The following is a 57,671-nucleotide window of genomic DNA, read 5'->3' as shown; positions in this document are numbered from 1 at the left end:
TCTAAGCCGAATGCTGGTAGGTTCACGGGTTTCGATTGCAATTGGTTTCGTGGCCGTTTTTATTTCTCTTGTTGTAGGACTCTTTTTTGGCGCATTGGGAGGTTATTATGGAGGGAAAGTAGATGCGTTTGTGATGTGGCTCGTCAATATAATATGGTCGATTCCTACCTTATTGCTGGTTATTGCAATTACATTAAGTCTTGGAAAAGGATTCTGGCAGGTTTTTGTAGCAGTTGGACTTACAATGTGGGTTGAAGTAGCCAGAGTCGTTCGCGGGCAGATTATTTCTGTAAAGGAAATGCAATATGTTACAGCGGCCAAAGCCTTGGGATATACCAATTGGAGAATAATAATCCACCACATACTTCCTAATATTATGGCTCCGGTTATTGTTATTTCTGCGGCAAACTTTGCTTCGGCAATCCTGGTCGAAAGCGGACTTAGCTTTTTAGGTCTTGGGGCTCAGCCTCCGGTTCCTAGTTGGGGAGGCATGATAAAAGATTATTATGGCGATATCATTCTCGACAAGCCTTACCTTGCAATGGTTCCGGGAACAGCTATAATGTTGCTGACCCTGGCCTTTATGATGATGGGTAATGCATTGCGGGATGCATTGGATGTCAGGAATTAAGAGAATTAGGGGCTTACCGTTCATCGGTTTTTTCATGTTATTAGGTCTTAGTGAAAAAAAATAGTATATTTTTACTATAACTAAACTTAACGCTATGTACTTAAAAATTACTTGCCTCCCCCTAAAGGCTGGATTTTTTCAGTTACTCCTTTTTACGTTTTTTCTCTTATCCTGTAACCTGACCAAAGCCCAATGTGCTGGTGAAGATGCATCCATCACAATATGTAATATTCCGGAATCAACCAATCAAAACATCAATCTTTTCAATCTGCTTGGCGGGACACCCACACCCGGAGGAACATGGACAGACCTTCAGCAATCCGGCGGTCTCAACATTTCAACAGGAATTCTCAATGTTTGGGGCATTAACGAAAGCGATACCTATGTTTTTGTATACACCGTAAATGATGCCTCCTGTGCTGATAATGTAGCTACGGTTACAGTTACTATAGGCGGTTACGCAGGAATTAGCAATCCAAATGCTTCTGCCTGTGACGATAACAATAGTGTCAATCTTTTCCAGTTTTTAGGGAATTTCCCAAACCCGCAACAGAACGGTTATTGGAGAGATGACAGCGGAAGTGGGGCATTAAGAGGAAACTTTCTGGATGCTACAGTATCAGGTTTGGGAACTTTTTCATTTACCTACACAATGCCGGCTATTGGATCATGCCCATCTGTTTCTGCTACTGTTGATGTGACCGTACACCCGGCTCCGGAACCGGGAGTAACATCAGACCTGATTTTATGTGATTCCGACGATATGTCTATATATACCAACCTCAATCTGCTGGATTATATTTTTGGGCAGGATCCCGGAGGTAAATGGTCAGAAGGCGGTACTTCTGAGTTGTCCGGACCGGAAGATACTTTTATTAATGTCCAGAACATATACAATACTTTTGGTCCCGGAGAATACGGATTTACTTACACAGTACAACCCTCACATCCGGTATGTAACCCGAAATCTTCAACAATCAAAATAATTATTGAGGAACAATTGGATTTCACGGGCTCTACGTTGGTGATAGCTTCTGATATCTGTGAAGATGAAATTGGAAGGGCCACTTTTGTTGCAACGCTCACACAGGGTTTGGAAAATATCCCAAACGGAAACTACAATTTGCAATATCAGATTACGGGTCCCATTTCCTCCGGTAACACTATATTGGTCCGGTTTGAAAATGGAGTCGTAACTTTTCCCATACCTGCCATTTCTTTTCCTTTTGTTGGAGCCTATACCGTAAGCATTGTCAACATTCACGAAACTACCGGATATAATGCCTGTGACCATATCATTGGTGATATTTCCGATATTCTGAACGTATATCCATTGCCAAAGATTAATGCCGGAACATTGACTATTGAAAATGCCTGCCAGGAGTCTGATGTTGAGGTAAGGCTGTCCGGAAATACAAATCTGGCCGACGGCGATTACAGGATTACATACGATTTGGGCGGAAGCAATACCGCATCGGTACAACAGGTGGTCATGACAGTTGTAGGTGGCGTAGGGACTTTTATTTTGCCGTCCAGTCTGCTCACTAATCCGGGCAATATGACGATTGTTATTACCCATATTATTAATCTGCAGACACTCTGTGAAAACACGGCCTCATTATCCCAATCTTTTATGATATTGCCAAAACCTGACGTTTCAAATGTAAGGGTAACGATTAACGATGTTTGTGAAAGCCAGCCCGTCATAGCAAATTTTTCAGGATTTGGGATGCTGACAAGTATCCAGATTACTTATTCTTTGACCGGAGCAAATACGGCTTCCGGAATTGTAACCATAGCAGCGGTAAATGGAACAGCGGTGTTTACCATACCGGCAAACCAACTTTTGAATACCGGAACAACAACTTTTACGATTTCGGAAATCGTCAATAATGAAACTTCTTGCGGAGCAGGAAATCTTTCCATAACCGACAGTTTTACGATTTATAGGCTCCCTGAAACTCCCGTTGTAAATAATATGGAGTTTTGCCAAAGCGAAAATGCTACGGTAGCCGACCTGATTCCAAATGGCACATCTTACATTTGGTATGCCAGCGAGAGTGGCTCGCCATTAAGCAGTGATACGGTATTGACGTCTGGAAATTATTATGTTGCGACAGTTTCTCCTTTTGGCTGCGTATCGCAAAAAGCAATTGTAGCAGTAATAATAACAGATTTGCCGCCACCTGTTTTAGAAACCGGCGGACAGAATTTTTGTGGTTTGGATTCACCTGCACCAACGCTGGCCAATCTTTCGGCCAATGTAAACGGAACTGGAACTATTGTCTGGTTTGATGCCTTACACAATGGAAACCAATTGCCGGATTCGCAGGTTTTACAAGATGGAATGACCTATTATGGGTTTGATTCTTCTGCGACTACAGGCTGTATTTCAGAAAATGCATTGGCGGTAACGGTTTCTTTATCTCATTGTGGCGAGGATGAATATGAATTGATGATTCCGGATGGATTTTCGCCTAATGGAGACGGTATCAATGACACGTTTAATATTCCAAACATAGAATTTTTATTTCCTGATTTTACGCTTGAAATATACAATCGCTATGGAAATGTGATGTATAAAGGAAACCGCAATACGCCCGATTGGGACGGAAGAAGTAATCAGTCGACTGTAATTGATGGAGTAGCCCCAAATGGAGTCTACTTCTACATCGTTAATTTCAACAAAGGCAACAAGCCTGCGAAGCAGGGAAGGCTTTACTTGAATCGGTAATTTAATCGGAACCAGATGAAAAAAATACTACTCCTTATACTTTTTACAGGCTTTTTAAATAGGGCGACGGCACAGCAGGACCCGCAGTATACGCATTACATGTATAATTTAAGTGTAGTGAATCCGGCCTATGCAACCGCTACGCCTGAAGTGCTTAATTTGGGCGGATTATACCGTACGCAATGGGTTGGTGCAGTTGGAGCGCCAAAGACATTTACCTTTTTTGGGCACATGCCTGCAAGCAAAAATGTTGAACTCGGTCTTTCTTTTATTTCGGATGATATTGGAGACGGAGCCAAGAAAGAAAATAACATATTTGGCGATTTCGCTTATGTATTACAATTGAATAGTAACCACAGGCTTTCTTTAGGTCTGAAAGCAGGAGTGACTATTTTTGAAACCAACTTTAATGGTTTTGTATTGGAAAGCGGTCCGAATGGAACAGACCCTGCTTTTGCCCAGAATATCAACAGCGTTTTCCCAAATCTTGGAGCCGGAGCGTTCTATTTCACGGATAACTATTATATAGGTTTGTCTGCTCCCAATCTTCTGAATACAAAACATCTGGAAGAGCGGCAGGGAATCAACCGTTTTGGTTCTGAAAATGTCCATGTTTTTTTTACCGGAGGTTATGTCTTTCAAATTAACCAGGACCTGAAACTAAAACCATCATTTATGGCCAAAGCAGTGAAAGGCGCTCCGGGTGTAGTTGATGTTTCTGCAAATGTTTTGCTGTATGATAAATTTGAGCTTGGCGCTTCCTACAGACTCGATGATGCTATTTGTGGTTTAGTGAATATAAAAGTTACGCCCGATTTAAGAATTGGATATGCCTATGATTACACCACAACCAATTTAGGGCAATTCAATTCAGGAACTCATGAAGTGTTTCTGTTATTTGACCTGAGTTTTATGAAAAAAGGATATGACAAATCTCCAAGATTTTTTTAAAATGAGAATCATGAAAAAGATACTATATGTGCTGATTGTCATTCTTAATTTTCATAATGGGAATGCACAGGATTTAAAAAAAGCAAATGCTTATTTTGAACGGACTTTCTATAGCGAAGCCATTCCGTTATATGAAAACATTATTAAAGATAATCATAGTTTTGAAGTCGTAAGTAATCTGGCCAATGCCTATTATTATACGAATGACCTTAAAAATGCTGAGAGATGGTATCGCTTCCTTCTTAAAAATTATAGTGCTGATTTTGGTGACGATTATTATTTCAGGTACATACATTCATTAAAGGCAGTTGGAAAGCAGGAGGAAGCCAATGCTTTGGCAAGAGGCAGGATAGAATATTATGCAAAGACAGATGAGGTAGCAGCATTTGATAAACAGCTTGCCGTTTTAGAAAATATTGCCGCATTGGGGAACCGTTTTGAAATCAAAAATCTGGAAATCAATACCAAAAACTCTGATTTCGGGGCAGTAAAAAAAGGTTCGGACCTGATTTATGCTTCGCCTGGAAAAAGTAAAGTTTATAAATGGAATAATGAGAATTATCTGGACCTGTATGTAATTCCAATTGAGAATGCCAAAAAAGGCGATTCGATAGCAAAAGACTTTTCCAATTCGATAAATACTAAAATGCACGAATCCAATGCGGTCTTTACCAAAGATGGCAAGAAAATGTATTTTACCAGAAACAATTTTAATAATGGAAAAAAGGGGAAGGACAACAAAAAGGTTTCGCATTTGCAGATTTTCAGTGCTGAATTTGAAGATGGCGAGTGGAAAAATATAAAATCATTGCCGTTTAACAGCGATAATTATTCTACTGAGCATCCGGCTTTGAGTCCTGACGAACAGACGCTTTACTTTGCTTCGGATATGCCAGGAAGTATAGGCTCTTTTGATATTTATTATGTAGCGGTTAATGAAGGTAAATTCAGTACGCCTGTGAATCTGGGTACTAATATAAACACCATACACAAAGAGCAGTTCCCTTTTATTTCAAAAGATGGGAAGCTCTATTTTTCATCGGATGGACATCTTGGATTTGGCTCGTTGGACGTATTTGTTTCGACTGGTGATAATGGAGAATTTTCAAAACCGGTAAACATTGGATTTCCGGTCAATTCAGAATATGATGACTTTGCTTTTACTATCGATTCAGATACAAAAGAAGGATACTTTTCTTCCAATCGTATTGGAGGGAAAGGCAATGATGATATTTACCAGATTAACGAAACCAAACCTTTGATTGTTGAAGATTGTAAGCAACTAATTTCGGGTGTTATTACCGATGAAATTACAAAACTGCCTTTAGAAGGAGTTTTGGTTGTTTTGCAAAACTCAGAAAAAGTAGAAGTCCAAAGAAAAATTACAGCTGCGGATGGGAAGTTTATTTTTGATGCAGCCTGTGCGTCTGCTTATACGGTTTTGGCATCAAAACAAAAATATACAGATAATTCAAGAAGTTTGAAATTATCAAAAGAACGGAATAAAAATAATGATGCTTCAATGGCCTTGAAGTCGTTGGAAACCATTAAGCAGGAACAGGAAACAGCATTACAGCAAAAGAAAAAAGAGGAAGAGGCTGCAAAGCAAAAAGAAAAGGAATTGGCAGAAGCCGATAAAAAGAAACGCATTGAAAAACTTCTGGCTGATGAAAAAGATGTGGTCAGGGATAAAGACAGGCTGCTGATTAAGACAGAACCGATTTATTTTGATTATGATTTGTGGTATATCCGAAAAGAATCCAAACCGATATTAAACAAGGTAATCGCCCTGATGAAAAAATATCCGGATATGGTTGTCGAAATTGGTTCGCATACGGATGTACGGGGCAATAACAAGTACAATCTTGATTTGTCCGAAAAGCGTGCTGCTTCAACAAGAGAATATTTTATAGAACAGGGCATACCGAACAGCCGAATCTTTTCGCGCGGTTATGGTGAAACGGTGCAAATTGTAAAATGTGTACCCGAAGAGTCCTGCACAGAAGAACAGCACGAATTAAACCGTCGTAGTGAATTTGTTATTAAAGGAATATAAAAAAACCGCCTATATTGGCGGTTTTTTGTTTTTAGGACCTTACTTTGATAAGGCTGCTTTCTTCGTTTTGTACTTTTAGCTCCAGTTCTTTGATTTTGACTTCCTGTTTGCTGATTTTGATTTCTTCTTCCTGAATTTCAATAGGAGTAAGTTTGCCCTTGGCTTTCTTTTTATCCAATTTGCTTCTGTTTTTTTCTAAAGATTTTTTTTCATCAGCAAGCTTTGTCTTGGCTTTTAAAACGCTCTTTTCTGCCGAAAGTATTTTTTTCTGTCTTTTTTCAAAATCTTTCTTTTCGCGTTCCATTTCTTTTTGAGCCTTTTCTAACTTACGCTGTTCTTTTTCAAATTCTTTCGCTTTTTTCTCTGCTTCTTTTAATGCTTTTGCATCGGCTTTTGCCTTTTCTTCAAGCTGTGTCTGTGTCAGTAATGCTGTTTGTGCAGAAGCCATGACGGCTACTGAATCTTTTGCCATCAGCGGTGTTTCCTGTTTTTCCTGGGCAGATACTGTTTGAAGTGCAGTACATAAAATAGAAGTTAAAATAATTTTGGCTTTCATAAATAGTCGTATTTTAGTTAGCGATTTCGTTTGCTGGTAAATATAACAAATACCATTCCGAAAAATAAAAATATAACACAGATATCGACGAATGAATAAAAAAACCGTTTTATATGCATTATTATCAGTAATTGTTGCAATTGCTTATTTTTTAAAAAACAATAAAAAGGAAGTAAGCAGTAATAAGCTGCCTGCTGAAATTTCATCTACTGAAACAAAAAAAGATACTGCGGGGTTAGAAACCCGAATTGTAAAAGACAAGTATCTGCCTACTTCTACTACGAATCAGTTGGTGATGCGCCAAAATTTTACTTTATCCTATCATGAAAAATACGAACAGGCTGAATGGGTGTTCTACGAAGCAAAAGCCTCTGGCGGAAGAAGTTCAGATTTCAAAAGACCTTTTTTTATTCAGGACCCTTTGGTGAAGACAGGCTCGGCAGATTGGAAAAACTACAGGAATTCAGGCTATGATAAAGGACATTTGTGTCCGGCAGGCGATATGAAATTTTCAAAACAGGCTTTTGATGATACGTTTTATACCTCAAATATTTCGCCCCAAAAGAAAGATTTCAATTCTGGTGTTTGGAACAGGCTGGAACAGAAAATACGTTACTGGGCTGATAAGTACGATGGTATTTATGTAGTGACCGGTGGTGTACTGTCTGACGGACTCAAAACAATAGGACATGAAGAAGTAGCGGTGCCAAAATATTTCTATAAAGTTTTATTGGATGTTGACAAAGGACAATATAGAATGATTGGTTTTTTAGTGCCGCATGAAAACAGCCAGAAACCATTATATGAATTTGTAGTTCCTGTTGATGAAATTGAGCGTATGACCGGAATTGATTTCTTTCCAGTATTGCCTGATGCTATAGAGAACAAATTAGAAAAAAGCAGTGATTATAAAGCCTGGAGTTTCTAAAATTACCACTCATTAACTTTGTTCGCGTCCATCTTAATGAAAATAAATAAGAGGATACTGAAAGCAAAAAGGCTCGAACCTCCATACGAGAAGAAAGGTAATGGTACTCCAATTGTTGGGAATAACCTGATGAGCATCGTAATATTTACAAAGAAGTGCGCAAACAGGAAGGTAGCCACACAATAACCATAAACCCGGCTGAATTTGGTTTTTTGGTTTTCAGCCAGATAAATAATACGTAAGAAAAGGGCAACGAATAGCGCTATTACAATAACAGCACCAACAAACCCCCATTCTTCTCCAACAGTTGTAAAAATATAATCAGTGTGCTGCTCCGGAACAAAGCCTCCTTTGGTCTGTGTGCCTTCCAGAAATCCTTTTCCAAACCATCCTCCGGAACCAATAGCAATCATGGACTGGTTGAGGTTATATCCTTCATTCTTTAAATCGACATTTTGTCCAAAAAGTACATTGATTCTGTCTTTCTGGTGCGCTTCCAATACGTTGTCGTATACAAAGTCTACCGAATAAGTAAAACCGGCAATCAGCACAAAAATAATGGCGGACGCTAATGGATTTCTGTTGATTCTTTTAGAAAGCAAAAACTGAATCAGTATAACAACCAAAGCTATAAGCAAAACAAAGTGTGGCTCAATAAGCAACGACATAAAAAACAGCAGTACGGCAAGGAATCCGGTCCATAAATACCACGCAGGCAATCCTTCACGATACAGTACAAAAACCAGGGCAACAAAAATCATAGCCGTTCCCGTGTCATGCACCAAAATAAGCAATAACGGAACACCCATAATGGCAAAGGCCTTTAACTGGTCGTTAAAGTTTTTCAGGTTAACCTGTACGTCGCTCAGGTATTTTGCCAGAAGCAGCGCCGTTGAGGTCTTTACGAATTCTGAAGGCTGTAAGGTAAAACCGCCAATGCTATACCAGTTGGTTTGTCCTTTGATGGTCTTTCCAAAAACAAAAAGCCCCAGTAAGGATATCAATCCGGCTATATAAAAGACAAAAGCATATTTTTCATAGATTTTGGCATCTACCGTAAGGACAACCAGAACCAAAGGAACAGTAAGGCAGATAAACAGAATCTGTTTTCCGTAAATCTGGCTGATGTCAAAAATAGAGGTTTGCTCCAATGGTAACGAAGCAGAATAAATATTGAGCCATCCCATGATTACCAGAAGGATAAACAGGAGTATAGTAATCCAGTCGATATTATTTGTTACGCTTTGGTTTTTCATTAATATCTATTGATTTATTTTGAATGGCTTCCCACTTGTTACTTTCGCATATTCGCTTTCCAGACTTCCTTCCAGCATTCGTTTCTCTAAGTCGGTACGCGTGATTTTTCCCCGAAGGTATTTTTCAAGCATTAAGCTGGCAATAGGACCGGCCCAACGAGCTCCCCAATATCCGTTTTCAACGAACACCGCAACGGCAATTTTTGGATTGTCTTTTGGTGCAAAGGCGACAAAAATAGAGTGGTCAGTAAGCTGCGTAGTTACACCATTAATTTTTGTTTTATTTTCTGCCGTACCTGTTTTTCCACAAATATCGATTCCTTCAACTCTTAGAGAACGTGCGGTTCCTTCGTTATAAACTGCAAAAAGACCTTCAATAACCGGCTTGAAATACTGCTTGTCTACTGTAGTGACGTGCTTGGTCGTATATTTTTTATCAATCGTATGATTCTTGATCTTTTTGATGATATGGGGCGTATAGTAATAACCTTCATTGGCTACAGCAGCCATCATATTGGCCAATTGTATTGGAGTGGTAGAAACTTCTCCCTGACCAATAGCATTGGAAACAATAGTGGTACTTCTCCAGCCTCCGTTAGGATACCATCGCTTATAATATCTGGAATCAGGAATAAGCCCTTTTCTCCCTGCCGGTAGGTCATAGCCCATAAAGTTTCCTAATCCAAAACTTTTCAGGTGATTGCTCCATGCATCAACACCATAAGTAGGTTTTGGATATTTGTTTATTGTCCTCATGAAAACATTGGCAAAATAGGTATTGCAGGAATGTGCTATTCCGGTATGGAGATTATTATTGCCGGAATCGTGGCATTTCATAAAGGCGCCACGGCCGTAGGAAAATCCATGGCTGCAATGAAAGGTCATATTTTCATCGATAACTTCTTCTTGCAGGCCAATTAGTCCGGTCATGATTTTAAAAGGAGAGCCCGGAGGATACTCGGCTAAAAGTCCCCGGTCAAACAAAGGTTTGGCGAGTGAATCCTGGCTAAGTTTTAAATAGTTTTTAGAACGGTCTCTTCCCACCAAAATAGCCGGATCATAAGACGGAGCAGAAACCAGTGCCAGAATTTCTCCTGATTTTGGCTCTAAAGCAACAATACCACCACGCTTGTTTATCATTAGCGACTCGCCATATTTTTGAAGTTCGATGTCTAATGTAAGTGTAACATCTTCGCCCTGTACGGCAATCGTGTCATAAATACCTTCTTTATACGAACCGATGTCGCGGTTAAAACGGTCTTTTTGGATGTATTTTACTCCTTTGGTTCCACGAAGAAATTCTTCATAGACTTCTTCAACACCTTGTTTTCCAATTAAATCACCACTTTTGTAATAGGGGTTCTTTTTAATGATGGCATCGTTTACCTGTGCGATATAACCAAAAACATTGGCAGCCGCATTGACCTGATAATCCCTGAGCGAACGTTTCTGTATGTAAAATCCCTGATATTTTCTGATTTTTTCCTGAAAGCCGGCATATTCCTTTTTGTTTAGCTGAGGTAAGAATACAGAAGGAAGCCTCGGACTGTAAACAGTCGCTTTGTTCATTTTGGTTATGAATTCTTCTTTTGTAATCTTTAAAAGCTTGCAGAACTCTAAAGTATCAATCTCCTTGACATCTTTTGGAATAACCATGACATCATACGAAGGTTGGTTTGCAACCAAAAGCACACCATTCCTGTCAAACATATAACCGCGTTCCGGATAATCGTATTTTATCTTGATGGCGTTGTTGTCAGACTTTTTGATAAAAGAGTCGTCGATAATTTGAAGATAGAAAAGCCTGGCCACAATCACAATTGCAGCTACAATTATTAAAGAGGGAAGAAGAAGTTTTCTCATCTTTTGGCAGTAGGCTTAAATATATAAATAATAACGATACAGAGAATTAATGTAAAAATTGAACTGAACAGGGTTCGCAATAAAATGTTGAGTATAAAGCTCAGTTTAAAAATTTCTAATAAGAATAATATGATGTGGTGTGTAAATACCGAAATCAAAAGAAATGAAAACCGTTCCGGGGTTAGCTTGTCGTTAATCTTCACCGTTTGGTACTCATAACTCACTCCAAAAGAAAACCTGAAGAAAGTTGGCCTTACGTAGGCAAGAATAACACAAGCTGTGGCATGAACACCTCCCGAATCACAAAACATATCCATAATAATGCCCAGGAAGAAGCTCGCCAGTAACAAACCGGCCCTGTTTCCGTTTACCGGATAAAGAAGGATGAAAAGGATATAAGGATAGGGATTCACATAGCCCCAGAAATCAATTTCATTAAAAATCAATACCTGTGCGGCAAGCAAAAGTATAAAGCGGGCGATATTTAATAATAGCGTACTATTCATTTTTTTCTTCCGTTTTAGCCTCTAATTCTTCAATCTCTTTTCGTTCATAGTTTTCCAGAACATACACATGCCCAAGATTAGTCATGTCATTGAAAAGACGTATGTTCAGGGTGAAATAATTCGTTTCCTTGTCAGTATAAATCTTATCGATTACGCCAATATTTATGTTTGGAGGGAATGTAACAGATTCGTTTCCGGTTACAATCGTATCGCCTTTTCGAACATTTGCCAATCGGGGCACATCAATCAACTGTACAAAACCGGTACTTTTTCCATCCCAGCGCAAGGTTCCGAAATGGTTCGATTTTTTAATACGCGCATTGATTTCCGATTTAACATTCAGAATACTGATTACCGTAGCATAATTTTTTGAAGTATGCTCCACAATTCCAATGATTCCTAAGCTATTAACGACTCCCATATCCGGTTTGATTCCCGCCTTGCTGCCTTCATCCAATGTCAGATAGTTTTCTTTTACATTGTAGGAGTTTTTAATAACCTTGGCTTGTACAATATTGATTTTTCCATATCCTTTCAAGCTGTCTCTCACTACAATTCCGGTGGAATCCTTAGCGTTGAAAAGCATTTTTTTAAGGATAGCATTCTCTTTGGCAAGCTGTTCGTTCTGTGTTTTCAGATTCAGGTATTCCTGGACGCTGTGGATTTTTTCATAGACGCCACCACTGATAAAATTAGCAGAAGTTACGGCCTTGCTTCTATGATAGGAATGCGATTGTATGGTAAGCACTAACGAGATGCCCAAAAGCAGCAAAAACAGCAACCTGTTGCTGTTTTTAAGTATAAAATTAAATATTTGCTGCATGAACTATGCTTGTTATTTTATTAATATGCTTCTGAATTTTGGGATGTTTTTAAGTGCCATTCCCGTTCCTCGGACTACCGCTCTTAAAGGGTCTTCTGCGATGTAAACAGGAAGGTCGGTTTTTTGTGAAATTCGTTTGTCTAATCCTCTCAGCATCGAACCTCCTCCTGCAAGATAAATACCCGTGTTGTAAATATCGGCTGCCAATTCCGGTGGTGTCTGTGATAAGGTTTCCATAACGGCATCCTCAATTCTTTGGATGGACTTGTCTAAAGCTTTGGCGATTTCCCTGAAAGAAACTTCTACCTGTTTTGGCTTTCCGGTTAGCAAGTCACGACCCTGAACCGACATGTCGTCTGGCGGGCTTTCCAAATCTTCGATGGCAGCACCGATTTCAATTTTTATTTTTTCGGCGGTACTTTCTCCAACGAAAAGGTTGTGCTGGGTTCTCATGTAATAAACAATGTCGTTTGTGAAAACGTCTCCCGCAATTTTTACCGATTTGTCACATACAATTCCTCCAAGAGCAATAACGGCAATTTCAGTTGTACCTCCACCTATGTCAACAATCATGTTTCCTTTTGGCTGCATGATGTCTACACCAATACCAATTGCTGCAGCCATTGGTTCGTGAATCAGGTAAACTTCTTTTCCATTTACACGCTCTGCAGATTCTTTTACCGCTCTCATCTCCACTTCTGTAATTCCGGACGGAATACAGATTACCATTCTCAAGGCTGGCGTAAACAATCTTTTCTTTAAGGCAGGAATACTTTTTATAAACATGCTGATCATCTTTTCAGATGCGTCAAAGTCAGCAATAACCCCATCTTTCAAGGGCCTTATCGTTTTTATGTTTTCATGGGTTTTACCTTGCATCATGCTCGCTTCCTTACCAACGGCAATAATTTTGCCGGATACTCTGTCACGAGCTACAATTGATGGGCTGTCAATCACAACTTTATCGTTGTGAATAATCAGGGTGTTGGCTGTACCAAGGTCTATTGCGATGTCCTCGGTCATGAAATCAAAAAATCCCATAAGTAATTTTAGGGTTTAAAAATGTTTATAAAATTTTAACATGCAAAGTTACATAATTTAATGTTTGAAATGACGTGTTCCTGTAAATACCATTGCAACTTTATTTTCATTGCAGTAATTGATACTTAATTCGTCTTTTATGGAGCCACCAGGTTGAATTACAGCAGTAATTCCGGCGTTATGAGCAATTTCCACGCAATCCGGGAAAGGGAAAAATGCATCACTTGCCATCACGGCGCCTTTCAAATCAAAATTAAAACTATTTGCTTTTTCTATTGCTTGTTTTAAAGCATCAACACGTGACGTTTGTCCTGTTCCTGATGCGATAAGTTGTTTGTTTTTTGCCAATACGATTGTATTGGATTTTGTGTTTTTGCAGATTTTTGACGCAAACAACAAATCTTCAGTTTCTCCTGAAGACGGGGGAGTTGTAGTAACGGTCTTTAAGTGCTCTTTATTGTCTGTTACATTGTCTTTATCTTGCACTAACAATCCGTTCAGACACGTACGAACCTGTTTTTGTGGAAGTTCGATATCGTTTTGAACTAAAATTATTCGGTTTTTCTTTTCAGATAATATTTCAATTGCGGTTTCGTCATAGCCTGGAGCTATTACAACTTCACAGAATAGCTGGTTGATTTCCTTTGCTGTTTCTGTATCGATTTTTCCATTAGCAATAAGAACACCTCCAAATGCAGAAGTAGGGTCGCCTGCCAAAGCATCAAGATAGGCTGCTCTCATTGTGCTTCTTGTTGCTAATCCGCAAGCGTTGTTGTGCTTTAGGATGGCAAAAGTCGGATCGTCGTTTTTGAATTCCAGGATAAGGTTTACGGCCGCATCAACATCTAAAAGGTTGTTGTATGATAATTCTTTACCGTGGAGCTTTTTGAACATGGCGTCAAAATCTCCGAAGAAAAATCCTTTTTGGTGTGGATTTTCTCCATAACGCAAAATCTGGCCCTCTGCAACACTTGCTTTGTAGACAGTATCGTCTGTATTGAAATAATTAAAAATAGCCGTGTCATAATGTGACGAAACATGGAACGCTTTTGTGGCGAACAGTTTTCTGTCTTCCAGTGTCAGGGCTCCGTTTTGTTTTGTGATTACCTCAAGGAAATCGGCATACTGGTCTACAGAAGCCACAATTACGGTGTCCTTGAAGTTTTTTGCGGCAGCACGGATTAGGGAAATGCCGCCAATATCTATTTTTTCTATAATGTCCGCTTCCGAAGCACCGGAGGCTACTGTTTTTTCAAAAGGATATAAGTCAACAATTACCAAATCAATCTGCGGAATCTGATATTCTTCCATCTGCTGAACATCACCTTCATGGTCCTGGCGGTTTAGGATACCACCAAAAATTTTTGGGTGTAATGTTTTTACTCTCCCTCCTAAGATTGACGGATAGGAAGTCACATCTTCTACAGGTACTACAGGTATTCCAAGATTTTTGATAAAATCTTCTGTTCCTCCGGTAGAATAAAAGGTTACATTTTGCTCATGCAGTTTTCTCACGATTGGCTCCAGTCCGTCTTTCGAAAAGACTGAAATCAAGGCCGATTTGATAGTTTTTGAAGTACTCATTGTGTTGTTGTGTTTAAAGGTGCAAAAGTAGCTATTGTAAGTTTAACTATAAAACAATAAATACATGTTTTTTAGGTTTTTTTCAAGATTTATTTCGAGTGGGAGTTTAGGCTTTTGGAAGCTGTTTTTATGAGCGGATTTATGTTTGAAAAATTTTACCTGCGAAGCTTCTTACGGGTATGCCTGTTGCTATTTTTCTTTTTCAGAGAAATATGGAAGTTTTTTTAGGAAATTGTATTAAAATTACTGAATTTTACAGAGACTCAAATTCGGCTTTATGGTTGTATATCTGCGCTTGCTGCGAGAAAGTTTTGGCTTTGCCCTGAATGCGTTACGCAATAATAAATTGCGGACCATTCTTTCGCTTCTTGGTGTCACCATAGGGATTTTTTCTATCATCGCCGTATTAACGGCAGTTGATTCTCTGGATAGAAAGATTAAAAGTGATATGAGCACATTGGATAAAAACACGATGTATCTGAAACGTTTTCCTTTTGGTCCGTCTGAAGTGCCGCGTTGGAAAAGGGACCAGTACCCGAATGTGACTTATGAAGAGTATGATTATCTCAAGAATGCGGTAAATGGTATGGACAAATCTACCTACCAGTTATTTACAAAACGTGAGATTGTAAAATACGATACCAAATCGGTCAGCGATGTCAATATTGTTCCTGCTACTTATGAATTTGTTGAAATTCAGCCCCAAAAGATAAAGGAAGGCCGCTTTTTTAATGAATCGGAGTCCAATTCAGGAACGCCGGTTGCCATAATTGGTTATGAGGTTGCCAACAGCCTTTTTGGAAATATGGACCCGATAGGAAAAAAAATCAGGTTGTATGGCCAGCGGTTTACCGTAATTGGAGTTCTGGAAAAACAGGGACAAGGGATGTTTGGTGAAAACAATGATATTTCAGCATTCATTCCTGTCAATTTTTTAAGAAATAAGTTTGGAGACCATAATGATTCCATGACGCCAATCATCATCATTAAGCCTGATCCGGGTGTTGATGTTGATGCGTTTAAAGGCGAAATCATTCAAAAGTTGCGAAACAAAAGAGGACTGAAAGTAGGAAGCGAGGATAACTTTTTTATTGATGTGTTGTCTGGTTTTACGGATTTGATTGACGGGATTGTAGGAACGATGAATGTGATAGGGTGGGCAATATGTGGCTTTTCGCTTTTAGTGGGTGGATTTGGTGTAGCCAATATTATGTTCGTATCGGTAAAAGAACGTACCAATCTGATTGGAATCCAAAAATCATTGGGAGCAAAAAATAAGTTTATTTTGATGCAATTCCTGTTTGAAGCAATCATATTATGTCTGATAGGTGGTGTGGTAGGTTTATTAATGGTATGGGGAATTGCGGCTATACTGACTAATACCTTGGATTTTGAGTTTGTGCTTGGTTTTAAGAATATTGTTATAGGAACAACTCTGGCTGCTCTTATAGGACTGGTGTCCGGAATATTGCCGGCTGTTTCAGCTTCCCGATTGGATCCGGTTGAAGCCATCAGGACAGGAATGTAAAAACAGAAAAAACAGATATAAAAAAATCCCGATGTTTATTGCATCGGGATTTTTTTGTTTTATCGGATTGGATTGTTAAGAATCAAATCAAGGTATAAATTTATCTTGTTTTTCAACTCTTTTCTAGGAGTAATAAAATCTAAGAAACCGTGTTCTAAGACGAATTCTGCAGTCTGGAAACCTTCAGGGAGGTCTTTTCCTGTGGTGTCTTTTACAACACGAGGTCCTGCAAATCCAATTAAGGCTCCCGGCTCAGAAATGTTCACATCGCCCAACATTGCATAGGATGCTGTTGTTCCTCCGGTAGTAGGATCAGTACATAAAGAGATGTATGGAATTTTAGCTTCAGCTAATTGAGCCAATTTTGCAGAAGTTTTTGCCAACTGCATCAAAGAGTAGGCTGCTTCCATCATTCTTGCTCCTCCTGATTTTGAAATCATTAGGAAAGGGATGTTGTTTTTGATAGAATAATCAATTCCTCTTGCAATTTTTTCACCCACTACGGCACCCATAGAACCACCAATAAAAGCAAAATCCATACAGCAAACAACCAGGTCTTTTCCTTTTGATTTTCCTACTGCTGTTCTAACCGCATCTTTCAGCTTGGTTTTTTCCATAGCGTCTTTTAGTCGGTCTGAGTATTTTTTAGTATCCACGAAATGTAGCGGATCCTTCGATGTCATTTTAGCATCCAATTCCTTGAATTCGTTATTGTCGAACAAAATCTCGAAATATTCCTTGCTTCCAATTCTAACGTGAAATCCGTCTTCCGGGCTCACATATAAATTTCGTGCTAATTCATCTGCATCTACGATTTTTCCGGTAGGCGACTTATACCAAAGTCCCTTAGGAACATCTTTCTTGTCTTCTGTAGCGGTAGTAATTCCTTTTTCTGTTCTTTTAAACCAAGCCATATTTACTTATTTATGGTTAATTGTGAATTATATAAAAAATAAATTCCAGACACTAATAGCATTAGCATCTGGAATTTGATATTACAAAGTGTTTACATTGTTCAGGTCTTTGAAAGCCTGCTCTAATCGGGTGTTGAAAGTAACTTCTCCTTCGCGGATCCATTTTCTTGGATCGTAATATTTTTTATTTGGAGCTTCAGGTCCTTCCGGATTTCCGATTTGGGTTTTCAGATAGTCAATATTCTTAACGATATAATCTCTGATTCCTTCCGTGAAGGCAAATTGCAGGTCTGTATCGATGTTCATCTTAATAACACCATATCCAATAGCTTCTCTGATTTCTTCCAAAGTTGATCCAGAACCTCCGTGGAATACGAAATCTACAGGATTGTGTCCTGTGTTGAATTTGTTCTGTACGTATTCTTGTGAGTTTCTAAGGATTTTTGGCGTAAGCTTTACGTTTCCTGGTTTGTATACGCCATGAACGTTTCCGAAAGCAGCTGCTACTGTAAAACGAGGGCTGATTTTTAGAAGTTCTTCATAAGCATAGGCTACTTCTTCAGGCTGCGTATATAATTTAGAACTGTCTACATCAGAATTGTCAACTCCGTCTTCTTCTCCACCTGTAATTCCAAGCTCGATTTCAAGAGTCATTCCTAATTTGGACATTCTTTTCAGGTATTCTTTGCAGATTTCGATGTTTTCTTCGATTGGCTCTTCAGACAGGTCAATCATGTGAGAACTGAAAAGCGGTTTTCCTGTTTCGGCAAAATGTTTTTCAGATGCATCCAAAAGTCCGTCAATCCAAGGCAATAATTTTTTTGCACAGTGGTCTGTATGTAAAATAACAGTTGCTCCATAAGCTTCTGCCAGAGTGTGGATGTGTTTTGCACCGGCAATGGCTCCTGCGATAGCTGCTTTTTCGTTTTCGTTAGATAAGCCTTTTCCGGCATTGAAGATGGCACCGCCATTTGAGAACTGTATGATAACCGGAGCTTTTAATTTTGCAGCAGTCTCCAAAACGCCATTGATTGTGCTTGAGCCTGTTACGTTTACGGCAGGCAGTGCAAAGCCTTTTTCTTTTGCGTATTTGAAAATCTCCTGTACTTGATCCCCGGTTGCAACTCCTGGTTTTATATTATGAGCCATTGTGTTTTTTGTTTATAGTTAAAGGTTACAAAAATAATAATTTCTGAAATTAGAATGGGTAATTAATTCCAATATTTAATACGGAGTGGCCTAAATTGTAATCTTTGAACCATCTGCCACCTACTTCTTTGGCAGGGTCATAGGTCTTGAACCCTATGTCCAGACGGATAACAAAGAAGTTGAAGTCATATCGGAATCCAAATCCGGAACCTATAGCAATATTCTCCAAAGAACGTATTCCTGTGAAAGTTGATTTTGGGTCTTTTACATCATCCAGTACGTTCCAGATGTTTCCTGCATCCCCAAAAATAGCACCGTTTAGTTTTCCTAACATTTTGAATCGGAGTTCAGCGCTGTATAGAATTTTTAAGTTAGCCTCGTTGAAGTCGTTAATGCTTCCACTACTTCCTGGTCCAAGTCCGTAAGACTGCCAGGCCCGGTTGTCATTGGAACCTCCTGCAAAGTAACTTCGTGAAAAGGGAATGTTGTTTGAATTTCCGTAAGGTATTGCTATTCCGAAAAAAGCGCGCATGGCCAATACCCTGTTGCCGGATAACCCCCAGTGTTTTATAAAATCAAGCTCTCCTTTAACATATTGCGAATATTCAACCTGGAGGATGGTTTTGTTGCCCAAGGAATTTTTAGGCTGTTTGGCAATGTCTGAAATCAGTCCTAAAAAGTTTCCGGCAGATTCAATTTTGGTCTTAAAAATCCAGAAATTGTTATCGAGCAGGTCGGTTTTCGTGTTTTTAGTATAGGTATAGCTGGAAGCAAAAATCAGGTTGTTTTCTGTCAATCGGTCTTTTCTTTCAGAAATACTTTCGATTACTCTTAAATCTTCCGGACTTGTTACAATGGTTGGATTAGGTCCGGTTACATCCTGAAGGAATCCGTTTGTTCCGGATTCTATAATAAGGTCGCCATTGGCATTAAAGTAATCCGGATTAACCTGGCTGGCATAATCTCTTGCCACGTCATTTAACCTTCCGTAAGACGAACGGTACACATTAAAATAATTCGCCTTATTGATGTTTTTTACATATTGTATATTAAACAGGTCGAAACGGGAAGTTGTATTTCGTTTCGGACTCCAGGTATAATACATTGAAGCCGTCAGATTCTCTTTGTCCAAACCTATATTTTGCTGTTTTGCAAAACCAAGACTGAAAACAGTGTTGGGAATCATGTTTTTTGCAATAAGCTTGTCCGTATTAAAAGGAGAAAAGAATCGCGGAATGTTTAACTTAACGTCAGCACCATATTCTGAGAGGTTAAAAAACACGTTGTTTGGATTTGCAATTCCTAAATCTGTTGATGAACCGATATTGCCCCTAAGTGATAGCTCTAAGGTTTCTGCTCCCCGGAAAAGGTTACGGAATGTTCCTGTCATACTGCCCGAAATACCAAAGTTCTGTATGTTGGAATGGGTCACGTCTGCGGAAGCACCAAAGCTAAACTTCTTACGGGGCGTAAGGTAGATGTTTGCAATGAGTGAAGATTCATTGACATCTGTCGAATCTTCTACAAACTGTATGTTTGGATAGTTGAAAACGCGAAGGTTATTCAGAGACCTGGAGGTTGCTGTTCTTCTAAAATCGGCATAGGTGCTTCCTTTTGAAATAAAAATAGCATCGGTCAATGCTTTTGGTCTGTAACGCAGCTTGTCTTTACTATAAATATTAAAGTTGTTGTAGATAGCGCTGTCAGCAACCTTAACCCGATTGCTATTGGAAGGACTGTCAGTAAAGATATTTACTTCGCTTATTTTATAAAGTTTGAAAGGTTTTGTGATGGTAGTATCGCCAACGCGTACGTTACGGTCTGATATTTTCAGGTTTACGTGGGTTTTATGATTCGTATCAATCGAGTCGCAAACAAAATTAATATTGGTTGGCTGGAAATAATAGGCTCCGTTATTTCTGAAGTTTGTGGTAATACGCTCGCGTTCAGCCTCAAAGTTTACAGATTTGAATTGCTGTCCGGGAATGATAAGCGTTTTATTTTTGTTCTTTTCATATAGCGAATCCAGTGCGGGCGTTGCTATTTCTCTGTAAAGGGAGTCTATAATATAGGGTTCGCCGGTGGTTACTGTATATTGTATCTGTCCTTTTTTGTTAGGAAGCGTATCAATTTTATAAGATGTTTTTGCATTGAAGAAACCATTGTTGAAATAATAGGCACGCAGTCGTGCTGTTGATTTCTTGGCCCTTGCCTCATCAATAATAACCGGAGGCTCACCGGTTCTTTTCAGGAAGTTGTGAAAGCCGGAATAGAAAAAGGATTTTCCTAAACGTTCCACCTGTTTCTTTGAAAGCAATTTGGAAAGCCTTTCGTATTTTTTTGGATTGGCGTTCATTTTGGCCTTAAAGGAAGAATCCGGATTCTGCTTGGCAAGGTTATATAAATTCAATCGCAGATTATATCCCAGAATGGTGCTGTTGGGCTTTTGGTACAGGAGATTGCCTATAGCCTCATCTTTTGTGATCTGGTCATTTACAACAATTTCATTCTTTGTTAAAAGCCTTTTTCCTTCCGGAACTCTTTTTACAGTGTTACAGGCGGTAAATATGATTCCTATTAGAAGAAATAGTGATATTTTTGTGCTTATCTTTTTCAAGTGTCGGGCATATTTAATTCAAAAATACATTTTTTATGGTTAGCAAAAACCAAATAAAATTAATAACGGGCTTACAGCAGAAAAAATTCAGAAAAGAGCACCAATTATTTTTTGCCGAAGGCAAAAAAGTGATTCAGGAACTAATCCATTCTGATTTTTTTCTGGAATATTTATTTACGACAACTGCGGTTTTTCCTGACGTAAATCCAAAAAAGATAATAAACATTTCCGAAAGCGAATTGAAAAAGATCAGTGCCCTGACTACTCCAAATGATTGTCTTGCCGTTTTCAGAAAACCGGAACCTAAAAAGATAAACGAAACCGGATTAATTGTTACGCTGGATGACATCCGCGACCCGGGAAATCTGGGCACTATAATACGTTTATGTGATTGGTTTGGCATTTCCGAATTGGTCTGTTCTGAGGAAACGGTTGATATTTATAATCCTAAGGTCGTGCAGGCTACTATGGGTTCAATTGCGCGAGTGAATGTTAGTTATGTAAATCTTGAAAAGTTTATATCCGAAACTAATTTGCCTGTTTTTGGAACTTTCATGGACGGTGACAACATTTATAAGACTGAATTACCGAAAGAAGGAATTATTGTCATGGGCAATGAGGCCAACGGAATTTCATCCCAAATTGAACAAACCGTGAATCATAGGCTGGCTATTCCGAGATTTGGAAATCTACAGTTAACGGAAAGCCTTAATGTGGCTACTGCTACTGCCATTATCCTAAGCGAATTCAAAAGAAGCTAAGTCTATTGGAAAGTAAAATTGACAAAAACGCCTCTGGTTTTCATTGAACCGACATTGCTTGTCCATGGACTGTTTGGGTCATTATCACGAATTAACTCATCATCCAATCCGAATATACCCCGGATAGAAGGAGAAAATTTGAAATATTCCAGATATAGATCAACTCCAAATCCCAGTTCGTAATTATTTGTCCATTGTTTCATTCTGAAACGGTCATTTAAGTTGTCTTCTTTTGACTTTGAATTACTGCCCAGATTTAGGGAAGTTGAAACACCACCAACTAAAAACGGACGGATATTTCCGGTTCTCATCGAAGAAAACTTTAATAATAAAGGGAAATGGATATAAGTCGACTTTACTTGTCTTAAAGCATCGCTTTCACTCTCAAAGCCAGGGAAAAGAAGGTCTCTTTGCGTATAGTATAATCCGGGTTCAAAGCGAAGGTCGATATATTCGTGCAGCCTTAAATTTCCTATAAGACCTACGTTAAATCCGGTTGTTCCTTTCACTTGTATTTCTTTTCCGGGCTGCTTGTAATCGAATTTAAAGTCATAGGCATTAAATCCGAGGAAGTAGCCCCAATGGACACGCTGTTTATCCCAGTTTTCCAAATTGATAATAGGGTCTTTGCTGAATAGGTTGGTGCCAAATTGCGCCTGACTATTCAAGGAAAGGGATAAAAGAAAAATCGCAAATATTTTTTTCATATTTATTTCTTAGAGGCAGAGTAAATGGTTGCAACTCCAAAGGTTTGTGGTTGGTCTGCAACTTCTATAAACCCAATTTTTCTCAAAATATTGTTTAAGGCTTCGCCAAAAGGGAAAACTGACGCAGATTCTGAAAGATAGCCATAGGCGGCATTGTCTTTAGAAAACAGCTTTCCTATAAGAGGAAGGATGTTTTTTGTATAGAAATTATAAAATTGTTTATAGGGTGATTTTGTTGGATTCGAAGTTTCTAAAATAACAAAAATTCCGCCAGGTTTAAGTACACGCAGGATTTCTGATAGTCCTTTTTCAAGATGTTCAAAGTTTCTGACTCCAAAAGCAACCGTAATAGCATCAAAAGAATTGTCCTCAAAAGGCATGTTTTCTGAATCGGCCTGAATCATTTCGATTCTGTCTGAAAGGTTTTTGGCTTCGATTTTTTTTCTTCCCACTTCCAGCATTCCTGCGGAAATATCAAGTCCTATTATTTTTGAAGCCCTGGTCTGTGACATTAATATGGCCAAATCTCCCGTTCCGGTAGCAATATCTAAAATGGTTTCCGGTTGTTTTGAGGCTACAATCTTCAATACTTTTTTTCTCCATTTGATATCGATACCAAAAGAGATAACGCGGTTTAATCCGTCGTATTTTCCGGAAATCGTATCAAACATTTGCTCAACCTGCTCTTTCTTTCCTAAAGAAGAACCTTTATAGGGAGTGACGTTCTCTGACATTTTCAATAGTTTGCGCAAAGATAAACTATTATAATTGATAACAAACAACATCAATTTAATATGGTTGAGTTGTTTTAAGAACGGGTAGGCAGAGGGTCACTAAATTAGGTTAGAAAAAAATTTACCAAAATTAGGCGATTGCGCTGCGTATTTATATTGTGCAATTTTACATTGTTAAACAAAACAATTCAATCACATGTTTTCAAGGTTATTAATAGCAGAACTGAAATGGATACTACTGGCACTAGCTATCTCATTTTTTCTTGTGAACAGTATCGACGGCGGCGTTTTTAAAAACGACGCTGAAATTGGGGTGCCACAAACGTTCTTAGGGTTAAATTTGTTTTTGGAAATTTTAGTTTTTTTCGTTTTTAGTACCTTTGTGGTATTTGGTATTAAAGGCTTTTTTGAGATGTATTCTCGAAAATTTGCCAATGTCATTATCTTCATCTCCGGAGTTTTGATGGCGGCACTAATATTTATTTTAAGTTATCAGATACTGTCTATAGAGTAGTTGTTTTCTGAGAAAATAGTATTGAATCGTTTAACTATGAACATCCTGGAATTTTTTCAGGATGTTTTTTTTTGATAGGTATCAGGCAGTTATGTCAAATCAAGGAATGGCGGATTTTAGCCATGGATTAGAATGATTAGACCCATTTAAATATTCCATATAAAAGGAAAAGGGACTCGGAAAAGACTCTCTTTCAAAACATTCCTTCAAAAAGATTTTAATTACTTCGCGGCTCTGCGTCTTTGCGAGCAATTGTTTCACGCAAAGGCGCAGAGCCGCAAAAGAGGACAAGTTTATAAACCTATATGTAAGAATCTTTTTTGGCGAAAAAATCCCTTATAATCAATTTTTATTTTCTTGCGAAAGTCTGAAAACTGAAATCAACTTTGTGTTTTTCATCGGCTGGATGGTATTCTTCAGAAATCAATTCCCATTCGTTACGGTTTATTTCAGGAAAGAAGGCATCGGCTTCAAACGAATCATGAACTCTTGTGAGTTCGATTGTGTCGGCAAACGGCATTCCGAGGTTGTAGATTTCGCCTCCGCCAATAATAAAAATATCTTCATCTTTAGGGCAGGCGGCAATGGCGTTTTCCATACTGTCAACCACAATGCATCCTTCCGGAGCATATTTTTTCTGACGGGTTATGATGACATGAGTACGGTTAGGTAAAGGTTTGGGAAAGCTTTCAAAAGTTTTTCTTCCCATAATAATATGATGCCCTGTAGTGATTGCTTTAAACCGTTTAAAGTCATCCGGTAAGTGCCAAAGCATGGCATTGTCTTTTCCAAGAGCATTGTTTTCTGCAGCAGCAGCAATTAGGGTAATCATCAGGAAGGTATTTAAGATTGTGGGTTGTTGTCGATTTTAGACTGCAATTGCTGTATTTTTCGTTCTTGTTTTGCGACCAGTTTGTCAATTTGGGACCTTTCCCAGTTTTTGTTCATGAAGCTATCAGTAATAAATACCCGTATAAAATGAAGAACAAAGATAAATGCCCAGACGACTATAGCCCATAAATCCCAATTAGAGCCCGGATAAATGTCGAGGTCTAATACCCTGTGAATGATGAGGAAAAAAATACTTCCAACAAAGAACAGGATAAAGTGGAAATACAGACGTTTTTTCTGTTTCATCCTGCGACGGGCATATTCGTAGAGTTCGTGTTGGTTATTTTCCATACGATAGAAATTTGATTTTAAAGATAAGATTTATTTTTAAAATTTTAAAAGCTACTGAAGAATGTTTTTTATTAGTCGATGTGAATAGCTATTGGCAGAGCCAAAGAGATTCTGGCGAACATTCCTCTGACTTTTCCCGGCTTCCATCCGTTATATTTTTTTACAATTCGTTTAGCTTCCAGGTCTAATTGTCCGCCTAAGCCTTTTAGTATTTTTATATTGGCTACCGAACCGTCTTTTTCAACGATAAAACTCACAATGATTTTGTCACTAACTGGAGTGTCGACATTCTCAATATGAAAATTTGCTGCCACATATTTATAAAAGTTTTCCATTCCTTTGTAGGGTTCCGGATTTTCAAGGATTTCACGATAAGGGTATTTTTGAGAATCAGAATCGGTACTTTCGCCGGAGATAAGATTTCCTGCGTTGTAAAATTCTATAAAAGTAGCTTTTGTGGTAGTGTTGCTACCTTTCCATTCGCCTTCCTTGAGGCCATCTTTTATTTTGCCGCTGGATTTTCCGCCATAACTTTCCTCCTCATAGACGCCGTTTCCATCTTTGACGGTCTGTTTTCCTTTGGCATCATAAAATTGATTGATTTTTAAATTCCCGATTGTTTTTTCTGTATCAAAATATTCGGCGTCCATTTGTAATTTGCCGTTTTCATACCAGGTTTTATAAGGGCCTGTAGGGTTAGAGTTGGTATAACTTCCTTCGCTTTTTTTGTTGCCGTTTTCGTAATATGTTATGAATTTTCCGGTTTTGTTATAGCCAAGACTGTCGGTGGTTTTTCCTTCTGCATACAGTTTCCCGGAACGATAATAATTTCTTATTTCATAAGAATCACTCGGAATATTATGGTTTTTTACAATCTTATAATACGTATAATTGTCCTTGACTGTTGGGTTTTCCAGAGAATCCAGGAGCGTTTTTTTGTCTTTTCCGTCTTGCGCCAATAGCAAGACAGGCATCATTAAAAATAATACCGAAAGTAGAAATGATTTCATAAGTGTAAATTAGTTTTAAACCGCGACTGCTCCTTTAATGTGAGGGTGCGGCTCATAGCCTTCTAAAGTAAAGTCCTCAAATTTGAAATCGAGAATATTTTTGACATTCGGATTCAGAATCATTTTTGGCAGCGGTTTCGGGTCGCGGGAAAGCTGCAACTCTAATTGTTCAATATGGTTGTTATAGATGTGCGCGTCACCAAAAGTATGGATAAAATCTCCCGGTTTTAAATCGCAAACCTGAGCAATCATCAATGTCAATAATGCATAAGATGCTATGTTAAAAGGCACTCCTAAAAAGATATCGGCGCTTCTTTGATATAACTGGCAGGATAATTTGCCATCTGCTACATAAAACTGAAAAAAGGCGTGGCAGGGCGGAAGTGCTACTTTTCCGTTTGCAACATTTTCTGCGAAAGATTTGGAAGTATCAGGTAATACAGATGGGTTCCATGCAGAAACCAACATTCTTCTGCTGTTTGGGTTGGTTTTTAATATTTCAATCAGTTCTGTAATCTGGTCGATTTCTTCACTGTTCCAGTTTCTCCATTGATGTCCATAAACCGGACCTAGTTCGCCATTTTCATCTGCCCACTCGTCCCAGATTTTTACGCCGTTTTCATTCAAATAGCCAATATTCGTATCGCCTTTCAGAAACCACAATAGTTCGTAGATGATAGATTTAAGATGCAGCTTTTTGGTAGTAACCATAGGGAAACCTTCAGACAGGTCAAAACGCATCTGATAACCAAAAACGCTTTTTGTTCCGATTCCGGTTCTGTCTCCTTTTTGTGTTCCTGTTTCGAGAACGTGCTTTACTAAATCTAAATATTGTTGCATCTTTCTAGGCTTTAGGCTGTTTTAATACGTTGTAAAGAACCCTGATTAAGATTCTCTTTTACTAATTTCATCCCGAATTTTGGCTGCCTTCTCATAATCTTCATTCTGAACAGCCGTTTCCAGTTGTTCGTGCAGTTCAGACAGGCTGAGTTTGTTATAGGTCTCGCCAGCTTCGTTAGATTCTTCCATGCCAAATGTTTCCGGATTGGAAAGAACATCTTCTACCTGTTCCTGGTTGTCGCTTTCCTGCGGATTTGTTTTTAAGAAAATCCCGGCTTTGTCTAAAATGTTTTTATAGGTAAAAATAGGAGCGTTAAAACGTAGTGCCAAAGCAATGGCATCTGATGTTCTGGCATCTATGATTTCTTCTATTTTATCTCTTTCACAGATGATACTGGAATAAAAAACACCGTCGACAAGCTTATGGATAATGACCTGCTTTACTATAATATCGAACCTTTCGGCGAAATTTTTAAACAAGTCATGAGTTAGCGGCCTGGGCGGCTTTATCTCTTTTTCTAAAGCAATAGCAATTGATTGAGCCTCAAAAGCGCCAATTACGATTGGCAGTTTTCGCTCTCCGTCCACTTCATTTAAAATCAGCGCATAAGCGCCATTTTGTGTTTGGCTGTATGAAATTCCTTTTATGGTTAGTTTTACTAAACTCATTAGTAAGGTCTATGTTTGTTTGTTGTTTTTTAAAAAGGCTTGAACTGAATCTTTCGATATTCAATGGGCAAAAATAATGAAAAAAAAGGGCTATCTAAATTTTTGATATTCCTATCTAAATTTAGATAGCCCTAATATGGGCACAATTTAAAAAATTATTTACGAATTATTTGCCTTGAATTCTTTTAATTTTTCCGTGAGTTTCGGAACGATTTCAAAAGCATCTCCAACAACACCGTAATCGGCTACTTTGAAGAAAGGCGCATCCGGGTCCTGATTGATAACAACTTTTACTTTAGAAGAGTTGATTCCGGCAATATGCTGAATAGCTCCGGAGATTCCAATTGCAATATACAGGTTGGTTGCTACAGGCTTTCCTGTTTGTCCAACGTGTTCGCTGTGAGGTCTCCATCCTAAATCTGAAACCGGTTTAGAGCAAGCTGTAGCAGCGCCTAAAACGGCAGCCAAGTCTTCAAGCATTCCCCAGTTTTCAGGGCCTTTTAGTCCTCTTCCTCCGGAAACTACAACTTCAGCATCAGCAATAGTTACTTTTCCGGTTACTTTTTCTACGTTTTCTACTTTTACTCCAAAATCAGCATCGCTAATAGATGGAGCGAAATCTTCCTGAGTCAGGGAAACAGCATTTTCAAAAACTCCGTATGAGTTTTTAGCCAATCCTAAAACTTTTACTTCGGTGTTGATTTCTGTAATGTTGAAAGCCTTGTTTGAGAATGCATTTCTTTTTACCTGAAAAGGAGAAGTGCTAACCGGCAATCCAACTACGTTTGAAGCATATCCTGCATTTAGGGAAACAGCAACAAGAGGAGCCAGGTAAAGGCTGTCTGTTGTAGAAGAAAGCAAAATTACTTTTGTGTTTTCTTTCTGGGCAGCCTGTTTGATAGCGTCAGCATAGGCCTTAGCTGTGAATTTTGATAATTTATCGTCGTTTACTTTCAGTACCTTATCGACTCCGTATTTTGACAATTCGGAAACGTCACCGGCGTTAATGGTTACGGCTGTAACGGTAGTGCCTAAAGATTCTGCAACTTTTTTACCGTAAGAAGCTAATTCGAAAGCTACTTTCTTGAATTTTCCTTCTGCAGATTCTGCGTATATTAATATTGACATGATAATTTATGATTTGTGATTTATGATTTGTGAAATGCAAATCCTAAAACGTTATTTTTAATTTTACTAAAATCTGAAATCTAAAATCTCAAATTATATAACTTTTGCTTCGTTGTGTAAAAGGTTGATAAGTTCATCCAGGTTATCAGGGCTGATTAATTTTACCGCTGATTTTGGAGCTGGCTTTTCAAACTTTACCGCTTTTGTGTTAGAGTCTGCTGCAACCGGCTCAAGGATTGTCAAAGCTTTTGTTCTGGCCGTCATGATTCCTCTCATGTTAGGAATACGAAGGTCTTTTTCTTCAACAAGTCCTTTTTGACCTCCAATAATCAATGGCAATGTAGTCGCTACAGTTTCTTTACCGCCATCAATTTCACGCACTGCTTTTACATTGTTTCCTTCAACTGTTAAGCCAATACAAGAGTTTACGAAATTGGAGTTTGTCAATCCGGCAATCATTCCCGGAACCATTCCGCCATTGTAATCCAAAGATTCTTTTCCGGCGATAACCAGGTCATAACCTCCGTTTTTAATTACTTCTGCCAATTGTTTTGCTACGAAGAAACCGTCTGTAGGATTTGCGTTGACACGGATAGCTTCGTTAGCCCCAATTGCCAATGCTTTTCTAAGTGTTGCTTCGGTTTCTGGTCCGCCAACGTTCACTACGGTAACATTAGCACCTTGTTGTTCCTGGAACCATATCGCTCTTGTCAAACCAAATTCATCGTTTGGGTTGATTACAAATTGTACTCCGTTTGTGTCAAATTCTGAATCGCCATTCGTAAAGTTGATTTTTGAAGTAGTATCAGGAACGTGACTGATGCAAACTAATATTTTCATTTTATGTAAAATTATAGTGTTGATATTTAAGGCTCCGAAATTAAGGATTATAATTTAAATAAAAAACTATGCATGCATAATATTTTAATAATTTTTCCCGAACTATTTCGTTTTCGTAGCGGTTTAGGGGATTTTAATAAAAATTTGAGAAAATCTTTAACAGATAGCTCGCGTTATGTTTGGTATCTTTGCAGCCTTAAAAATGCCTGATGGATACTTCTGTAAATAAGCCTAATTCCATATACAATGTTCATTTTGGATTAGTCTGCCTGAGTTCTCTGCTGTTTTCGGCAAGTTTTAATATGCTGATTCCGGAATTGCCGGACTATCTGAGCAGCATGGGTGGTGCGGAATACAAAGGACTTATTGTGGCACTTTTTACATTGACAGCAGGTATTTCGCGTCCGTTTAGCGGTAGGCTGACCGACACATTAGGAAGAGTTCCTGTAATGGCGGTAGGCTCCATAGTCTGTTTTGTTTGCGGTATTTTATATCCGGTTTTAACAACAGTTTCCGGCTTTTTGTTTTTACGTCTGATTCATGGTTTTTCTACGGGTTTTAAACCTACGGCAACGGCTGCTTATGTGGCGGATATTATTCCGAGGGAACGTTGGGGAGAAGCACTTGGAATTCACGGGTTGTGTTTCAGTACCGGTATGGCGATTGGTCCGGCTATTGGAAGTACAATTAAGCTGCATTTTTCAATGAATATGCTGTTTTATGCCTCTTCGGTATTTGCTTTGTTGTCTATTGTTATCCTGATGAACATGAAAGAAACATTGAAGCACAAACACCGATTCAGCCTGCATGTTTTGAAAATTTCAAGAAAAGATATCATAGCAAAAGAAGTACTCCCGGCAGCGATAGTAACTTTCCTTTCTTATATGGCGTATGGTGTGATTCTAACACTGATTCCGGATTGGAGCCATCATTTAGGAATTGCCAATAAAGGTCTGTTTTTTATGGTATTTACGGTTACTTCGCTACTGATTCGTTTTGGAGCCGGAAAAGCTTCGGATAAATACGGACGTTTAAAGCCAATGGGAATTGGCCTGGCCATTCTGATTGTTTCATTAGGGGTTATCGCTTTTTCACAGTCCGTAACAGGTTTGCTTGTTGGTGCCGCATTATACGGAATTGCAACGGGAATCGTTTCTCCGGCACTAAATGCCTGGACTGTCGATATGAGCTACCCCGAACATCGCGGTAAAGCCATGGCTACGATGTATATTGCCCTTGAAGCCGGTATTGGCCTAGGAGCTTTGTTTGCAGGATGGATTTATCAGGATGTAATTGGTAAAATTCCGCTTATTATGTATTTGAGTGGTGGAATGACGTTTTTGGCTTTGGTTTATGTTTGGGTTTATGTTAGGAAAGTGAAAATGTAGTTCTTATTTATTTTATTTCGTTCTTTTTCGGCTCCTAAAGTCTATTGCTTAGTTTTTGATGAGCGGAACGCAAAATTGAGTGCTACCGACTAAAGCAAAGAATGTTCTGTGCACATTTTTTGCTAATAGAATTTGAATTTACCTTAAAATATAGATTCTTCTCAATCTATCAATATTTAATTAATCCAATTCTGATATTTCGTTGAAACTTGATGAAAAGGGTTAGCCCTTACTTCAAAAAAATGAAAAAGACATTTTAATTGCTCAGCGCTTTTCTGTAATAATTGGCATTTTTTGCTAAAATTTCTAATTTATCAAGAAAATTAAATTACACTTATTATGTATAAACAACAACTTCCAATAAACTAAATAATATTTAATATTTCCAATACTTTAGAATTTATAGCTCCTACTAATTCTGTAATTTCTGACGGAACATTATCTTTAATAAAAAAAGATTTTACTGCTTCCTTACTTAAGTTTCTTTTGAAATTTGGCGTATCTATTGGAATCCAATGACTCAAAACTCCATTTTTTATTGCTACATCCTCTGAAAAATACAGATATTGTTCTTTGAATTTGATTTCAAAGTCATATCCGTAATGTTCTGTAAATATATTTGTAGCGTCAATATATTTCGTAGAATAATCATTATCATTTGATAAAGTATCAAAAACTAAATTTTTATATCTTATTTTATTATTAAATTCATAACTCCAATGCATTTCTTTAACAGTCTTAAAAATTAAATATGCAAAATTTAATCTATCATTTTCCTTTATTGTAGGATGATTAAAATTTGGACTAAGTATTTGAAGATTTATATAAGGAATAATTAGATTATCCTTATATACATATATATCCTTATTGTAAGATTCAGATGTGTTTGTTTCGTGTTTGCCATTTATTGAATAAATCATATTATTCACTTTATAAGAAGTTTGAAAATTAACATTCAAAGGAGAAAAGGATACAATTTCTTTATTGTTTTATTATCTGTTATAGCATTGTATGTAGTATATTATAAGAAACTTCAAATCCGACTATAATAAAAAAAAAGCAGACTCAAAAATCGAAACAATCTTTTATGATTTATAATTTTATAAATATTTTCCTTGTTGGTTTAAATTTCAGAAAATTATTTTTTAAATTTTCTTGATTTAGAGCATCAGCCCAACCCGCAAGGCTATTTTGTAGCCCTATAACATTGTCAGTAAGAACAAAAGAAGTGCAGAAAACTAATTTATCATTCTTATAAACAAGTAGTTTGCTTTCACAAGTAGACATATCTCCACCTGATTTCTTGAATATAAAATCTCGTTTAAGGTCCTGAAGTATTTCATTATTACTGCATTCGAATAGTTTGCTCTTAATCATTTTTTTGGGTAGTTCTGCTATGTCTGCATTTCCAAAGTACAAATAAACTCTATTATTTCCTGTATTAAAATCTATGCTTTTAATCGGATTGAAAATGTTGTCTGCTGTATCACTTTCAATTAGACTCTCTTTTTGATTGCCATTTAGAATGATAGGAAAATCAAACAAAAAGTATAAAGAAGCTAAAACAATAACAAATACAGTCAGACTAATAATTATTATTTTTTTCATAGCTATTCGGTTTTAACTGGCAGTTCGCCTTTCTTCTCTACAATTTTTCCATTATTTTTTTTAACTAACTCAAAGTCATTTACATACCTCCTGGATAGTAAACTCTCGCATCTGAACCATAAACTATGGATTTATTGTCAAGTTTTTCAGAAAATTGTGTGACATTACTATCTTCAAAAAATCCTGATACAGCTGTTCTACAACCGACAACTAAATTAACATGGCAACCACTGCTAAAAGCATTTTTATTAAAATCATCCGGCTCAAAATTTTCTCCTGTCCCTTGATAGCCAACATCTAAATCTCCAGGTGTTGAATGCCCTACATAATAAAAACTTGTTACTTTATCATTTGCTCTACTATTACCGCCATTTTTATAAATGTATTATTTTTAACATAATAAGAAGTTTGGAAATTAACATCTATAATCCTTTTTTCAATATGTTTTTCGCAACTGTCTAAAGGTTTTGTTATTTTGAATTTCTTGTCAAGAAAATTTGTATCCAGAGTACTGTATAAATAAACATTATATCCGTTAATAGTTGCCAAGCCCTTAATGTTTTCACATGTAAATGGCTTAGTATTAATAAAAGTTAATACCGTGTCTTTGTGATTGCTGACATAAAAATTCATTATAATATCAGTATTTATTATCTTTTTTTCTGTAATAACTTCAACCTGCCTATTGTGTTGTTTGGATACTTCTATAAACTCTTCTAATATTTTGATTAGATGCTTATCCGTTATTTCATAGGTGTTCTTGTTGTTTTCAACATTACAAGATAACAGTAATAATGATAAAAAATAAATTAAGGACTTAATAAGTAGTACCTTTTTTGGGTTTTGGACTATATGTTTCATAGTTATATTAAACTAAAATTTCATGTCTTAGAGTATGTACTAACTCAAAAAAAATAGTATTCTGTTTGGGTATCTCGTTTCAAAATTACGGCGATACACTCTGTCGCCATAATCACCACTTATACTTCCATCTGCATTAAACCCTGAAGGATAAATAGAAATGCACTAATTTTTAGTGGCGTGGTTTACTTTTTACCAAAAGAACTGACTAGTATAGTCAGCTCTTTTGCCATTTTTATTGTATCTACAAACTAATATAAAACATTGTATTATTTAGAGTGATGATACCTCTTTTGATATATAACCTTATCGAGATTCCTTATTTCGCAACAATAAAAATGTAAAAAATATTGAGAAAAATGATAATATAAATCCATATTTCAGAGTAAATAAAAGAGAATTTATATCTTCTTGACTAAAAGCATTGTAATTGTCAGATAATGATATATTTAGATAGGTTACAGATGTGTGATATAAATAAAATAACCATCCTATAAAATGCAATAATCAGTAATATTTTTCTAAATAATTTATTTTTCATCTGTTTTACTTTAATATTTGAATTAATAACAAATAGCAATATTATGACAAAAAAAACACCAATTTCGGAATTCTTAATTGTGTAATTTATTCCACACATAACCTTTCCAAAATAGCTCCTTTGTATTTTTTATAAAAATTATTTCTTGATTATAAGGCTCAAATTCATAAAAGCATAGATCGAAATTTGGTAAAGTTATAGTTAAATAATTTGTTTTCTCTGTGTCAACATCTTCCTCAAAAACCTCAAATAGAATTCTTCCATTGTAAAGATTAGTGCCAGAAATATTTGCATCTAAAGAGAAAGTTATATGATTTCTATTGATAGAATAAGTGCTTTTTGGTAACAAATATTTTGATTTAAGTAGTTTTATTACTGTGCTTTCAGTGTGAATTGATTTATTGTTGCTATTGTTAAAATAGAAATTTAATTTAACGGGATGAAAATCATTTGGAAACTCCACATTGATATATAAGCTGTCTTGAGAATATTTATTTTCCTTTTTCAATTCATATTCAAATCCTTTTTGTTTTACTTGGTAGTCTTCACTTGTTATTTCAAATACATCATTACTTAACAATTTCCATTTTCCTTTTGATGCATATACACATTTTTCAGTTTCATAATGGTCATTGCCTTTCGGATTATATAAAATGTAATTTCCATCAGGATTAATTTCTAATTTTTCAGACGTATCTTTAACGAAATAAATTCCTGCTAAATCTATTTGTTTTTCAATATCTGTTTTTTGTGATTTACAACCAATCAAATAAAAACTAGATATAAGCAATAAAAATATTTTTCTCATTTTTTAATTGTTTATAAAGATGGGTTCGATTTTCTTTTTGTATCTCTATTTTATTGTGTTGAAAATCATTTAAGAAATTATAACTGGGATTTTTTTTTTTTTTTCAATCAATAAACGTTTCCAATTCTTTTATCGGAATAGAAAGTTCGTCTAATTTTTTTAAATCAAAATTAGAAATTTCAATGTAGTCGGAATTTTCTTTTAATACCCATATTATCGAATCTACTTTCCATATGTAAGATTGTGAAAACATTTTATTTTCACTTTTAAATTCGTTAGTTTTTAGGAATATTATTTATAGGATAAAATAACGATAACATTTGCTCTTATTTGTTCTTTAACTTAAATAACCCCAAAAGACCAAAAACCAACGAGAGCAAAGCACCAAGCACAAATAAAAATTTGTTTCTATCTATCGCATAGCCTTTTTCTTTATCAATTTCAAACCAATTGTATTTATCTTTTACCTTTTGAAAATCATTGATGCTTAAATCTTTAAAGCTTATTTCCGGATTACCCTTTTTACTTGTGTAGCCTGTCTCGAAAGAAATTAAATATCGGATAGTATTTAAGCTATCGGTACATTTTACAATTACAGAGGTATCGTTGTATCCGTAGGCCAAAAGGTTCTTTATTTCAAAATTAATAGTCTGGTATCGAAAACCAGTCCCTACCAATTCAAAATCGTCTTCATCTTTTAATGTAAACGAAAATCGAGAGCCATCACGTTCATCATATGGTGTCAAGTGGTATGGCATTTTTTTGTTGCAATAATTGCACCCTAATCCATATTCATACCCTTTACTATCATATTTTATATAAAATAAGACGCACAAAATAAATGAGATAGCAAATAGTATAATCCACTTTGTTTTTTTCATTCTGAATTCATTATTATTGAAAAAGTTAAATGTAATTAAATGTTTAACGGGTTAAAAAAATAATTTTGATGGTCTGATAGATGCTCTCTTTGTTTTTACAAATAAAGCCTTGTACCCAGTTTTTAAAAATACTGCTGAATTCAAAATTTTGCTTTTAGTTCAACTATTCAGCTAAAACGTTTTCGTAAAAGTCCCAATTCTCAAAACTCACAATCCAAGGATTATAATTCATAACTAATAGATAATTTATTCTATTTAGTTGTTTAAAATAATTATTTTTGCCTTTCAATTTTAAGAAGATAATAAAACATAATATGAGAACAATCCAGTTTAGAGAAGCAATCTGCGAGGCGATGAGTGAAGAAATGCGTCGTGATGAATCTATATATTTAATGGGTGAAGAAGTGGCCGAATACAACGGTGCTTACAAGGCCTCAAAAGGAATGTTGGACGAGTTTGGACCAAAAAGAGTAATCGACACTCCGATTGCCGAGCTTGGTTTTGCGGGTATTGCGGTAGGTTCTGCAATGAACGGGAACCGTCCAATTGTAGAATTCATGACATTTAACTTTTCGTTGGTAGGGATTGACCAGATTATCAACAATGCCGCTAAAATGCGTCAGATGTCGGCTGGACAATTTCCAATGCCTATGGTTTTCAGAGGACCTACGGCTTCAGCCGGACAGTTGGCTGCAACACACTCACAGGCTTTTGAAAACTGGTTTGCCAATACTCCGGGATTGAAAGTAGTTGTTCCGTCAAATCCGTATGATGCTAAAGGATTGTTGAAATCGGCAATTCGTGATAATGACCCTGTGATTTTTATGGAGTCAGAGCAGATGTATGGCGATAAAGGCGAAGTTCCGGAAGGAGAATACACTATTCCATTGGGTGTTGCCGATATCAAAAGAGAAGGAACTGATGTAACAATCGTTTCTTTTGGAAAAATCATCAAAGAAGCATACGCTGCTGCGGAAGAATTACAGAAAGACGGAATTTCTTGTGAAATCATCGACTTAAGAACAGTGCGTCCAATGGACCACGATACGATTTTAAAATCGGTTAAGAAAACAAACAGATTGGTGGTATTGGAAGAAGCCTGGCCATTTGCAAGTGTGGCTTCTGAAATTACTTATATCGTTCAGGAAAGAGCTTTTGATTACCTTGATGCTCCAATCCAGAGAATTACGACTGCAGATACACCGGCTCCTTATTCTCCAACATTACTTAAAGAATGGTTGCCAAATGCGGAAGATGTTGTTAAAGCAGTAAAAAAAGTAATGTATAGATAGATTTTTGGGTCCTTTTGGATGCCGGATTTTCCGAATAATCAAAAAATCGGAATATCAGAAAATCAAATAACAAATTGATTATATTTGGAACTTCATCAGACTGATTCTGATGAAGTTTTTTTTTGCAGCACAATATGACTAAGAAAATATTTGTAAGCCTAAGCTTTTTCTTTCTTTGTATAAACTTTCTGACCGCCCAAACCAAAGTAAGCGGTATTGTTTATGATGAGTTCAAGCAGCCGCTTCCTTATGCAAACGTAGTTTTCAAAGGAACCACAGAAGGAATTATTACCAACGAGGAAGGAAAATTCTATTTGGAATCCAAATCAACCCAAAGTGCCATAGTGGTAACTTTTGTTGGAATGGAACCGAAAGAAGTTCCAATCGAAAAAGCGGTTACCTACAATATGGAAATCAATCTGGGAGCCGGAAAAATGCTGAACGAGGTGGTTATTTATACCGGAAAGACTTCAAAAAAGAATAATCCGGCCATAGACATTTTAAGGAAAATATGGGCCCGCAAGAAAAAAAACGGACTGCGCCAATTCAAACAATACCAGTATGACAAATACGAAAAGGTTGAATTTGACCTGAATACTATTGACAGTGCCCTGATGAAAAGCAAGCTGTTCAAAGGGATGGAATTTGTTTTTGAACAGGTCGATACTTCAGATGTAACAGGAAAATCATACCTCCCTATTTTCATCAATGAAGCCCTGAGTCAGGTTTATGGCGACAACACCAACGGAAAGCTAAAAGAAATTACCAAAGCCAATAAAAACTCCGGATTTAGTAACAACCAGCAGTTAATCGCTTTCATAAAAGATTTGTATGCAGAATACGATATCTATGACAATTACCTGAAGTTTTTTGATAAAGATTTTGTGAGCCCGCTTTCAAGAACAGGAATTAATGTCTATAATTATGTGCTGCATGACAGTACTTATATCGATAATAAATGGTGCTACAATATTGTATTTTATCCCAGACGAAAAAACGAACTTACATTTAAAGGAGATTTCTGGGTAAACGATACGACATTTGCCATTAAGAAAATCAACCTTACGGCAAGCCGTGGTGCCAATATCAACTGGGTTAAGGAAATCTATATCGAACAGGAATTTGAAGTACTGAACGATTCGGTTTTTTTGCTGACAAGAGACCATATGATGTCTGATTTTGCCTTCTCTAAAAAAGATAAATCCAGGGGAGTATATGGAAAAAGAACAACACTTTTCCGAAACCATAAATTTGATATCAAAAAAGAAGACAAATTCTATAAAGAAGATGTCAATTTCTACGACCCGGAAATCTATACCAAATCGGATGATTTTTGGAACGAAAACCGCTTCGAAAGTCTGAACAAGGATGAAAAAGGGGTTTATAAGATGTTGGATACGCTCAAGACCGTCAAGAAATTCAAGCGGCTTTACAATCTCGTCTCCATATTGGGAAGTGGCTATATCGAAATGGATAATTTTGATTACGGACCTATATTCTCCACATTCGGATATAATGATGTAGAAGGAATTCGTGTCCGTACAGGAGGAAGGACCTATTTCGGACCAAATGACCCGTGGCGTATTCAGGCCTATACAGCTTATGGATTTAAAGACAACCAGTTCAAATATGGTATTTCGGGAAAGATTTTGCTGGATAAGAAAAACCGATTTATAATTTCGGGAGGAAACAGACGTGACATTGAACAGATAGGTGTTAGCCTTACAACCTCCAATGACCTTTTGGGAAGAAGTTTCGCCTCGTCTTCTTTATTTGCCAGTGGAGATAACAGCAAGCTGACTTCGGTGAATCTGACCAACTTTTCTGCCGAAGTAGAACCTTTAAAGAACCTTGTTTTTCAGGCAGGAATGTCATACAGAACTTTGAAATCGGCTTCGCCAAACACATTTAGTCTGGATTATTATAAAGTTATGCCCGATTCGCAAAATCCGCAGGGTGTAATAGAAAACGAAGTCAACCAATACGAATTTAATGCTTCAATTGATTATATGCCGGGCAGAAGACCAATTGGGTATGGTGTGGAACGCACCAATGTAGACTCGAATTTTGCCAGATTATACCTGAGTTTCAGCCAGGGAATAAAAGGAGTTTTTGGAAGTGACTTTGATTATGAAAAAGTACAGCTCTATTACAGACAGCCGGTATTGGTAGGAGGCTTTGGACGACTTTTTACTACGTTTGAAGCCGGTAAGATTTTTGGAACTGTTCCGCTTGGATTAATGGGAGTTGTGCCTGGAAACCAGTCATTCTTTATCATTGACAATACCTATAACCTCATGAACTATTATGAGTTTATGGCGGATGAATATGTTTCGCTCCATTTTGAGCATAATTTCAACGGAAGATTATTTGCAAGGGTTCCTTTCCTTCGCAAACTGAATTGGAGGGAAATTATTGGAATCAAAGGGGTGTATGGAACCATTTCTGACGAGAATAGGGCTATAAATGCTCAAACAGCTATACCTTACAGAGCACCGGAAGATGTGTATTGGGAATACCATGCTGGAATCGGGAACATTTTCAAGGTTTTGCGTATTGATTTTGCTTGGAGAGGAAACTATCTTGACCTTCCTGATGCCAATAAATTTACCGTAAAGGCGTCTTTTGGTTTCTATTTTTAAGAAATCCTTATTTTTAAATTGTTTGTGTGCGTTTTTATTGTTTCAATGTATCTTAATGCTTATTTTTGCACCCGCTAAAATAGTATTGAAAACAAATTTAGAATATGAGTGCAGCAAAGCAAAAATCTTTTGATGTATTGATCGAAATACCAAAAGGAAGCAGAAATAAATACGAATACGATTTCAACCTGAAAAAAATACGTTACGACAGAATGTTGTTTTCTTCGATGATGTATCCTGCAGATTACGGATTTATTCCGGAAACTTTGGCATTAGACGGTGATCCGCTTGACGTATTAGTATTGGTAACAGAGCCTACTTTCCCAGGCTGTGTAATGGAAGTAAAGCCAATCGGTGTTTTCCACATGGCAGATGAAAAAGGACCAGACGAGAAAATTATCTGTGTTCCGGTATCTGATCCAATCTGGAATAAATTGAATGACTTGAGCGATATGAACCCGCACATGTTGAAAGAAATCGAGCATTTCTTCCAGGTATATAAAGATTTGGAGCAGAAAAAAGTTGATGTAGAAGGATGGGGTGATGTAAATGAAGCAAAAGAAATCATCGAAAAATGTGTTGATCGTTTTGAATCTTTAGAAAACAGACCAGAAGAATTATTTAGCATTAGATAATCGAATTCCTAAAAAATTATTAAAAAAGCAATATTCAATCAAGAATATTGCTTTTTTATTTATGTTGGTTTCGTTACATTTACACTTATTAACCAAAACCAACAAACTTTATATGGAGTCAATAATGATTTATGTGCCGGCGATACTTGCTGTAGTCGGACTTCTTTTTATGGCGATTAAAAGATCTTGGGTTTTAAAACAAGATCCTGGAGATGGAAAGATGAAAGAAATTTCAGAATACATCTACGAGGGAGCTTTAGCCTTTCTTAAAGCAGAATACAAATTATTAACTTTTTTCGTTATTGGCGCTAGTATCGCATTAGCAGCAATCACATTTTTACCGGGAGCTACCACACACTTATCCATAGTGATAGCTTTTATCTTCGGGGCAGTATTCTCTGCTTTGGCAGGTAATATGGGAATGAAGATTGCTACAAAAACAAATGTCAGGACGACTCAGGCAGCCCGTACAAGCCTGCCGCAAGCATTAAAAATATCTTTTGGAGGTGGAACGGTTATGGGACTTGGGGTTGCAGGTCTTGCCGTTTTAGGACTTACCGCCTTTTTCATTTTCTTTTTCCATTTCTTTATGAACGGACAATGGGTTGAGGGAATTTATGATGGAGAAACAAGGACCGCAAATGAATTAATGACCGTCTTGCTCGAAACATTGGCAGGATTTTCTCTGGGAGCAGAATCAATTGCCCTGTTTGCTCGTGTAGGCGGTGGAATCTACACAAAAGCTGCCGACGTTGGAGCGGATTTGGTAGGGAAGGTAGAAGCCGGAATTCCGGAAGATGACCCAAGAAACCCGGCCACAATTGCCGATAACGTAGGGGATAACGTAGGTGACGTTGCAGGTATGGGAGCCGACTTGTTCGGTTCGTATGTAGCAACCGTTTTGGCTGCAATGGTTTTAGGAAACTATGTAATCAAAGATATGGGCGGAAGCATTTCAGATGCATTCGGAGGAATAGGGCCTATTCTTTTACCAATGGCTATAGCCGGTGTGGGAATCATTATCTCAATCATCGGAACAATGCTGGTTAAGATTAAAAATAATGACGCTAAAGAAGCTCAGGTTCAAGGCGCGTTAAACGTTGGGAACTGGGTTTCTATCGGATTGATAGCAGTTGCCTGCTACTTTTTAGTGACATGGATGCTCCCGGAAACAATGAAAATGAAATTCTATGGTGAGGGTTATCATGAAATTTCTTCAATGAGGGTATTTTATGCGACTTTGGTAGGATTGTTTGTAGGAGCCGTAATTTCTTCGGTTACGGAATATTATACGGGATTAGGTAAGAAGCCGATTTTGGCTATCGTACAAAAATCAAGTACAGGAGCAGGAACCAATATTATTGCCGGTTTGGCAACAGGTATGGTTTCAACTTTCCCGACCGTATTGCTGTTTGCTTCTGCAATTTGGGCTTCCTATGCTTTTGCAGGATTCTACGGAGTTGCTTTGGCGGCTTCTGCTATGATGGCAACAACAGCAATGCAATTGGCGATTGATGCTTTCGGTCCTATTTCGGATAATGCCGGAGGAATTGCAGAAATGAGCGAATTGCCAAAAGAAGTGCGCCAGCGTACCGATATTCTGGATTCAGTAGGAAACACGACTGCAGCAACAGGAAAAGGTTTTGCCATTGCCTCTGCGGCTTTGACATCATTGGCCTTGTTTGCGGCTTATGTAACCTTTACAGGAATTGACGGAATCAACATTTTTAAGGCTCCGGTTCTGGCAATGCTTTTTGTTGGAGGTATGATTCCGGTGGTATTCTCTGCATTGGCAATGAACTCTGTTGGAAAAGCCGCAATGGATATGGTGTATGAAGTAAGAAGACAGTTCCGCGAAATTCCTGGAATTATGGAAGGAACAGGAAAACCGGAATATGCAAAATGTGTCGATATTTCTACAAAGGCTGCTTTAAGAGAAATGATGCTTCCCGGAATTCTTACGATTGGTTTCCCTATACTGATTGTTGTTATCGGAAAATTAGTTTATGCAGACAATAACCAACTGATTGCAGAAATGCTCGGTGGATATATGGCGGGAGTTACCGTTTCCGGTGTACTATGGGCAGTTTTCCAGAATAATGCAGGAGGTGCCTGGGATAATGCTAAAAAATCATTTGAAGCAGGCGTAATGATTAACGGAGAAATGACCTATAAAGGCTCTGATGCCCACAAAGCGGCGGTAACAGGTGATACGGTTGGAGACCCGTTTAAAGATACGTCCGGACCTTCAATGAACATTCTGATTAAACTTACCTGTCTGATTGGTTTGGTAATCGCTCCTATTTTGGGCGGCCATGAAGCAAAACCGGTAATTGACCAATTGGAAGGAGTTGAAATCGTTCTTGATGAAACAACACCTGCTCCTGAAGTAAAACAATCAACAAAAGAAATCAGGATTGAATCTATAAAAGATGCCGACGGAAAAGTAAAAGCTACCGTTACTACTGTAACAGATTCTGCTGAAGCTGTTGAGGTCTTTGAAGGAACTGAAGCAGAAGTTGCTGCAAAACTCGAAGCCTACAAAAAGAAATAAGTTTTATAAAAGAAAAAGCCTTCCAATTGGAAGGCTTTTTTTATGTTTTAAGATTAAAATAATCCGTTGATTTCTGCATTGATTCGGTTAATGATACCTCCCAGATCTTCCGGATTGTCTACAAAATTGATATTGTCAACATCTATAATCAGTAGTTTTCCGTTGGTATAGCTTTGAATCCAGGCTTCATACCTTTCATTTAACCGGCTAAGGTAATCAATAGAAATAGAGTTTTCATATTCTCTTCCCCGCTTATGGATTTGGTTCACCAGATTCGGGATAGAGCTTCTCAGATAGATTAGCAAATCCGGACCTTCTACCAACGATTCCATTAATTCGAAAAGCGATTTGTAGTTGTTGAAATCACGATTGGTCATCAATCCCATCGCATGCAGGTTGGGAGCGAAAATATGGGCATCTTCATAAATCGTTCTGTCCTGAATAATGTTTTTTCCGCTTTCGCGTATCTGAAGTACCTGTCTGAAACGGCTGTTCAGGAAATAAATCTGAAGGTTAAACGACCAACGTTCCATCTGGTGGTAAAAATCATCAAGATAAGGATTGTCTACTACGTCTTCAAAGTGCGGTTCCCATTTAAAATGTTTTGCTAACAATTTTGTCAGTGTTGTTTTTCCGGCTCCAATATTTCCTGCTACTGCTATGTGCATTACGGTAATGTGATTTTATATTGACTGATTTCGTTTTCGGTAAAAATAGATAAAATTTGGTCTTTAAAAGAAAAATGGCTGAAGCTTTTTTCATTTAATTGAATAGGTGATAACGACTCGTCTTCTAAATTGTAGAGAAACAATCCATTATCAATTTTCATCAAAATTTGTTTCGGAGAAACAACCTGTAACTGACTGTAATCAGGAACATGACCAAGAAAATTTACTTTTCCAAACAGGTTGGAAACATATAAGTTTTGTTTGGTGTCTATCCAATAAAAATAGTTGTAATCTGATTGGTAGAATTTTACGTTTTCTTTAAAAGAAGGTGTTATCGACTGAAAGGTACTTTTCTGAATATCAAATAGTCCCAGTTTTTGGGTCAACATGTCATAAACCCATAATCTGTTTTGCGATGCCAGACTCACAGCTTCCGGATTTAAGGGTGTTTGCAGTTCGGAAAAATTAATTCTTGCGGTTTCATTCAACTGATTGTCAAGAAGGACGGCTGTTGTAAACTGTTTGTAAAACAAAACCAATTGAAGAGGGTTTTGCAAATCGACCTGATGGATTTTACCTAAGGAAACATTTTTATAGAAATACAACTGATTTGGACTGGTCTTTTTAAATTCATTTTGGTTGATTGAATAAAAATTACCAAAATTATCTTTCCCTATATACTGCCCTGTTTCCCATTTTTCAGAGTTGGAAAAAAAAGGAATGATGCTTTGTTGTTGTGAGAATGTCAACAAGGGAATCAGGGTCAGGGCTATAAAAATAATTTTTCTCATAGTAGGTGCCAATTTACGAATATCCTTTCAGATGCATACGATGTAACAAATATTTAATAGTGATGGGTTGTGACTTTTAATAGCTTAAAATTATTTAACAAAAGCTTTGTAGCAAATATTGTTCAAATCCGTCATATTTGTATACTAAATTTTGTTTTATGAAAAAACACCTGATTTTTTTAATGATGTTGGCTTCGATATCCAACTCTTATGCTCAAAAGCAAGGAACTTCTGCAATGGGTTCTCAGGAATTTCAAGGAATGGCAGTCTATGAGACCAAAACAAGTGCTCCGGATATGAAGTCAAGATTTTCGGGAAATAGAGAAATAACACCTGAAATGCAAAAGTCTATCGAAGAAAGAATGAAGAAAATGCTGGAGAAAACCTTTATTCTCAATTTCGATAAGGCAGCATCCATCTACAAGGAAGATGAAAAACTGGATACTCCGGGTCAGAATAACGGAGGATTCAGAATGATGTCTTCTATGATGGGAGGCGGTGGCACCTATTATAAAAATGTAAAAGAAAAGACATTTGCCGTTGATAAGGAATTTATGGGCAAGGAATTTTTAATAAAAGACACATTGCCAAAATTACAATGGAAATTAGAAGGTGAAACTAAAAAGATAGGAGATTATACCTGCTATAAAGCTACAGCTGTAAAAAAAGTAGTCCAGTCCGATTTCAGAAACTTCAGACAGAAAAAGCAGGAAGAAACAAAAGACAAGAAAGAGGAAAAAACAGAAGAAAAGAAAACCAATTTCATGGATGATTTCGAAATGCCGAAAGAAGTAAACGTTATAGCCTGGTATACTCCGGAAATACCTGTCAATCAAGGTCCGGAAGGCTATTGGGGATTGCCGGGGCTAATCCTTGAGGTTAGTGATGATAAAACGGTCATACTGTGTTCGAAAATTGTACTCAATTCAAAAGAAAAGACATCTATTAAAGCACCTACCAAAGGCAAGGTCGTTACTCAAAAAGAATACGATGAAATTGTAACGACAAAAATGGAGGAAATGAAGGAGCAATTCAGAAGAGGAGGCGGCAGACCGGGAATCAGAATTGGGAATTAATTTTAGGCACTAATATAGCAGATTACATAACATAGGCAGGATTTCTCCTGCCTATGTGTTTTTTAAAACAACCACCCAAAAAGACTATTTATTTTTAGTTTAATCTTAGTTGATTTAGTTTTAATATTAAGTTTCAAAAAAATCATTTAAAAAGGCATTTAAAGTTACTAATCATTTTTAGTTTCCTTAATTTTTATATTTTTCTCTCTTTTTTCGTTGTTTTTAGTAGAAACTTGATGCAAATGTAGTCAAATAATTTGCTTTTTTGCAATATTTTTCGTATATTTAAGAAAATTACAAACAAATATTCAATGTTGCAATTCAAAAGCATTTTAGACCTAATTAGAACATTTTCTGATGAACAATCATGTATTAACCATTTAGAACAAATACGTTGGAATGGTAACATAATTAGTCCTTTTGATAAAACATCTAAAGTATATAAATGCAAAGGCAATAAATATAGATGTAAGAATACAGGTAAATACTTCAATGTAAGAACTAATACCATATTTGAGGGAACTAAAATACCTTTACAAAATTGGTTCATAGCGATATATTTATTCACTTCACATAAGAGAGGTATTAGCAGTTATCAATTAGCAAGAGATTTAAACGTAACTCAAAAAACAGCTTGGTTTATATTACAACGCTTAAGATATTCAACCGAACATGAATCATTTTTAAGGGAGTTAAATGGTATTGTTCAATGTGATGAAACTTTTGTTGGTGGTAAGAATAAAAACCGTCATAGAGATAAGAAAGTTCCAATGTCACAAGGACGTTCATTTAAAGATAAAACACCAGTATTTGGAGCAATTGAAAAAGGGGGATTATTAAGAGCTAGAGTAATACCTAATACTTCAAGAAAAGCTATTCAACCATTAGTACATGAATTTGTAAATAAGGAAGCATGTTTAATGACTGATGAATGGAAAGCATATAAAGGACTAGAAAGATATTATAATCATTCATTTGTTGACCATGGAAAAAAACAATATGCTGATGGAGACACAACAACAAACGCAATTGAAAATTTCTGGTCACATTTCAAGCGTAGTATAATTGGAGTTTATTATCATGCTTCACGAAAACATTTACAGCAATATGTAAATGAATCAGTTTTTAGGTTTAATACTAGAAATACAAATATTAATGTTAGATTTGATATGTTATTAGAAACGACTAATGAAAAGAGGTTAACTTATAAAAGCCTAACAAATGCGTAATGATGTTTACAAACAATTAGAAGAACTTTTTAAGAATAAAGTGAATAAGTCAGATGAATTATTCAACAAATTCTGCTATAACTATATTATTGAAACTGTAAACGATAGTGATATATTAGAAGTATTGAATCAAAATAATAGAGATGTCAATATATCAATTGTTGAATACTTTAAAAACGATAAAATACTAATAAGAGCAATCAAAGTTCTGACATTACTAGAGCTATCTAAAGACTTTAAAGAGTTCAATAAATATGATAAAATTCTTAAGAAAGATAAAGATATTATTATAGTAAAGTTTGATGAAATCCTAAAAAAGTTCATGAACAAATAATCTAAATTGTGGCAAATTGCTTGAATTTTAGGGTTTTAAAAAAACAAATTTTTAACAATACTTTAACAAATTTTTAACTCAGTATATTTTGGTCCGGGAAAAGATTACTATACTTTTGTAGAAGTTTTTGAAAGCACATTTGTGAATTCAATTAAAAAAGATACCCAATCAGGTCGAGAACTGATCGGGATATCTTCCGAAGCTCTTAGAACCAGTATTGGACTACTGATAAAATTGCTTCTATAATCACGCCTTTGTTTTCAATAACTAATGCAATTAAGGCTTTTTGCAATAGTTGACTAGCGAACCCTTTAGACCAGTGAGGCTGGTGGTTCTCTTTTTCTTGTTCTTTCATATAGAATGAATCTAGGGTTAATAAATAATTCGAGCCTGCCGCCGCACGTTAAGGACTTAATTGTTGTTTTCATTGTTTTCATTTTAAATGAATTAAAGAATTAATTAATATTAAATAAACAAAGAACATTCTTATTTGGGTTAAATCCGAATAGGATGCATTTATCCATATAAGCATGCCAAAGGTAGGTGTTTTTTTTCGAAAAAATACTATTAAAACGCGTGGTTAATTCTTACATTATTTATCAAAAAAAGTTAAATCCTTGGTTTTCAAGGTTTTTTTATTTTAAAAACTAAAAAAAATAACTTTTCTTTAACATTTTTGTATTAATTAATTCCTTTTCTTTTAGCACTTTTTCCTTGGTTTTAATCACATACATAATCATATACAGTTTCAATAATTGTATCAGGAACTATATTAGCATTATAAATAAGTATTTCATTCTTCTCTATTAAACGTCCTTTACCATCATAAAAATAAATTTCCGGATTATCATATTTTCTATCATGACAATACATAGTCATGTAATATAAAGTATATCCTTGTGAATGGTAAGCGATTTTATTTGATTTACTTTTTATCTTTTTAGGAGATTTTTCAATCTTTAGCCATATCGTTTTCGCCATATTGTCAAGGTTTGTTGATTCAATCTTTACATAATATTTAGTATTATCACCTGACGTGGCTATTAATTCAAACTTAGTTTGAGAATAAGTAGTAAATGAAAAGAGGAGTAATAAATAGAATACTTTCATAGGTTTAAGTTTATCACTTAAACCCTTAGTGAAGATTAGTTAATAAAAAAGCGTGGGTTTACTAACTCAAATCAACTAATAGAGGCTCTGGTAAACCTGATACAATGAAATAAGTTGTACCCACGCCTAAACGTGAGCATTAAACCTATCATTCTGTTGTATCATTGAAAATTTACCAGACTTTCTATTAGACAGAATAAAAGTTAACGCTTTGCGATATTTTCTATATTACAAATATAGAGGAATATTATATAAAATTAGCTGAAATAGAACACTCCAAAACGAGAATAACTTTTTTGGCTTGCCCTTCGGGCGCCAAAAGTTATTTCCCGTTTTGTCGTTCAGTACAAATAAAAAAAGAGAGTATTGATACTCTCTTTGAATTCATTAAATTATGATTTGATGTAAAATGGTATGTTAGTGCCTAATTTTATAAAAAGCTTTAAAAAAGACATAGGTTGCTAGCAGTCTATGTCTTTTTTATGATCAGTAGTTACGTAATCAATTTATAGCCTTGGCTTCGAACATTTATAATTTGGATGTTTGGGTCAAGGCTAAGTTTTTTCCTCAATTTTGTGATAAAAACATCCATGCTCCGGCCGTTAAAAAAATCATCATCTCCCCAAATCTTTTTTAAGACAAGAGATCTGTCTAATATGTCGTTCTTATTCTCTATTAAAAGATGAAGCAGTGAAGCTTCTCTATGTGTAAGGAATTGTATGTTGCCTAAATAATCGAGAGTCTGTTTGGTTTGGTTGAAAATATAATTGCCTATACTGATATTCTCATCGTTTTTTTCTAATTGGATTCTGCCTAAAAGCGCATGGATACGGATAATTAATTCCTCCATACTAAACGGCTTTTTCAAATAATCATTTCCTCCCAGTTGGAAACCATCAACAACATCTTGTGTCTGCGATTTTGCCGTAAGAAAAATGATAGGTGTTTTTTTGTCCAGTTTTCGAATTTCCTTAGCCAGCGTAAAACCATCTTTTTTGGGCATCATGACATCCAGTACCAAAAGCTCTGGCTTTTCTCTTGAAAAAGCTTCAAAGGCTTCTTCACCATTTTTGCATAAGACAACCTCAAAGCTTCTCGTCTCAAGGCTCTCTTTTATAATTTGGGCCAGGGCAGGCTCATCTTCTGCCAATATGATTTTTATTTTGCTAGACATCAGATAATTTTATTTTAAAAATAGTCAGTTCCTGGCTGGAAAGCAATTCTAACGTACCGCCATGTTTTTCAATGATTTTTTTGGAATAGTAAAGTCCTATTCCAAATCCTTTTACATCATGCCTGTTTCCTTTAGGAATTCGGTAAAATTTGTCAAAAATCTTTTCCCTTTGGTCTTTTTCTATTCCTGGACCATTATCCTGGACCATAATTTCAAGAATATTGGCAGTATATTTTAAATAAATATCAATGATGTTTCCGCCGTATTTGAGGGCATTGTCAATCAGGTTGGAAAGCGTATTTTCAAAATAAAAAGGATCAATCTCAACAATTAGCTGTTCCATATTGGAATGGAAGGAAATGTTTTTTTCAGGGTGAATCACCTTGTGCTTTTCTACAAGATTCCGTATCGTCGAAATTATATTGGTAGGCTCTTTATGAAGCAAAAGTTTATCAGTGTCTAAAGTGGCTGTTTCTAAAAGCTTTTCGACCATAATTTCGAGCTTTTTTAGTTGCTGGTTGGAAATGTCGAGATAACGGTTGGTCTTTTCAGTATCGTTTACAGCGTTGAAATTCCGGATACCCTCAATAGCTGTAGCAACCGTTGTAATTGGTGTCTTGAATTCGTGGGTGATATTGCTGATAAGGTCATTTTTGATTTCATCTACCTTTTTCTGTTTATTAATTGTTTTTAATAAATAAAACAGGCAGCCAATTATTGACAAGGAAAGAAGAAATGAAAGAATGATTTCAACCATACTCCGTTTTAAAATCACAATTACCGGATTTGAAAATAACAGTTTCATCTTTTGGTTTGGAGGAAGAAACGTAGAATTAGAAGTTGTACTCAAAGGCAAATGGCTGTTCTTATTCAAGTGATAATTTTGAAACACCGTATCCATTTTTAAAAGCTGCATTCCGTATTGGATGCTAATATCCTTTCGAGCTAATTCTTTATCCAGAGTTTTGCTTATTTTTTCGAATTCGATAGAATCGCGGGTCAGCGAAATAAGGATTTTATTGGTGAAGTTCTGTATTTTTGAGATGCTGTCCATGGCCCGCTTTCCGGTAATAACTTTTACTTCAGAAAGTTTTCCGGGACCTAATCCAAACGGCTTTCCGTGCATTTCGGTGGTTTTGCCTTTTGTCGCTTTAGAACTTTGAGATTTTGGAGAATCTATAAAGTTGATTTCTTGTTTGGAAGTTTCTCCGGTATTGTTGATTTTTATGACAGTAGTTGTCTTTGGCGAATTATCCTCAGTGAAAGTGCTTGTTGCTACTAATTTTTTCGATGCCTTTACTTTCCCTTTTCTTTTTGTAATAGCATTGATAAAAATGGAGTCTGAAACAATATTCTGCACAAAATTAGAATCCTTGATAGTGTCATTGCCGATAAAGGTCATAAAATCGGTTTTTACATCTTCAGCATAATAATGCTCTATGCTGTTATCAAACGCAATCTGAACGTCATTGATCAAACGTTGCTTGTTTTCTGCATAGTTTTTTATGTTCCAGTAAACCTGCAAACTGATTGTTGCGATGATAGTTACGGAAATAAAAAATAAAATGTATTTGTAATTCTTTGATTTCATTTTTCAAAAGTATAAACAAAAAGCATTGAAAAAATGCCGTTAACAATCGTTAACGTTGGTTAACCGAAAATGAGATTTCATGTGGTTTACTTTGTGTCATTAATTTAAAAAACCAACAAACATGATAAAATCAGCAATCACCGCAGCAATAGCAGCAACTCTTTTTTCTTTCCAACTGATGCAGGCTCAGGAATTTACCGGACGTGCAACGTACCAGACAAAAACAATAATGAATGATATACAGATAAGTGGCTCAAATATGACTCCTGATTTGCAAGCATCACTTGAAGAAAAATTGAAAAAAGGTTTTGAAAAAACCTATGAGTTGAGTTTTAATAAAACGGAATCGGTTTATGAAGAACCTCAAAGATTGGAATCTCCAAGCGGTTCGTCAGGAGCAAAAATGGTAGTGGTTAATACCAGTTCATCAGGGGATGGTAAATCATATAAAAATATAAAAGATAAGACGGTACTTTCTGAAGAAGACTTTTTTGGAAAAGAGTTTCTAGTGTCAGATTCTTTACCAAAATGGGATTGGAAGCTGGTGGACGAAACTAAAAAGATAGGAAACTTTACCTGCTATAAGGCCATAGGTGTAATTCCTGTTTCTAAAGAAGATCTCGAGAGATATGAAAAAATGAAAAATAAGAAAAGTGAAAGTAAAACAGTCTTATTTACACCAAGTGAACCTAAAGACAGAACGATAACGGTTTGGTACACACCTGAAATTCCGGTGAGCCATGGTCCCGGTGAATATTGGGGATTGCCAGGTCTGATCATGGAAGTAAATGATGCGAAAACAGTAATTCTATGTTCTAAAATTGTATTGAATCCAAAAGATAAGGTGGTTATCAAAATGCCAAAAAAAGGGAAAAAAGTAACAAAAAAGGAATATGAAGCACTAATTGAAAAGCAGATGGAAAGCATGAAGGATTCGAAGGGCAACATCCATATTAATTTAGGTAATTAATCATTAGTTTTACATTTCCAATTTCTCTTACAAAATGAAAAAAATATTATTCCTCACATTTCTATTTCTTTCCTTTTCAGGATATTCCCAGAACATACGTTTTTCAGGTATTGTAGCTGATGCAAATGCCGTTGGTTTGGAAATGGCCAATGTCATGGCAGTAAATCAGTCTACAAAGGCAATGGATTCCTACGCAATTACAGACGATAAGGGAAGATTTCAATTGTCGCTCAAAGCCAATACAGCTTACAAGATAAAGGTGAGCTACATTGGTTATCAGGCAAAGGAAGTTGATGTCCAGACACAAGCTGAAAATATGGTTCAGACATTGGTACTGGAACAAGGAGTTGATTTGGATCAGGTAGAGATTGTACAGGAAATGCCGGTTTCCATAAAAGGTGATACCATTGTTTACAATGCCGATTCTTTTAAAACAGGAACCGAAAGAAAGCTGGAAGACGTTTTGAAAAAGCTTCCCGGAGTTGAGGTAAATGCCGATGGTCAGATTGAAGTAGAAGGAAAGAAAGTTCAGAAACTGATGGTGGAAGGGAAAGACTTTTTTGATGGTGATACAAAGTTGGGAGTGAAAAACATTCCTGCGGATGCGATAGATAAGGTTCAGGTTTTACGAAATTATAATGAGATAGGAGCATTGAAAGGCCTTGAAAATAACGAGGAAAATGTAGCGATGAACATCAAGCTGAAAGATGGCAAAAAGAATTTCTGGTTTGGTGACATGAGTGCAGGAATAGGAGTTGGGCATGAAGACAGCCGTTATATAGTTAATCCTAAGCTGTTTTATTATAACCCAAAATACAGCATTAACCTTATTTCCAATTTCAATAATATAGGGGAACTGCCACTAACCATACAGGATTATTTTAAATTCACAGGAGGTTTTAGAGGTATGATGCAAAAAGGAGGAAGTTCTTTTAATGTTTCTTCAAATGATTTAGGAATTGCTATGCTTAGAAATAACAGGGCAAAAGAAATTGAAACCAAATTCGGAGCAACCAACTTTTCATATAATGTGACCAAGAAATGGAGCCTAAGCGGTTTTGCAATTCTTTCTTCTTCTGAAACTGATTTGGAAACCCGATCCAGAAGTACTATTCTTGAAACAGGAGTAAGACAGAAAAATGAAGAAATTGCTCATCAGAAAAGTAATTTGGGACTGTTCAAATTTAGCTCGAGTTATAAACCCAACACAAAACTGCAGTTTGATTATGATGTCCTGATGAAACAGTCAAAACAGGATGAAAACAATAATTTGCTCAGGGAATTTATCGTAAATGATGTTACTTCTGCAGAAGATATCTATACAAAGAAAAAACAGAATCCGACTTCAATAAATCAAAATGCAAGCTTGTATTACACGGCTAATGATAAAAATGTTTTTGCTTTTGAAATGCAGCATCTTTATCAGGATGAGGATCCTTTTTATAATGCCAATTTAATGACTCAGCCTTTTGCCTTGTCTGGTTATGTAGAAAATCAGAACAGAAATAATTTGAACCAAAGCCGTTTTGTGAAAACCAATAAACTGGATGCCAAATTGGATTATTACTATATGCTTACGCCAAAAAGCAATATTAATGTGACATTAGGAAATACCAACTCGCATCAGAATTTTAACTCAAGTATTTTCCAGATTTTAGACAATGGTGACAGGAATAATCTTGTAGCGCCGGAGAATAACAATAAGGTGACTTATGATTTTAATGACGTTTTTGTTGGGCTGCACTATAAATTTTTATCAGGGAAATTTACTTTCACTCCAGGATTCAGTGCACACTATTACAATATGGATAATGCACAGTTGGGAACAAATTATAAACAAAACTTTTCTAAGATACTGCCGGATTTCTATGCTTTGTATCAAATAAAGAAATCAGAGACATTAACATATACTTTTGCTCTGAATAATAATTTTACAGATATCAACAATCTGGTAATGGGAAATGTGCTTTCCGGATATAGCAGTCTCTACAATGGAAACAGATTTCTTGAGAATTCAACAACACAATTGCATTCTTTGAGATATTTCAAATACAGCATGTATAATCTGGAGAATATTTTTGCCAATATTTCATACAGCAAAGTGACAGATGCTGTGAAAAGCAGAATTGTTTTCGATAATGTAAACCAAACCTTGACTCCATACAATTCCAATCTGGCTGACGAAACGATTAGTGCTAATGGTGCCTATGGACGTTCTTTTCTAAGATTTTATAAAGCATCGGCAGGTATTGGATTAAACTGGTCAAAATTCAATAACATCCAGAACGGGAATGTAACTACACAGGAAAGTTTTATGCAGAATTATACCCTGAGAGCTTCCACTAATTATAGAGCTTTGCCTAACCTTGAGGTTGGATATAATTTTGTGGTTAACGATTATGCGGGTTCAAAGTTTTATACTGACAAGCCATTTGCCAAATTGGATTATTATTTCCTGGATAGTTTTTCTTTTGTGGCAGAATATGAATTCTATCACTACTATAACAGCAGTAAGACCGTAGAAAACGAATATGATTTTTTAAATGCCAGTCTGATTTACCAAAAGAAAAACAGCAAGTTTGAATATAAAATCGGAGCTACGAATTTATTGAACACCAGAACCTTGAATGATGACAGCTTTAATCAGTTTCGTACAACTACTTCACAATACAGGGTTCAGCCAAGATATATTATATTGACATTAAAATATAATTTATAAAAATACAATTTCAGTCAGGCTATAGGCTTAAGGCAGTAGGGAGTTTTGAGTTAGTTACTCCTGTGCCAGATATATAGCCCGACTGAAATATAATCTTCAATTTTGGATCAGAGTTAGATTTGCTGAAAAAATCGATTAAATTTGTAAGACAAATCATTTAAAAAGCCAAAATATGAAGAATTATTCTCTGGGATTTTTACTGTTCCTTTCTGTGGTTTCTTATGCACAGAATAAAACCGAAAAAACGGTCTATGTTTCCAATTCCCTGGGTCAGGACATCAAATTGAATCTTTATGATAATAAAAAATACGAACTCGTAGTATTTTATGGAGATTATGAAGTAAAGAATGACACATTGTTTTTCAATAACAATTATTCCACAGAGTCTGATTTTACGGTTGCTTTTTCTCCGGATGCCAATCCTGCAATGGGGAAAATCAAGGTAACTCTAAAAGGCGTTTCAGGTTATTATTCAGGAATATATATAGGAACGCAATCCGGTAAATCTGAACCAGATTATAAATCAGTATATGATTTGGCAGGCGAACTGAATTATGACGACACCGAGGTTAATTTTGAAATCAATAAAGCAGAATATATTTATCTCGCAAAGGAAGATTACAGTGGAGAAACATCTTTATACAAATATGCTTTACCGAGAAATGCCAACGAAATTCAAATCGAATATACTCCTAATTATTTAGGAAAAGTAAATCTTCAGGGCTATTACAATGAAAAGAACGAATTGGTAATTTCTGAAAATAAAAAAAATCCACTGACTTTCATAAAAGAAAATGAAAAACCAAAAGTGGTTGAAATCAGGGAAAAGCCAATAGAAATAATAAAGAAAAAAGACTGGACCTTTCCTGGAAAAACGGATATGTACGGTTATGGTGTTGTAGATAGCGCAGCAGTTGCTCCTATGTCAAACTTTAAACTGGTGGTGCAGGACAATTTGCAGAAAGCCATTGAAGCAACCAAAAAAACGCCACAGAAATTTTTGGTAGTTTCTTATGACCCGGACAATAAAAATGCAAAAACTGCCTTTGAAGAATTTGTCCAAAGCCAGCAATACACTATAGGAAATTATAGTTCTTATGGGTCAGATACAGATTATGACAAGTATAATTATTATTTAGCAACGGCAAAAGACGAGTCTTGGGCGACGAAGAATGTAATGTTTAAATCTGCAACCATAGTCATGGATGCGGATGGAAATATCTTGAGCCAGACTGAAAAGAATTTACCGGAAAATGCCAGCTTGTTTGATGTTTATTATAGTTCAATAGGGGAAAAGCTGAAGTATGTAAAAGCAACGGTAGATTTGAACAAGGTTTTGAATTCCAAAAAAGCGAAAGATTCTGAAATTGTAAAGAAACTGTTGCCGCTTTCAGATGAGAATCTATATAGCTGGTCTATTGAGCCGCCAATAAAAGTAGCTGTTGGTGTTGCAGACCCGTCTGATGTCGGGTCGGATACAATACAGGAATACCAGAATTATGAAAATCAGACAGCCTATACGAAAGTAAATTTTGATAAAAAGAAGCTGCTTTCTGCCTGGGACAGGATTGTCAATAGCCATGCAAAAGACAAAACACCAGATATGGATTTTGTAAAAATTGCATTAGCCGAAGTGCAAAACAGAGGGTTTTATTATAAAATTTTTAATGAAGAAAGACCATTAGATGAAACTAACTTTAAAGCTGTTGACTATTTGCTGAAGCATTATGATGCAATTCTCGAAGAGCAGAAAAAGATATCCGGACAGGGAGATACAATAGATTATTATGGTGATTATACCCCGACCATAGAAAGCCAATTACCATTGGCCATTTCCAGTGGCATTTCTCAAATTGGTGAAAATACCGATGAGAAATATAGAAACAGGATAATGGATGTTTATAAGAAAGTAATCGCAAAAAAACCTCAGGATTATACTACAAACATCGAATACTTAAGAATTTTACATGGTATTGCAGAAGCCCAGAATAAAGAAAATCCGTTTATAGCAGAATATGATGCTTTCTTTAAGGGAGTTTTTAAAGGAGGCAAAAATGAAATAGAAATTTTAGACGATTTATATACCTCCCAGAATAAAATTGATTATTCTTATAATGATTGGGCGTCTTTTAAAAATTCTTTTTCTAATATCTCTAACGATGCAGCGTGGTTTGTGGTTCAAAAAAGCAAGGATTCGGAATCAATTAAAAAAGCAATCCAATGGTCGGAATCCAGCTTAAGAATAGAAAAAAACAATCCGTATTATTTAGATACTCTGGCACAGCTTTATTACAAAAATGGCGAAAAGCAGAAAGCAATAGCCACACAGGAACAGGCGCTGAAATTTTCAGATATAATGGAAGAGGAAAGCAAAGCTGATTTGGAAGTTGTTCTTGAAAAAATGAAAAACGGAACGTACTAAAAATAAAAAAACCATCCTGAAAAGGATGGTTTTTTTATTATCTGAATGGATTATTATAATCCAAAGGCTGCTTTTACTTTGTCAACAAAGTCAAGCTTCTCCCAGGTGAATAACTCTACTGTAACCGTTTTCTCTTCTCCGTTTGGAGTTTTGAAAGTTTTGGTTACGGTTTCTGGTTTTCTTCCCATGTGCCCGTAAGCGGCAGTTTCGCTATAAATAGGATTTCTCAATTTCAACCTTTGCTCAATGAAATAAGGTCTCATATCGAATAGCTCTTCTACTTTTTTAGCAATCTCTCCATCGGTAAGATTTACTTTTGAAGTACCATAAGTGTTGATGTAAATACCCATTGGTTTGGCTACACCAATAGCATAAGAAACCTGAACTAAAATTTCTTCAGCTACTCCGGCTGCTACTAAGTTTTTAGCAATATGTCGTGTGGCGTATGCTGCACTTCGGTCAACCTTACTAGGGTCTTTCCCTGAAAAAGCTCCACCACCGTGAGCACCTTTTCCACCATAGGTGTCAACAATAATTTTTCTTCCTGTTAATCCTGTATCGCCGTGTGGGCCTCCAATCACAAATTTTCCTGTAGGATTAATGTGGTATTGGATTTTATCGTTGAACAGGTGTGCATATTGCGGATTATTTTTGATGATTCTTGGAATCAGGATTTCAATCAGGTCCTTTTTGATTTTAGCAAGCATGTTCGCTTCATTGTCAAAATCATCATGCTGTGTAGAGATTACAATAGCATCAATACGTACCGGTTTGTTGTTGTCATCATATTCAAGAGTAACCTGTGATTTGGCATCCGGACGAAGGTATTTGATTTCGTTGTTTTCGCGACGCAAA

Annotated in this window: 51 protein-coding genes (2 of these 51 cut by a window edge); 19 read left to right on the top strand and 32 right to left on the bottom strand. The window is 36.4% G+C overall.

Annotated elements, in window-relative coordinates:
* The 4 genes from B0G92_RS00595 to B0G92_RS00580 all read left to right on the top strand — a co-directional run.
* A protein-coding gene (locus B0G92_RS00595) for an ABC transporter permease (RefSeq protein WP_056072213.1) crosses the window boundary here: on the top strand, positions 1 to 631 show its 3' portion. It extends 476 nt beyond the left edge of the window; only the last 631 of its 1,107 coding nucleotides appear in the window; its start codon lies off the left edge, out of view; it ends in the stop codon at positions 629 to 631.
* Between the two features lie 94 nt (positions 632 to 725).
* The gene (locus B0G92_RS00590) at positions 726 to 3,365 is read left to right on the top strand and encodes a T9SS type B sorting domain-containing protein (RefSeq protein WP_101470722.1); all 2,640 of its coding nucleotides are present in this window, start codon (positions 726 to 728) and stop codon (positions 3,363 to 3,365) included.
* Positions 3,366 to 3,380: 15 nt separating this feature from the next.
* On the top strand, positions 3,381 to 4,316 hold the full coding sequence (locus B0G92_RS00585) for a PorP/SprF family type IX secretion system membrane protein (protein ID WP_101470721.1): 936 nt from the start codon (positions 3,381 to 3,383) through the stop codon (positions 4,314 to 4,316).
* Between the two features lie 10 nt (positions 4,317 to 4,326).
* A complete protein-coding gene (locus tag B0G92_RS00580; RefSeq protein ID WP_101471984.1) occupies positions 4,327 to 6,372 on the top strand; it encodes an OmpA family protein in 2,046 nt (681 codons plus the stop codon).
* Positions 6,373 to 6,403: 31 nt separating this feature from the next.
* Here the strand turns inward: B0G92_RS00580 and B0G92_RS00575 are convergent, their stop codons facing one another.
* Positions 6,404 to 6,928, bottom strand: a complete 525-nt coding sequence (locus B0G92_RS00575; RefSeq protein WP_101470720.1) for a hypothetical protein — start codon at positions 6,926 to 6,928, stop codon at positions 6,404 to 6,406.
* A gap of 91 nt (positions 6,929 to 7,019) precedes the next feature.
* Between B0G92_RS00575 and B0G92_RS00570 the strand changes: the two genes are divergently transcribed.
* Positions 7,020 to 7,856, top strand: coding sequence for a DNA/RNA non-specific endonuclease (locus tag B0G92_RS00570; RefSeq protein WP_101470719.1), 837 nt, complete (start codon positions 7,020 to 7,022; stop codon positions 7,854 to 7,856).
* A gap of 2 nt (positions 7,857 to 7,858) precedes the next feature.
* Here B0G92_RS00570 and rodA read toward each other — a convergent pair whose 3' ends face one another.
* Genes rodA through purH form a run of 6 tightly spaced genes read right to left on the bottom strand, consistent with a single transcriptional unit; the run spans position 7,859 to position 14,929 of the window.
* Positions 7,859 to 9,112, bottom strand: a complete 1,254-nt coding sequence (rodA, locus tag B0G92_RS00565) for a rod shape-determining protein RodA (RefSeq protein WP_101470718.1) — start codon at positions 9,110 to 9,112, stop codon at positions 7,859 to 7,861.
* A gap of 6 nt (positions 9,113 to 9,118) precedes the next feature.
* Positions 9,119 to 10,975 (bottom strand): penicillin-binding protein 2, encoded by a 1,857-nt coding sequence (mrdA, locus tag B0G92_RS00560; RefSeq protein ID WP_101470717.1) that lies wholly within the window; start codon positions 10,973 to 10,975, stop codon positions 9,119 to 9,121.
* Positions 10,972 to 11,481, bottom strand: a complete 510-nt coding sequence (locus tag B0G92_RS00555; RefSeq protein WP_056072233.1) for a hypothetical protein — start codon at positions 11,479 to 11,481, stop codon at positions 10,972 to 10,974. Before B0G92_RS00555 ends, mrdA begins: the two co-directional genes overlap by 4 nt.
* Positions 11,474 to 12,304 (bottom strand): rod shape-determining protein MreC, encoded by an 831-nt coding sequence (gene mreC / locus B0G92_RS00550; protein WP_056072236.1) that lies wholly within the window; start codon positions 12,302 to 12,304, stop codon positions 11,474 to 11,476. The genes B0G92_RS00555 and mreC overlap by 8 nt, the downstream gene beginning before the upstream one ends.
* A 12-nt stretch (positions 12,305 to 12,316) precedes the next feature.
* Positions 12,317 to 13,345, bottom strand: coding sequence for a rod shape-determining protein (locus B0G92_RS00545; RefSeq protein WP_056072239.1), 1,029 nt, complete (start codon positions 13,343 to 13,345; stop codon positions 12,317 to 12,319).
* A 57-nt stretch (positions 13,346 to 13,402) separates the two neighbouring features.
* Positions 13,403 to 14,929: a bifunctional phosphoribosylaminoimidazolecarboxamide formyltransferase/IMP cyclohydrolase gene (purH, locus tag B0G92_RS00540; protein ID WP_101470716.1), complete on the bottom strand. Its 1,527-nt coding sequence runs from the start codon at positions 14,927 to 14,929 to the stop codon at positions 13,403 to 13,405.
* Between the two features lie 277 nt (positions 14,930 to 15,206).
* Here purH and B0G92_RS00535 point away from each other — a divergent pair, with 277 nt between their 5' ends.
* Positions 15,207 to 16,457, top strand: a complete 1,251-nt coding sequence (locus B0G92_RS00535; RefSeq protein WP_101470715.1) for an ABC transporter permease — start codon at positions 15,207 to 15,209, stop codon at positions 16,455 to 16,457.
* A gap of 59 nt (positions 16,458 to 16,516) precedes the next feature.
* Here the strand turns inward: B0G92_RS00535 and accD are convergent, their stop codons facing one another.
* The 3 genes from accD to tamL form a co-directional block, all read right to left on the bottom strand.
* Complete coding sequence (gene accD / locus B0G92_RS00530) at positions 16,517 to 17,371, bottom strand: acetyl-CoA carboxylase, carboxyltransferase subunit beta (protein WP_056072248.1); 855 nt, start codon at positions 17,369 to 17,371, stop codon at positions 16,517 to 16,519.
* Positions 17,372 to 17,452: 81 nt separating this feature from the next.
* Positions 17,453 to 18,520, bottom strand: coding sequence for a class II fructose-bisphosphate aldolase (gene fbaA / locus B0G92_RS00525; RefSeq protein ID WP_056072251.1), 1,068 nt, complete (start codon positions 18,518 to 18,520; stop codon positions 17,453 to 17,455).
* Positions 18,521 to 18,569: 49 nt separating this feature from the next.
* Complete coding sequence (gene tamL / locus B0G92_RS00520; protein WP_101470714.1) at positions 18,570 to 21,137, bottom strand: translocation and assembly module lipoprotein TamL; 2,568 nt, start codon at positions 21,135 to 21,137, stop codon at positions 18,570 to 18,572.
* Between the two features lie 35 nt (positions 21,138 to 21,172).
* Here tamL and B0G92_RS00515 point away from each other — a divergent pair, with 35 nt between their 5' ends.
* Positions 21,173 to 21,898 carry a TrmH family RNA methyltransferase gene (locus tag B0G92_RS00515; protein WP_101470713.1) on the top strand — a complete coding sequence of 242 codons (726 nt, stop codon included), beginning with the start codon at positions 21,173 to 21,175 and terminating at the stop codon, positions 21,896 to 21,898.
* A gap of 2 nt (positions 21,899 to 21,900) precedes the next feature.
* Here B0G92_RS00515 and porT read toward each other — a convergent pair whose 3' ends face one another.
* Both porT and ubiE read right to left on the bottom strand, forming a co-directional pair.
* The gene (gene porT / locus B0G92_RS00510) at positions 21,901 to 22,605 is read right to left on the bottom strand and encodes a type IX secretion/gliding motility protein PorT/SprT (protein ID WP_101470712.1); all 705 of its coding nucleotides are present in this window, start codon (positions 22,603 to 22,605) and stop codon (positions 21,901 to 21,903) included.
* 2 nt (positions 22,606 to 22,607) lie between these two features.
* Positions 22,608 to 23,339 carry a bifunctional demethylmenaquinone methyltransferase/2-methoxy-6-polyprenyl-1,4-benzoquinol methylase UbiE gene (gene ubiE, locus B0G92_RS00505; protein WP_101470711.1) on the bottom strand — a complete coding sequence of 244 codons (732 nt, stop codon included), beginning with the start codon at positions 23,337 to 23,339 and terminating at the stop codon, positions 22,608 to 22,610.
* Between the two features lie 196 nt (positions 23,340 to 23,535).
* Between ubiE and B0G92_RS00500 the strand changes: the two genes are divergently transcribed.
* Positions 23,536 to 23,853, top strand: a complete 318-nt coding sequence (locus B0G92_RS00500; protein ID WP_245867644.1) for a hypothetical protein — start codon at positions 23,536 to 23,538, stop codon at positions 23,851 to 23,853.
* Between the two features lie 349 nt (positions 23,854 to 24,202).
* On the opposite strand, the gene B0G92_RS00495 is transcribed toward B0G92_RS00500, so the two are convergent.
* The 7 genes from B0G92_RS00495 to B0G92_RS00465 all read right to left on the bottom strand — a co-directional run bounded on the left by B0G92_RS00495 (position 24,203) and on the right by B0G92_RS00465 (position 29,522).
* The gene (locus B0G92_RS00495) at positions 24,203 to 24,685 is read right to left on the bottom strand and encodes a dihydrofolate reductase (protein ID WP_101470710.1); all 483 of its coding nucleotides are present in this window, start codon (positions 24,683 to 24,685) and stop codon (positions 24,203 to 24,205) included.
* Positions 24,686 to 24,696: 11 nt separating this feature from the next.
* Entirely contained in the window at positions 24,697 to 25,035 is a 339-nt protein-coding gene (locus B0G92_RS00490; protein ID WP_056072265.1) for a 2TM domain-containing protein, read from the bottom strand.
* Between the two features lie 71 nt (positions 25,036 to 25,106).
* Complete coding sequence (locus tag B0G92_RS00485; RefSeq protein WP_101470709.1) at positions 25,107 to 26,045, bottom strand: energy transducer TonB; 939 nt, start codon at positions 26,043 to 26,045, stop codon at positions 25,107 to 25,109.
* A gap of 15 nt (positions 26,046 to 26,060) precedes the next feature.
* Positions 26,061 to 26,885, bottom strand: a complete 825-nt coding sequence (locus B0G92_RS00480) for a thymidylate synthase (RefSeq protein WP_101470708.1) — start codon at positions 26,883 to 26,885, stop codon at positions 26,061 to 26,063.
* 45 nt (positions 26,886 to 26,930) lie between these two features.
* The gene (locus B0G92_RS00475; RefSeq protein ID WP_056072274.1) at positions 26,931 to 27,554 is read right to left on the bottom strand and encodes a bifunctional nuclease family protein; all 624 of its coding nucleotides are present in this window, start codon (positions 27,552 to 27,554) and stop codon (positions 26,931 to 26,933) included.
* 159 nt (positions 27,555 to 27,713) lie between these two features.
* Positions 27,714 to 28,682: an electron transfer flavoprotein subunit alpha/FixB family protein gene (locus tag B0G92_RS00470; RefSeq protein WP_056072276.1), complete on the bottom strand. Its 969-nt coding sequence runs from the start codon at positions 28,680 to 28,682 to the stop codon at positions 27,714 to 27,716.
* A gap of 93 nt (positions 28,683 to 28,775) precedes the next feature.
* Entirely contained in the window at positions 28,776 to 29,522 is a 747-nt protein-coding gene (locus B0G92_RS00465; protein ID WP_101470707.1) for an electron transfer flavoprotein subunit beta/FixA family protein, read from the bottom strand.
* A 209-nt stretch (positions 29,523 to 29,731) separates the two neighbouring features.
* On the opposite strand from B0G92_RS00465, the gene B0G92_RS00460 reads away from it, so the two are divergent.
* Complete coding sequence (locus B0G92_RS00460; protein WP_101470706.1) at positions 29,732 to 30,910, top strand: MFS transporter; 1,179 nt, start codon at positions 29,732 to 29,734, stop codon at positions 30,908 to 30,910.
* Between the two features lie 365 nt (positions 30,911 to 31,275).
* Here the strand turns inward: B0G92_RS00460 and B0G92_RS00455 are convergent, their stop codons facing one another.
* The 6 genes from B0G92_RS00455 to B0G92_RS00430 form a co-directional block, all read right to left on the bottom strand.
* Positions 31,276 to 31,830: a hypothetical protein gene (locus tag B0G92_RS00455; protein WP_101470705.1), complete on the bottom strand. Its 555-nt coding sequence runs from the start codon at positions 31,828 to 31,830 to the stop codon at positions 31,276 to 31,278.
* 172 nt (positions 31,831 to 32,002) lie between these two features.
* Entirely contained in the window at positions 32,003 to 32,518 is a 516-nt protein-coding gene (locus B0G92_RS00450; protein ID WP_101470704.1) for a hypothetical protein, read from the bottom strand.
* A 339-nt stretch (positions 32,519 to 32,857) separates the two neighbouring features.
* A complete protein-coding gene (locus B0G92_RS00445) occupies positions 32,858 to 33,379 on the bottom strand; it encodes a hypothetical protein (protein ID WP_101470703.1) in 522 nt (173 codons plus the stop codon).
* 614 nt (positions 33,380 to 33,993) lie between these two features.
* Positions 33,994 to 34,728 (bottom strand): hypothetical protein, encoded by a 735-nt coding sequence (locus B0G92_RS00435; protein ID WP_101470701.1) that lies wholly within the window; start codon positions 34,726 to 34,728, stop codon positions 33,994 to 33,996.
* 103 nt (positions 34,729 to 34,831) lie between these two features.
* The gene (locus tag B0G92_RS16640) at positions 34,832 to 34,981 is read right to left on the bottom strand and encodes a hypothetical protein (protein ID WP_180326383.1); all 150 of its coding nucleotides are present in this window, start codon (positions 34,979 to 34,981) and stop codon (positions 34,832 to 34,834) included.
* Positions 34,982 to 35,054: 73 nt separating this feature from the next.
* Entirely contained in the window at positions 35,055 to 35,609 is a 555-nt protein-coding gene (locus B0G92_RS00430; RefSeq protein ID WP_101470700.1) for a hypothetical protein, read from the bottom strand.
* A gap of 314 nt (positions 35,610 to 35,923) precedes the next feature.
* Here B0G92_RS00430 and B0G92_RS00425 point away from each other — a divergent pair, with 314 nt between their 5' ends.
* The 4 genes from B0G92_RS00425 (at position 35,924) to B0G92_RS00410 (ending at position 42,732) form a co-directional block, all read left to right on the top strand.
* On the top strand, positions 35,924 to 36,901 hold the full coding sequence (locus B0G92_RS00425; RefSeq protein WP_056072298.1) for a pyruvate dehydrogenase complex E1 component subunit beta: 978 nt from the start codon (positions 35,924 to 35,926) through the stop codon (positions 36,899 to 36,901).
* A 134-nt stretch (positions 36,902 to 37,035) separates the two neighbouring features.
* The gene (locus B0G92_RS00420) at positions 37,036 to 39,543 is read left to right on the top strand and encodes a DUF5686 and carboxypeptidase-like regulatory domain-containing protein (protein ID WP_101470699.1); all 2,508 of its coding nucleotides are present in this window, start codon (positions 37,036 to 37,038) and stop codon (positions 39,541 to 39,543) included.
* A 104-nt stretch (positions 39,544 to 39,647) separates the two neighbouring features.
* On the top strand, positions 39,648 to 40,178 hold the full coding sequence (locus B0G92_RS00415; protein WP_056072304.1) for an inorganic diphosphatase: 531 nt from the start codon (positions 39,648 to 39,650) through the stop codon (positions 40,176 to 40,178).
* A 112-nt stretch (positions 40,179 to 40,290) separates the two neighbouring features.
* On the top strand, positions 40,291 to 42,732 hold the full coding sequence (locus tag B0G92_RS00410; protein WP_101471982.1) for a sodium-translocating pyrophosphatase: 2,442 nt from the start codon (positions 40,291 to 40,293) through the stop codon (positions 42,730 to 42,732).
* Between the two features lie 53 nt (positions 42,733 to 42,785).
* On the opposite strand, the gene B0G92_RS00405 is transcribed toward B0G92_RS00410, so the two are convergent.
* Positions 42,786 to 43,400, bottom strand: coding sequence for a deoxynucleoside kinase (locus tag B0G92_RS00405; RefSeq protein WP_056072306.1), 615 nt, complete (start codon positions 43,398 to 43,400; stop codon positions 42,786 to 42,788).
* Positions 43,400 to 44,191: a hypothetical protein gene (locus B0G92_RS00400; protein WP_101470698.1), complete on the bottom strand. Its 792-nt coding sequence runs from the start codon at positions 44,189 to 44,191 to the stop codon at positions 43,400 to 43,402. Before B0G92_RS00400 ends, B0G92_RS00405 begins: the two co-directional genes overlap by 1 nt.
* Before the next feature lie 158 nt (positions 44,192 to 44,349).
* On the opposite strand from B0G92_RS00400, the gene B0G92_RS00395 reads away from it, so the two are divergent.
* The 3 genes from B0G92_RS00395 (at position 44,350) to B0G92_RS00385 (ending at position 46,830) form a co-directional block, all read left to right on the top strand.
* Positions 44,350 to 45,267, top strand: coding sequence for a GLPGLI family protein (locus tag B0G92_RS00395; RefSeq protein ID WP_101470697.1), 918 nt, complete (start codon positions 44,350 to 44,352; stop codon positions 45,265 to 45,267).
* A gap of 311 nt (positions 45,268 to 45,578) precedes the next feature.
* Positions 45,579 to 46,496, top strand: coding sequence for an IS1595 family transposase (locus B0G92_RS00390; protein WP_101470696.1), 918 nt, complete (start codon positions 45,579 to 45,581; stop codon positions 46,494 to 46,496).
* Positions 46,489 to 46,830 (top strand): hypothetical protein, encoded by a 342-nt coding sequence (locus B0G92_RS00385; RefSeq protein ID WP_101470695.1) that lies wholly within the window; start codon positions 46,489 to 46,491, stop codon positions 46,828 to 46,830. The genes B0G92_RS00390 and B0G92_RS00385 overlap by 8 nt, the downstream gene beginning before the upstream one ends.
* Positions 46,831 to 47,035: 205 nt before the next feature.
* Here the strand turns inward: B0G92_RS00385 and B0G92_RS16635 are convergent, their stop codons facing one another.
* From B0G92_RS16635 to B0G92_RS00370, 4 genes are all read right to left on the bottom strand, one after another.
* Positions 47,036 to 47,185 carry a hypothetical protein gene (locus tag B0G92_RS16635; protein ID WP_180326382.1) on the bottom strand — a complete coding sequence of 50 codons (150 nt, stop codon included), beginning with the start codon at positions 47,183 to 47,185 and terminating at the stop codon, positions 47,036 to 47,038.
* Between the two features lie 365 nt (positions 47,186 to 47,550).
* Positions 47,551 to 47,940, bottom strand: a complete 390-nt coding sequence (locus tag B0G92_RS00380; protein ID WP_101470694.1) for a surface-adhesin E family protein — start codon at positions 47,938 to 47,940, stop codon at positions 47,551 to 47,553.
* A 493-nt stretch (positions 47,941 to 48,433) separates the two neighbouring features.
* Positions 48,434 to 49,114: a response regulator transcription factor gene (locus tag B0G92_RS00375; protein WP_101470693.1), complete on the bottom strand. Its 681-nt coding sequence runs from the start codon at positions 49,112 to 49,114 to the stop codon at positions 48,434 to 48,436.
* Positions 49,107 to 50,705 (bottom strand): sensor histidine kinase, encoded by a 1,599-nt coding sequence (locus B0G92_RS00370; RefSeq protein WP_101470692.1) that lies wholly within the window; start codon positions 50,703 to 50,705, stop codon positions 49,107 to 49,109. The genes B0G92_RS00375 and B0G92_RS00370 overlap by 8 nt, the downstream gene beginning before the upstream one ends.
* A gap of 121 nt (positions 50,706 to 50,826) precedes the next feature.
* Here B0G92_RS00370 and B0G92_RS00365 point away from each other — a divergent pair, with 121 nt between their 5' ends.
* The 3 genes from B0G92_RS00365 (at position 50,827) to B0G92_RS00355 (ending at position 56,816) form a co-directional block, all read left to right on the top strand.
* Positions 50,827 to 51,675: a GLPGLI family protein gene (locus B0G92_RS00365; RefSeq protein ID WP_101470691.1), complete on the top strand. Its 849-nt coding sequence runs from the start codon at positions 50,827 to 50,829 to the stop codon at positions 51,673 to 51,675.
* Positions 51,676 to 51,709: 34 nt separating this feature from the next.
* Positions 51,710 to 54,394: a TonB-dependent receptor gene (locus B0G92_RS00360; RefSeq protein ID WP_101470690.1), complete on the top strand. Its 2,685-nt coding sequence runs from the start codon at positions 51,710 to 51,712 to the stop codon at positions 54,392 to 54,394.
* 172 nt (positions 54,395 to 54,566) lie between these two features.
* The gene (locus B0G92_RS00355; protein ID WP_101470689.1) at positions 54,567 to 56,816 is read left to right on the top strand and encodes a hypothetical protein; all 2,250 of its coding nucleotides are present in this window, start codon (positions 54,567 to 54,569) and stop codon (positions 56,814 to 56,816) included.
* Between the two features lie 53 nt (positions 56,817 to 56,869).
* On the opposite strand, the gene metK is transcribed toward B0G92_RS00355, so the two are convergent.
* A protein-coding gene (gene metK, locus B0G92_RS00350) for a methionine adenosyltransferase (RefSeq protein ID WP_056072329.1) crosses the window boundary here: on the bottom strand, positions 56,870 to 57,671 show its 3' portion. Its footprint extends 449 nt past the window's final position; 802 of the gene's 1,251 nt are visible here — the last part of the coding sequence; its start codon lies off the right edge, out of view; the stop codon is at positions 56,870 to 56,872.

Origin of the sequence: Flavobacterium lindanitolerans (assembly GCF_002846575.1) — a bacterium.
Lineage (GTDB): Bacteria > Bacteroidota > Bacteroidia > Flavobacteriales > Flavobacteriaceae > Flavobacterium > Flavobacterium lindanitolerans.
This window is presented reverse-complemented; position numbering and strand designations above follow the sequence as displayed.

Coding starts and splice junctions, on each gene's coding strand:
- B0G92_RS00590 (WP_101470722.1), top strand. CDS start 726: ATGTACTTAAAAATTACTTGCCTCCCCCTAAAGGCTGGATTTTTTCAG.
- B0G92_RS00585 (WP_101470721.1), top strand. CDS start 3,381: ATGAAAAAAATACTACTCCTTATACTTTTTACAGGCTTTTTAAATAGG.
- B0G92_RS00580 (WP_101471984.1), top strand. CDS start 4,327: ATGAAAAAGATACTATATGTGCTGATTGTCATTCTTAATTTTCATAAT.
- B0G92_RS00575 (WP_101470720.1), bottom strand. CDS start 6,928: ATGAAAGCCAAAATTATTTTAACTTCTATTTTATGTACTGCACTTCAA.
- B0G92_RS00570 (WP_101470719.1), top strand. CDS start 7,020: ATGAATAAAAAAACCGTTTTATATGCATTATTATCAGTAATTGTTGCA.
- rodA (WP_101470718.1), bottom strand. CDS start 9,112: ATGAAAAACCAAAGCGTAACAAATAATATCGACTGGATTACTATACTC.
- mrdA (WP_101470717.1), bottom strand. CDS start 10,975: ATGAGAAAACTTCTTCTTCCCTCTTTAATAATTGTAGCTGCAATTGTG.
- B0G92_RS00555 (WP_056072233.1), bottom strand. CDS start 11,481: ATGAATAGTACGCTATTATTAAATATCGCCCGCTTTATACTTTTGCTT.
- mreC (WP_056072236.1), bottom strand. CDS start 12,304: ATGCAGCAAATATTTAATTTTATACTTAAAAACAGCAACAGGTTGCTG.
- B0G92_RS00545 (WP_056072239.1), bottom strand. CDS start 13,345: ATGGGATTTTTTGATTTCATGACCGAGGACATCGCAATAGACCTTGGT.
- purH (WP_101470716.1), bottom strand. CDS start 14,929: ATGAGTACTTCAAAAACTATCAAATCGGCCTTGATTTCAGTCTTTTCG.
- B0G92_RS00535 (WP_101470715.1), top strand. CDS start 15,207: ATGGTTGTATATCTGCGCTTGCTGCGAGAAAGTTTTGGCTTTGCCCTG.
- accD (WP_056072248.1), bottom strand. CDS start 17,371: ATGGCTTGGTTTAAAAGAACAGAAAAAGGAATTACTACCGCTACAGAA.
- fbaA (WP_056072251.1), bottom strand. CDS start 18,520: ATGGCTCATAATATAAAACCAGGAGTTGCAACCGGGGATCAAGTACAG.
- B0G92_RS00515 (WP_101470713.1), top strand. CDS start 21,173: ATGGTTAGCAAAAACCAAATAAAATTAATAACGGGCTTACAGCAGAAA.
- porT (WP_101470712.1), bottom strand. CDS start 22,605: ATGAAAAAAATATTTGCGATTTTTCTTTTATCCCTTTCCTTGAATAGT.
- ubiE (WP_101470711.1), bottom strand. CDS start 23,339: ATGTCAGAGAACGTCACTCCCTATAAAGGTTCTTCTTTAGGAAAGAAA.
- B0G92_RS00500 (WP_245867644.1), top strand. CDS start 23,536: ATGTTTTCAAGGTTATTAATAGCAGAACTGAAATGGATACTACTGGCA.
- B0G92_RS00495 (WP_101470710.1), bottom strand. CDS start 24,685: ATGATTACCCTAATTGCTGCTGCTGCAGAAAACAATGCTCTTGGAAAA.
- B0G92_RS00490 (WP_056072265.1), bottom strand. CDS start 25,035: ATGGAAAATAACCAACACGAACTCTACGAATATGCCCGTCGCAGGATG.
- B0G92_RS00485 (WP_101470709.1), bottom strand. CDS start 26,045: ATGAAATCATTTCTACTTTCGGTATTATTTTTAATGATGCCTGTCTTG.
- B0G92_RS00480 (WP_101470708.1), bottom strand. CDS start 26,885: ATGCAACAATATTTAGATTTAGTAAAGCACGTTCTCGAAACAGGAACA.
- B0G92_RS00475 (WP_056072274.1), bottom strand. CDS start 27,554: ATGAGTTTAGTAAAACTAACCATAAAAGGAATTTCATACAGCCAAACA.
- B0G92_RS00470 (WP_056072276.1), bottom strand. CDS start 28,682: ATGTCAATATTAATATACGCAGAATCTGCAGAAGGAAAATTCAAGAAA.
- B0G92_RS00465 (WP_101470707.1), bottom strand. CDS start 29,522: ATGAAAATATTAGTTTGCATCAGTCACGTTCCTGATACTACTTCAAAA.
- B0G92_RS00460 (WP_101470706.1), top strand. CDS start 29,732: ATGGATACTTCTGTAAATAAGCCTAATTCCATATACAATGTTCATTTT.
- B0G92_RS00455 (WP_101470705.1), bottom strand. CDS start 31,830: ATGATTTATTCAATAAATGGCAAACACGAAACAAACACATCTGAATCT.
- B0G92_RS00450 (WP_101470704.1), bottom strand. CDS start 32,518: ATGAAAAAAATAATAATTATTAGTCTGACTGTATTTGTTATTGTTTTA.
- B0G92_RS00445 (WP_101470703.1), bottom strand. CDS start 33,379: ATGAAACATATAGTCCAAAACCCAAAAAAGGTACTACTTATTAAGTCC.
- B0G92_RS00435 (WP_101470701.1), bottom strand. CDS start 34,728: ATGAGAAAAATATTTTTATTGCTTATATCTAGTTTTTATTTGATTGGT.
- B0G92_RS16640 (WP_180326383.1), bottom strand. CDS start 34,981: ATGTTTTCACAATCTTACATATGGAAAGTAGATTCGATAATATGGGTA.
- B0G92_RS00430 (WP_101470700.1), bottom strand. CDS start 35,609: ATGAAAAAAACAAAGTGGATTATACTATTTGCTATCTCATTTATTTTG.
- B0G92_RS00425 (WP_056072298.1), top strand. CDS start 35,924: ATGAGAACAATCCAGTTTAGAGAAGCAATCTGCGAGGCGATGAGTGAA.
- B0G92_RS00420 (WP_101470699.1), top strand. CDS start 37,036: ATGACTAAGAAAATATTTGTAAGCCTAAGCTTTTTCTTTCTTTGTATA.
- B0G92_RS00415 (WP_056072304.1), top strand. CDS start 39,648: ATGAGTGCAGCAAAGCAAAAATCTTTTGATGTATTGATCGAAATACCA.
- B0G92_RS00410 (WP_101471982.1), top strand. CDS start 40,291: ATGGAGTCAATAATGATTTATGTGCCGGCGATACTTGCTGTAGTCGGA.
- B0G92_RS00405 (WP_056072306.1), bottom strand. CDS start 43,400: ATGCACATAGCAGTAGCAGGAAATATTGGAGCCGGAAAAACAACACTG.
- B0G92_RS00400 (WP_101470698.1), bottom strand. CDS start 44,191: ATGAGAAAAATTATTTTTATAGCCCTGACCCTGATTCCCTTGTTGACA.
- B0G92_RS00395 (WP_101470697.1), top strand. CDS start 44,350: ATGAAAAAACACCTGATTTTTTTAATGATGTTGGCTTCGATATCCAAC.
- B0G92_RS00390 (WP_101470696.1), top strand. CDS start 45,579: ATGTTGCAATTCAAAAGCATTTTAGACCTAATTAGAACATTTTCTGAT.
- B0G92_RS00385 (WP_101470695.1), top strand. CDS start 46,489: ATGCGTAATGATGTTTACAAACAATTAGAAGAACTTTTTAAGAATAAA.
- B0G92_RS16635 (WP_180326382.1), bottom strand. CDS start 47,185: ATGAAAGAACAAGAAAAAGAGAACCACCAGCCTCACTGGTCTAAAGGG.
- B0G92_RS00380 (WP_101470694.1), bottom strand. CDS start 47,940: ATGAAAGTATTCTATTTATTACTCCTCTTTTCATTTACTACTTATTCT.
- B0G92_RS00375 (WP_101470693.1), bottom strand. CDS start 49,114: ATGTCTAGCAAAATAAAAATCATATTGGCAGAAGATGAGCCTGCCCTG.
- B0G92_RS00370 (WP_101470692.1), bottom strand. CDS start 50,705: ATGAAATCAAAGAATTACAAATACATTTTATTTTTTATTTCCGTAACT.
- B0G92_RS00365 (WP_101470691.1), top strand. CDS start 50,827: ATGATAAAATCAGCAATCACCGCAGCAATAGCAGCAACTCTTTTTTCT.
- B0G92_RS00360 (WP_101470690.1), top strand. CDS start 51,710: ATGAAAAAAATATTATTCCTCACATTTCTATTTCTTTCCTTTTCAGGA.
- B0G92_RS00355 (WP_101470689.1), top strand. CDS start 54,567: ATGAAGAATTATTCTCTGGGATTTTTACTGTTCCTTTCTGTGGTTTCT.